Annotated in this window: 44 protein-coding genes and 2 pseudogenes (1 of these 46 running past the window's edge); 7 read left to right on the plus strand and 39 right to left on the minus strand. The window is 42.7% G+C overall.

Annotation, left to right across the window (positions count from 1 at the left end; all coding sequences use genetic code 11):
• The 9 genes from QZ076_RS05905 to tig form a co-directional block, all read right to left on the minus strand.
• Positions 1–69, minus strand: partial view of an OstA-like protein gene (locus QZ076_RS05905; RefSeq protein ID WP_293711137.1) — the 5' portion only. It extends 1560 nt beyond the left edge of the window; 69 of the gene's 1629 nt are visible here — the first part of the coding sequence; the start codon lies at positions 67–69; the stop codon falls past the left edge of the window.
• The gene (locus tag QZ076_RS05910; protein ID WP_293711139.1) at positions 66–1430 is read right to left on the minus strand and encodes a peptidylprolyl isomerase; all 1365 of its coding nucleotides are present in this window, start codon (positions 1428–1430) and stop codon (positions 66–68) included. The genes QZ076_RS05905 and QZ076_RS05910 overlap by 4 nt, the downstream gene beginning before the upstream one ends.
• A 21-nt stretch (positions 1431–1451) precedes the next feature.
• A complete protein-coding gene (locus QZ076_RS05915) occupies positions 1452–2306 on the minus strand; it encodes a peptidyl-prolyl cis-trans isomerase (RefSeq protein ID WP_293711140.1) in 855 nt (284 codons plus the stop codon).
• 13 nt (positions 2307–2319) lie between these two features.
• Positions 2320–3906 carry a peptidylprolyl isomerase gene (locus QZ076_RS05920; protein WP_365324759.1) on the minus strand — a complete coding sequence of 529 codons (1587 nt, stop codon included), beginning with the start codon at positions 3904–3906 and terminating at the stop codon, positions 2320–2322.
• A 109-nt stretch (positions 3907–4015) separates the two neighbouring features.
• Positions 4016–5491 carry an IMP dehydrogenase gene (gene guaB / locus QZ076_RS05925; RefSeq protein WP_293711158.1) on the minus strand — a complete coding sequence of 492 codons (1476 nt, stop codon included), beginning with the start codon at positions 5489–5491 and terminating at the stop codon, positions 4016–4018.
• A gap of 204 nt (positions 5492–5695) precedes the next feature.
• Complete coding sequence (recQ, locus tag QZ076_RS05930; RefSeq protein WP_075558858.1) at positions 5696–7876, minus strand: DNA helicase RecQ; 2181 nt, start codon at positions 7874–7876, stop codon at positions 5696–5698.
• A 30-nt stretch (positions 7877–7906) separates the two neighbouring features.
• Complete coding sequence (clpX, locus tag QZ076_RS05935) at positions 7907–9136, minus strand: ATP-dependent Clp protease ATP-binding subunit ClpX (RefSeq protein ID WP_293711163.1); 1230 nt, start codon at positions 9134–9136, stop codon at positions 7907–7909.
• Positions 9137–9200: 64 nt separating this feature from the next.
• Positions 9201–9872: an ATP-dependent Clp endopeptidase proteolytic subunit ClpP gene (clpP, locus tag QZ076_RS05940; RefSeq protein WP_075558860.1), complete on the minus strand. Its 672-nt coding sequence runs from the start codon at positions 9870–9872 to the stop codon at positions 9201–9203.
• A 189-nt stretch (positions 9873–10061) separates the two neighbouring features.
• Positions 10062–11414 carry a trigger factor gene (gene tig, locus QZ076_RS05945; RefSeq protein ID WP_293711166.1) on the minus strand — a complete coding sequence of 451 codons (1353 nt, stop codon included), beginning with the start codon at positions 11412–11414 and terminating at the stop codon, positions 10062–10064.
• Between the two features lie 249 nt (positions 11415–11663).
• On the opposite strand from tig, the gene QZ076_RS05950 reads away from it, so the two are divergent.
• Positions 11664–11909, plus strand: coding sequence for an RNA-binding protein (locus QZ076_RS05950; protein ID WP_028730635.1), 246 nt, complete (start codon positions 11664–11666; stop codon positions 11907–11909).
• A gap of 68 nt (positions 11910–11977) precedes the next feature.
• Positions 11978–12868: a CPBP family intramembrane glutamic endopeptidase gene (locus QZ076_RS05955; protein ID WP_293711170.1), complete on the plus strand. Its 891-nt coding sequence runs from the start codon at positions 11978–11980 to the stop codon at positions 12866–12868.
• Here the strand turns inward: QZ076_RS05955 and lptB are convergent.
• The 3 genes and pseudogenes from lptB to QZ076_RS05965 form a co-directional block, all read right to left on the minus strand.
• Positions 12865–13617: an LPS export ABC transporter ATP-binding protein gene (gene lptB, locus QZ076_RS05960; protein WP_293711173.1), complete on the minus strand. Its 753-nt coding sequence runs from the start codon at positions 13615–13617 to the stop codon at positions 12865–12867. The two genes, QZ076_RS05955 and lptB, sit on opposite strands and share 4 nt — an antisense overlap.
• A 59-nt stretch (positions 13618–13676) precedes the next feature.
• Positions 13677–13818, minus strand: a pseudogene (locus QZ076_RS21980) (endonuclease); the annotation flags it as partial.
• Between the two features lie 44 nt (positions 13819–13862).
• Positions 13863–14033, minus strand: a complete 171-nt coding sequence (locus QZ076_RS05965) for a 6-bladed beta-propeller (protein WP_293711175.1) — start codon at positions 14031–14033, stop codon at positions 13863–13865.
• 116 nt (positions 14034–14149) lie between these two features.
• On the opposite strand from QZ076_RS05965, the gene QZ076_RS05970 reads away from it, so the two are divergent.
• The 3 genes from QZ076_RS05970 (at position 14150) to QZ076_RS05980 (ending at position 17864) form a co-directional block, all read left to right on the plus strand.
• Complete coding sequence (locus QZ076_RS05970; protein ID WP_293711177.1) at positions 14150–16219, plus strand: cation:proton antiporter; 2070 nt, start codon at positions 14150–14152, stop codon at positions 16217–16219.
• 125 nt (positions 16220–16344) lie between these two features.
• Positions 16345–17091, plus strand: a complete 747-nt coding sequence (locus QZ076_RS05975) for an ABC transporter permease (RefSeq protein WP_293711178.1) — start codon at positions 16345–16347, stop codon at positions 17089–17091.
• Between the two features lie 2 nt (positions 17092–17093).
• Positions 17094–17864, plus strand: a complete 771-nt coding sequence (locus QZ076_RS05980) for an ATP-binding cassette domain-containing protein (RefSeq protein ID WP_278625163.1) — start codon at positions 17094–17096, stop codon at positions 17862–17864.
• A gap of 38 nt (positions 17865–17902) precedes the next feature.
• Here QZ076_RS05980 and QZ076_RS05985 read toward each other — a convergent pair whose 3' ends face one another.
• From QZ076_RS05985 to miaB, 10 genes are all read right to left on the minus strand, one after another.
• Complete coding sequence (locus QZ076_RS05985) at positions 17903–20815, minus strand: M16 family metallopeptidase (RefSeq protein ID WP_293711185.1); 2913 nt, start codon at positions 20813–20815, stop codon at positions 17903–17905.
• A gap of 152 nt (positions 20816–20967) precedes the next feature.
• A complete protein-coding gene (gene metK / locus QZ076_RS05990) occupies positions 20968–22254 on the minus strand; it encodes a methionine adenosyltransferase (RefSeq protein ID WP_293711187.1) in 1287 nt (428 codons plus the stop codon).
• Positions 22255–22502: 248 nt separating this feature from the next.
• Positions 22503–22694 carry a hypothetical protein gene (locus QZ076_RS05995; protein WP_293711189.1) on the minus strand — a complete coding sequence of 64 codons (192 nt, stop codon included), beginning with the start codon at positions 22692–22694 and terminating at the stop codon, positions 22503–22505.
• A 56-nt stretch (positions 22695–22750) separates the two neighbouring features.
• Entirely contained in the window at positions 22751–23200 is a 450-nt protein-coding gene (gene folK, locus QZ076_RS06000; RefSeq protein ID WP_293711191.1) for a 2-amino-4-hydroxy-6-hydroxymethyldihydropteridine diphosphokinase, read from the minus strand.
• Positions 23201–23209: 9 nt separating this feature from the next.
• Positions 23210–24259 carry a tRNA preQ1(34) S-adenosylmethionine ribosyltransferase-isomerase QueA gene (gene queA / locus QZ076_RS06005; protein WP_293711193.1) on the minus strand — a complete coding sequence of 350 codons (1050 nt, stop codon included), beginning with the start codon at positions 24257–24259 and terminating at the stop codon, positions 23210–23212.
• A gap of 33 nt (positions 24260–24292) precedes the next feature.
• Positions 24293–25024 carry a tRNA pseudouridine(55) synthase TruB gene (gene truB / locus QZ076_RS06010; protein WP_293711195.1) on the minus strand — a complete coding sequence of 244 codons (732 nt, stop codon included), beginning with the start codon at positions 25022–25024 and terminating at the stop codon, positions 24293–24295.
• Between the two features lie 6 nt (positions 25025–25030).
• Positions 25031–25831 carry an undecaprenyl-diphosphate phosphatase gene (locus tag QZ076_RS06015; RefSeq protein WP_293711197.1) on the minus strand — a complete coding sequence of 267 codons (801 nt, stop codon included), beginning with the start codon at positions 25829–25831 and terminating at the stop codon, positions 25031–25033.
• The gene (locus QZ076_RS06020) at positions 25828–26070 is read right to left on the minus strand and encodes a DUF3098 domain-containing protein (protein WP_129732024.1); all 243 of its coding nucleotides are present in this window, start codon (positions 26068–26070) and stop codon (positions 25828–25830) included. Before QZ076_RS06020 ends, QZ076_RS06015 begins: the two co-directional genes overlap by 4 nt.
• Positions 26071–26085: 15 nt before the next feature.
• Positions 26086–26964: a permease-like cell division protein FtsX gene (locus tag QZ076_RS06025; protein WP_293711199.1), complete on the minus strand. Its 879-nt coding sequence runs from the start codon at positions 26962–26964 to the stop codon at positions 26086–26088.
• A 149-nt stretch (positions 26965–27113) separates the two neighbouring features.
• Complete coding sequence (miaB, locus tag QZ076_RS06030; protein WP_293711201.1) at positions 27114–28484, minus strand: tRNA (N6-isopentenyl adenosine(37)-C2)-methylthiotransferase MiaB; 1371 nt, start codon at positions 28482–28484, stop codon at positions 27114–27116.
• Positions 28485–28735: 251 nt separating this feature from the next.
• Here miaB and QZ076_RS06035 point away from each other — a divergent pair, with 251 nt between their 5' ends.
• Together QZ076_RS06035 and QZ076_RS06040 are read left to right on the plus strand one after the other, a co-directional pair.
• Positions 28736–29149 carry a hypothetical protein gene (locus QZ076_RS06035; protein WP_293711204.1) on the plus strand — a complete coding sequence of 138 codons (414 nt, stop codon included), beginning with the start codon at positions 28736–28738 and terminating at the stop codon, positions 29147–29149.
• Between the two features lie 73 nt (positions 29150–29222).
• Positions 29223–30719, plus strand: coding sequence for an acetyl-CoA hydrolase/transferase family protein (locus QZ076_RS06040; RefSeq protein ID WP_293711206.1), 1497 nt, complete (start codon positions 29223–29225; stop codon positions 30717–30719).
• A gap of 93 nt (positions 30720–30812) precedes the next feature.
• Here the strand turns inward: QZ076_RS06040 and QZ076_RS06045 are convergent, their stop codons facing one another.
• The 17 genes and pseudogenes from QZ076_RS06045 to QZ076_RS06125 form a co-directional block, all read right to left on the minus strand.
• Positions 30813–31604 carry a gluconate 5-dehydrogenase gene (locus tag QZ076_RS06045; RefSeq protein ID WP_293711208.1) on the minus strand — a complete coding sequence of 264 codons (792 nt, stop codon included), beginning with the start codon at positions 31602–31604 and terminating at the stop codon, positions 30813–30815.
• A gap of 124 nt (positions 31605–31728) precedes the next feature.
• Positions 31729–32571, minus strand: a complete 843-nt coding sequence (gene kduI / locus QZ076_RS06050) for a 5-dehydro-4-deoxy-D-glucuronate isomerase (RefSeq protein WP_293711209.1) — start codon at positions 32569–32571, stop codon at positions 31729–31731.
• Between the two features lie 26 nt (positions 32572–32597).
• Positions 32598–33821, minus strand: a complete 1224-nt coding sequence (locus QZ076_RS06055; protein WP_293711211.1) for a DUF2264 domain-containing protein — start codon at positions 33819–33821, stop codon at positions 32598–32600.
• 6 nt (positions 33822–33827) lie between these two features.
• Complete coding sequence (locus QZ076_RS06060) at positions 33828–35030, minus strand: glycoside hydrolase family 88 protein (RefSeq protein ID WP_293711213.1); 1203 nt, start codon at positions 35028–35030, stop codon at positions 33828–33830.
• A gap of 261 nt (positions 35031–35291) precedes the next feature.
• Positions 35292–37526, minus strand: a complete 2235-nt coding sequence (locus tag QZ076_RS06065) for a glycoside hydrolase family 95-like protein (protein WP_293711215.1) — start codon at positions 37524–37526, stop codon at positions 35292–35294.
• 124 nt (positions 37527–37650) lie between these two features.
• A complete protein-coding gene (locus tag QZ076_RS06070) occupies positions 37651–39009 on the minus strand; it encodes a sulfatase (RefSeq protein WP_293711217.1) in 1359 nt (452 codons plus the stop codon).
• Positions 39010–39015: 6 nt separating this feature from the next.
• Positions 39016–40248, minus strand: a complete 1233-nt coding sequence (locus QZ076_RS06075) for a glycoside hydrolase family protein (protein ID WP_293711219.1) — start codon at positions 40246–40248, stop codon at positions 39016–39018.
• 5 nt (positions 40249–40253) lie between these two features.
• Positions 40254–41666: an alpha-L-fucosidase gene (locus tag QZ076_RS06080; RefSeq protein ID WP_293711220.1), complete on the minus strand. Its 1413-nt coding sequence runs from the start codon at positions 41664–41666 to the stop codon at positions 40254–40256.
• Between the two features lie 15 nt (positions 41667–41681).
• Entirely contained in the window at positions 41682–42929 is a 1248-nt protein-coding gene (gene fucP, locus QZ076_RS06085) for an L-fucose:H+ symporter permease (RefSeq protein WP_293711221.1), read from the minus strand.
• 1 nt (position 42930) lies between these two features.
• Positions 42931–43899 (minus strand): glycyl-radical enzyme activating protein, encoded by a 969-nt coding sequence (locus tag QZ076_RS06090; protein WP_293711222.1) that lies wholly within the window; start codon positions 43897–43899, stop codon positions 42931–42933.
• A complete protein-coding gene (locus QZ076_RS06095) occupies positions 43896–46163 on the minus strand; it encodes a pyruvate formate lyase family protein (protein ID WP_293711224.1) in 2268 nt (755 codons plus the stop codon). The genes QZ076_RS06090 and QZ076_RS06095 overlap by 4 nt, the downstream gene beginning before the upstream one ends.
• Positions 46164–46285: 122 nt before the next feature.
• Complete coding sequence (locus QZ076_RS06100) at positions 46286–48682, minus strand: Plug domain-containing protein (RefSeq protein WP_293711226.1); 2397 nt, start codon at positions 48680–48682, stop codon at positions 46286–46288.
• Between the two features lie 136 nt (positions 48683–48818).
• Positions 48819–49076, minus strand: coding sequence for a hypothetical protein (locus QZ076_RS06105; RefSeq protein ID WP_293711228.1), 258 nt, complete (start codon positions 49074–49076; stop codon positions 48819–48821).
• 244 nt (positions 49077–49320) lie between these two features.
• Positions 49321–49548 (minus strand): hypothetical protein, encoded by a 228-nt coding sequence (locus QZ076_RS06110; protein ID WP_293711230.1) that lies wholly within the window; start codon positions 49546–49548, stop codon positions 49321–49323.
• Between the two features lie 101 nt (positions 49549–49649).
• The gene (locus QZ076_RS06115) at positions 49650–50372 is read right to left on the minus strand and encodes a hypothetical protein (RefSeq protein WP_293711232.1); all 723 of its coding nucleotides are present in this window, start codon (positions 50370–50372) and stop codon (positions 49650–49652) included.
• Positions 50373–50406: 34 nt separating this feature from the next.
• Entirely contained in the window at positions 50407–52404 is a 1998-nt protein-coding gene (locus QZ076_RS06120; RefSeq protein ID WP_293711235.1) for a RagB/SusD family nutrient uptake outer membrane protein, read from the minus strand.
• 28 nt (positions 52405–52432) lie between these two features.
• Positions 52433–53046: pseudogene (locus tag QZ076_RS06125) on the minus strand (SusC/RagA family TonB-linked outer membrane protein); the annotation flags it as partial.

Raw genomic sequence — 53046 nt, forward strand, 5'->3', positions numbered from 1 at the left:
TTGTGCAAATACCCAAACAGTCAGTAAACAGAATAGACCTGTAAGAAAAAACTTATTTACAATTTTCATTCTTTCACCCAACCCGGATACTTGAAGTCACAGTTACGCCATCCTTCTGAAATACGTACATAGGTCGTTTTTTGTTTCTTCAGGATCCAGTCATTCAATAATTCTTCTCTTTTTTGCTGTTCTACCAGGTTTTTCATAGCCTGGAAGTCGTCTGAAAGATTTGCTTTATGTTGTTCAGTACGTGACTTCAACTTGACAATAGCTACTACCTCTTTCTGTTTGTCGGATATCATGGTAAACGGTTTGGAAATCTCGCCAACCTGCATGTTATAAACGACTTTACCCACTTCCTGCGGAAGTTCCTGCATTTCGAACTTAGGCGTACCGAAGTTATTTCCTTCATGGTTCTGATTCACCATCAACCCTTTGTTGTTACGGGTATCCTTATCGTACGAAACGAATGTGGCAGCTTCTTCAAACGAGAACTTATTTGCTTGCAAGTCGGTATACAAGGAGTCCATACGAACAGTCGCCTCAGTCAATTCCTTTTCAGAAACTTTCGGCTTCAATAGGATATGACGGCAATTGATACGGTTACCACGTTTCTCGATCAACTGAATGATATGGTAACCATATTCAGTCTGAACGATCTGTGATACACGCTTCGGATCAGACAGGTTGAAAGCGACATTGGCAAACTCCGGTAGCAAGTCTGTCTTACTCATGAAACCCAGTTCGCCTCCTCTGGCAGCCGAACCCGGATCTTCCGAATACAAGCGGGCCAATGTGGAAAATTCCATCTTACCACTGTTGATCTGCTCCGTGAAATCACGCAGACGGGCTTTGATAGCATCGGTCACATCGAACGGAATCTTCGGTTCGAAAGTGATGATCTGCACCTCCACTGTTGTCGGGATAGTCGGCAGACTGTCTTTCGACAACTGGTTATAGAACTTACGGATCTCGGACGGAGTCAATTTGATCTCACCGACCAGTTTCCGCTGCATTTCCTGCGTGATCTGTTGTTCGCGAATCATATCCTTACGCTCGTCCTTGATCTGCGAGATCTTCTTTCCGAAATATTCTTCCACTTTTTCCCGTGAGCCGATCTGGTTGATCGCCCAGTTGACCCACTGGTCTGCAGCCTGGATAATCTGTCCTTCACCGACTTCGATACTGTCGATCTTCGCCTGGTTCAGATACAACTTCTGTATTGCCATCTGCTCCGGAATCACACAATAGGGATCGCCGTCCAGACGCTGGCCTTCGTTTTGCATATACAAACGCTGCGTTTCTATGTCCGAACGTAAAATCGCATCATCTCCTACCACCCACACTATTTCATCAATCACATTATCCTGTGCCATTGCCACACAAGATAAGCAGGCAAGAAAGAATACAGTTAAAATCTTTTTCATCATATCTACTTTATAAGTTACAAATTACGGTTCTGTATAAAATTTTACATCACCTCCTCTGACTGCATCATTATATAATTCTTCTTCAAACGTCTTCAAAAAATCAACTTTCCGCTGGTTGATAAGCATTTCCGTGATCTGCGGACTTGCATAATCGTATGGAGCGACACTTCCTACCGAAAGATACTCCTTGATATTCAGCAGATAACAATAACTACTATCGGCTACTTCCACAAACTTGTTCGCTTTCAGATAAGCGTTCGGATCAGACACATGAACGGGAAGATTATCCATCACCTCGTCAAAGTCCACCCATTTGTCGTAAAAGTAGTCATAAATAGTGGCATTTTGCACACTATACTTCTCTATTTTTTCCAAAGAGGCCTCAGAAGTCGATTTATACCACCCTTTTACATCAGAAAGACCGGGAGCATCCACCGGTATCTTCAGGAAAAGACCTTTGATCAGGGCCTTATCAAGGGTAAACTTTTTCTGATTCTCTTCATAATAGTTCAGCTTATCGCTCTCTCGGATATTAGCTGACAACTTTTCTTTTATCAATTGTTCCTGATAACGGTAACGGATCAGCGAATGGCGGTATTCTTCCACGAGCTTGTCAACCTCTTCTTTCTCGTTTCCGAGGTTCCGCTGAGCGACTTCATAAACCAGGGCATCTTTCACCCATTTCTTTACAAAGCTTTCGGCTAACAACAAACTATCCGCAGAGGATATCCCCCGCGGAATCAGACTAACCACTTCCGAACGTTTCAACGTCCGGTCCTTCACTCTTACCAGTACATCCGCATCGTCGGTTTGCTGGGTCCGTTTACAAGAACACAGCAAAGATACGAATGCTATAAAAATGAAGCAATACTTCATAACCTTCTCTTTCTTATTTCTTTAGTTTTTTCAACAATTTCCAATTAATAGTAACAGGATACTCTTTATTCAGCTGCTTCACCCACTCCTCTTCCAGAGTGGTCTGTTCTGCAGCCGGTTTACTCCAGATCTTCTCATTACTGATATTGAATAACAAAATACCATCACGATATTCCTGCATCAAATGCGTGAATTCAGGGTGTTTTGTCATCAGGTTTTTACGCTCTGCTGTCGTAACGATATCGCGGATGAAGAGATCGTACACTTCCTGCATGAAGTCTCCTGCATATGTTTTTGTGGAGAACGGGCAACGCTGGATATAGTAAGCGAATTCGCTCTGTGGAAAATCGGTATCTGCCAGGTGGAACAAGGTCTTGTTCATATCCTTTGCTTTTTCATAAAACTCCTTGTCTGTCGGGAAGTTATCATTGCAAAGAGCAACCAATTCTGCATATGCTTCCGGATAGAATTTATATCCGTATTCTTTCTTCAAACGCTCGTCGAATGCTTTATAATATTCGAAATTACGTTCGCCCTGTGCCATTATCTTCGACCAGGATTTTTTCTTTTCTTCAAAAGAAGGAATGCCACTCTTTCCGATTAGTTTGATAATATGATAACCGAAACGTGTTTTTACCGGCTGTGACAGCTCGCCAGGAGTAGTCAGAGCAAATGCCGCTTTTTCGAACGGTTCAACCATTTCGCCGACACCGAACCAGGGCAGCTCTCCCCCTTTTCTGGCAGACGCACCGTCGGAAGAATATTCTTGCGCCAACTCGCCGAAGTCGGCTCCGTTTTGTGCTTTTTTATAAACTTCGTCCGCCAATGCAAGTGTTTCGCTTTCGCTGCGCGTTACCGAATCTTTTTGGAAAGGGATCAGGACATGAGCGACATGACGCATACCCGGATTAGGTTTCCGGCTAAGCAGTTTTATAATATGAAATCCAAGGGTAGTGCGTACAGGCATCGACAACTCACCCGGCTGCATGGAATAGACTGCGTTTTCAAACGCTTTTATCGTCTGCATCGGCAACAGGCAACGGGTATATTCATAACCGGTATTTTCAGGATCTTCCTCTTTCAGCTCACGACCGACAGCAGCAATATCTTCTCCTCCCTTAATACGTTGGTATGCTTTCAGGGCTTTCTCGTATACGGCCACTGTATCTTTCGAAACGGTGTGCTCCGGCAAACGAAACAGGATATGACTTAATTCCATCACTTCACCCAGTCGTTCGTATTCTACACGAACTGCCGCTTCTTCACCATCCTTATCAGATAAATAACTTGAAGTCAATTGTGCGCGGTATCCCTCCAACTCATCTGTAAATTCTTTTGTCTTATCCATCCCGGCAGTCTCTGCATCGGTAACCTTCAGTTTGAAGTTCTTATACAGTTCCACATAATTCTCCAGCGACTTACGGTCTGCCAAATTTACTTCACCATTCTTCTTAGCCATAAAAACAAATTCCGCAAGAGGGACCTGCTTACCGGCCACAGTCATCACTACAGAGTCAGGCAAATTACGCGCTTCTCCTGTTAAACAAGCGAATACCAAAGATAATACAAGTAACTTTTTCATCAAAAATCTGTTTATCATACTACGTAGACATTACAAAAATAACACTAATCTAACGGACAACATCCTTAAAAAGTATGCTATCGGATTAAATTAGTGTTTTTTATATAACGGGAATTATCCGCATTTATTATTCGCCGCGGCTATAATTGGGTGCTTCCTGCGTAATGGCCACATCGTGCGGGTGACTCTCTTGTACACCGGCATTCGTGATGCGGGTAAATTTAGCCTTATGCAACTCATCGATATTATGAGCTCCGCAATATCCCATACCGGCACGCAGACCGCCTACCATCTGATAGATCACTTCAAATAAAGATCCTTTATAAGGAACACGGGCAGCAATTCCTTCCGGAACCAACTTCTTCACATCGTCTTCCACATCCTGGAAATAACGGTCTTTCGAACCTTTCTGCATAGCTTCCAGCGATCCCATGCCACGATATGATTTAAACTTACGTCCGTTAAAGATAATAGTTTCACCCGGCGACTCTTCCACACCGGCTAACAGGGAACCCATCATAACAGATGATCCGCCGGCAGCAATCGCTTTTACAATATCTCCCGAATAGCGAAGTCCGCCATCGGCAATTAAAGGAATGCCTGTTCCATCCAATGCTTTCGCCACGTCATAGATAGCCGACAACTGAGGCACACCCACTCCGGCAATCACACGGGTTGTACAGATCGAGCCCGGTCCGATACCCACTTTTACGGCATCGGCACCTGCATCGGCCAGGTATCTGGCAGCATCTCCGGTAGCGATGTTACCTACCACACAATCGATTTCCGGATATTGAGCCTTAATCTGCTTCAGGACATCCACTACTCCTTTGGAATGACCGTGAGCCGTATCGATAACCAATGCATCGGCACCAGCTTCAACCAGGGCAGCTACACGTTCGAATGTATTAAACGTCACACCCACTCCGGCCGCCACACGCAGACGCCCTTTGGCATCCTTGCAGGCAGAAGGTTTATCTTTCGCTTTTGTTATATCTTTATAGGTAACGAGTCCAATCAATTTATTGTGACTGTCCACAACTGGCAGCTTTTCGATCTTATGTCTCTGAAGGATCTGGGCGGCAGCTTCCAGGTCGGTAGACTGATCAGTCACCACCAGGTTCTCTTTCGTCATCACCTCATCGATCGAACGATTCATATCTCTTTCGAAACGCAGGTCACGGTTGGTGACGATACCTACCAGATAACCGCCTTCGTCTACCACAGGTATACCACCGATCTTGTATTCCGCCATCATAGCCAACGCATCGGCCACACGTTTTCCTTTTGTGATCGTCACAGGATCATAAATCATTCCGTTCTCTGCACGCTTAACGCTTTGAACCTGCTTGGCCTGTTCTGCGATCGTCATGTTTTTATGAATAACGCCGATACCGCCTTCGCGGGCAATAGCAATAGCCATCTTTGCCTCGGTAACCGTGTCCATGGCCGCCGATACCATCGGAATATTCAATGTAATGTTTCGTGAAAACTTTGTCGAGAGGTCGACATTTCGAGGAAGAACTTCTGAGTAAGCAGGGATTAACAATACATCATCGAATGTTAATCCGTCCATAACTAACCTGTCTGCAATAAATGACATAAAACGTATGCTTTAAAAATTATTGCGCGCAAATATACGGTTTTTCCGGGAACTATACAACCATAATAAATAATTCCTTCCGGTAGAAAATATATTTTCATCCGAATGGAAAAGTATTTTCTACCGGATGAAAACAAAAATGGCTTCCTTTCTGTTTAATACAGAAAGGAAGCCATTTTTGTTTTGAACGAATACGGCAACCGATTAGTTTGCCATCTCCGACAAAAATTTAATGCGGACCAGACGGATCTCTTCTTCGGTGTAGTCGTTACCCAACTCTTCGATCGCATCTTCCAGATCGTCGGTTTCGGAATCTTTGAAGTATTCATAAATATCTTCAATATGATCTTCATCCATGACATCATTCACAAAATAGTCGATATTGATACGGGTCCCCGAATAAACGATCGCTTCGATCTCGTCGAGCAGTTCGTTAAATTCAAGTCCGTTGGTCAATGCGATCTCATCCAAAGCCACCTTACGGTCGATACGCTGAATGATAGACACTTTCAGTTTCGACTTATTGGCAACCGTACGTACACGCAAGTCTTCCGGTCGCTCGATTTCATTTTCCTCTACGTGTTTTTTGATCAGCGTAATAAATTCCTGACCATAGCGTTTAGCTTTTCCGGCACCTACACCCGGAATGTTCTGCAACTCATCTAATGTCACCGGATAAGTGGTAGCCATAGCTTCCAGAGACGGATCCTGGAATATTACGAAAGGAGGTACTTCCAGACGTTTGGACAGCTTCTTCCGTAAATCCTTCATCATAGAGTACAGAATCGGATCGACCGCACAGGTAGCACCACCACGCACAGGAACTTCTTCCTCTTCTTCTTCAAACTCGTTATCTTTCGTTATCTTGAACGATACCGGTTTGTTCATAAAATCTTTTCCTTTTGGCGATATCTTCAACAAACCATAGTTCTCGATATCCTTTGTCAGATAACCAGCGATCAACGCCTGGCGAATAACAGCGTTCCACGTCTTTTCATCTTCATCCGTTCCGGAGCTGAAGACTTCCAGTTCATTGTGTTTGTAAGATTGAATTTCGGAGGTCTCGTTTCCGACCAACATATTGACAATATAGTCTGCCTTAAATTTTTCTTTTAAAGTACTTATCACTTCAAGTACTGCACTCAACAATTCTTTCGCTTCCACTTGCTTTTGGGGGTTCAAACAATTATCACAATTTCCACAATTTTCTTCCAGGTACTCTTCACCGAAGTAATGCAACAGAACCTTGCGGCGGCATACGGATGTCTCTGCATAAGCAGCTGTTTCAAGCAACAACTGTTTACCGATCTCCTGCTCCGCTACAGGTTTGCCCTGCATAAATTTCTCCAGTTTCTGCAAGTCTTTGTATGCATAAAATGCAATACACTGGCCTTCACCGCCATCACGGCCGGCACGTCCTGTTTCCTGGTAATAACCTTCGAGGCTCTTGGGGATGTCATAATGAATCACATAACGCACATCCGGCTTATCAATACCCATACCGAATGCGATAGTAGCCACAATAACGTCTGCTTTCTCCATCAGAAACGCATCCTGATTTCCAGACCGTTGCCCTGAATCCATTCCAGCATGATAAGGAAGCGCCTTAATTCCGTTTGCTTTCAGAATATCGGCAAACTCTTCCACCTTCTTGCGGCTTAAACAATAGACAATACCCGATTTACCTTCGTTGGCTTTAATATACTTAATAATCTCGCGGTCAATATTCGGACCTTTCGGACGAATCTCGTAATATAAATTAGAACGGTTAAAGGAGGATTTGAAAACTGAAGCATCTATCATACCCAGGTTCTTCTGGATATCATGTTGTACTTTCGGAGTAGCAGTTGCCGTAAGCGCTATCAACGGACGTTTTCCTATCTCATTAATAATAGGACGTATCCGACGATATTCGGGACGGAAATCGTGTCCCCATTCAGAGATACAATGTGCTTCGTCTACTGCATAGAATGAAATATTCACATTGCGCAGGAAATCGACATTCTCTTCCTTCGTCAACGACTCGGGAGCAACGTACAATAATTTCGTGCGGCCTGCCATAATATCCGCCTTCACCTGGTCGATAGCCGACTTATTCAGTGAAGAGTTAATAAAATGAGCTACTCCATCTTCCTCACTGAAATTACGCATGGCATCCACCTGGTTTTTCATCAGGGCAATCAAAGGAGATATAACGATTGCCGTACCTTCCATCATAACAGAAGGCAACTGGTAACAGAGGGACTTACCTCCACCGGTCGGCATCAATACGAAAGTATCGTTTCCGGCCAGCACATTTTCAATAATAGCTTTCTGATTCCCCTTGAAGGTATCAAAACCAAAATGAGTCTTTAAATGCTCAGTTAAACTATCCTTCTTCGCCATACTTATTTATATTTTACAAACCGCCTGCACTTACGCTATCTGCAAACGGTTTACATCTGATTTTTCAAACTTCTCCTTCGCATACTCCAGTGTTACATGAAGTTTCTTTTTCTTTTCTGAAGGCATGCTGAACATAGCATCCATCATAATAGCTTCAACGATTGAACGCAGGCCACGTGCACCCAGCTTAAATTCCAAAGCCTTATCTACAATATACTCGTAGACATCCTCATCGAACGACAACTTGATGGAATCCATTTCAAACAATTTTATATATTGTTTGATAATAGAATTCTTCGGCTCTGTCAGAATGCTACGAAGCGTACTCCGGTCGAGCGGGTTCAGATAAGTCAGAATAGGCAGACGACCAATAATCTCAGGTATCAGTCCGAACGACTTCAAATCGGTCGGCGTAATATACTTCAGGAAATTATTCCGGTCTACCTGAGCTGTATCTTTGCTGGCCGAATAACCGACAACGCGTGTATTCAGACGCTGTGCGATCTTCTTTTCAATGCCATCGAATGCCCCGCCACAAACAAAGAGGATATTTTTCGTATCTACCGCTATCATTTTCTGCTCAGGGTGCTTCCTTCCGCCCTGGGGTGGTACGTTAACAATCGACCCCTCCAGCAATTTCAACAGCCCCTGCTGTACTCCTTCTCCACTTACATCACGGGTTATAGACGGATTATCACTTTTCCGTGCAATCTTATCTATCTCATCAATAAAAACGATCCCCCTCTGGGCTGCGTCTACATCATAATCTGCAGCCTGCAACAGGCGGGTCAGAATACTTTCGATATCTTCTCCCACATAACCGGCTTCAGTCAGCACCGTCGCATCCACGATTGCAAATGGGACATGCAGCAATTTAGCAATCGTCCGCGCCAGCAAGGTCTTACCTGTTCCGGTGGCTCCGACCATAATTATATTAGACTTCTCGATCTCCACATCATCCGAGGTAACTTTCTGAAGCAACCGTTTGTAATGGTTATAAACCGAAACGGAAAGATAACGTTTTGCGTCATCCTGACCAATTACATATTGATCCAGAAAAGTTTTTATATCCTCCGGTTTCGGTAGTTCTGTCTGCTTAAGTCCTAAAGGGCTTTTCTTAGCAGGTTGTTGCTCTTTTACAATTTCGTACGCTTGCTGTGCACATTCATCACAGATAGCACCGGATATTCCATTAATCAGCATGTTAACGTCCCGACTGCTTCGTCCGCAAAACGTACAAAAGTCGCCTGTTTTGGCCATAGAATATTTGTTTTTTTTTGATTGTCAAAAAAGACAAGGCACAAAAGCCTTGTCTATGTTTTTGTTATTTCTTCTTTTCACGGACCAGGATTTCATCTACCATACCGTAAGCTTTCGCTTCTTCGGCAGTCATCCAGTAGTCGCGATCGCTATCACGCTCTACTTCTTCATAAGGTTTACCTGAATGGTCTGAAATAATAGTGTACAGCTCCTTTTTCACTTTCAGGATTTCACGAGCTGTGATCTCGATATCCGAAGCCTGTCCCTGCACACCGCCCAGAGGTTGGTGAATCATCACACGTGAATGCGGAAGGGCCATACGTTTGCCTTTCGTACCGGCAACCAGCAATACCGCAGCAAAAGAAGCTGCCATACCTGTACAGATTGTAGACACATCGCATCCGATAAACTGCATGGTATCGTAAATACCATAGCCTGCATAAACGGAGCCACCCGGTGAATTAATATATATAGATATATCTTTGCCGGGATCACTTGAATCCAGATATAATAATTGCGCCTGGATCACGTTGGCCGAATAATCGTCGACCTGTGTTCCCAGGAAGATGATGCGGTCCATCATCAGACGGGAAAATACGTCCATCTGCGCAACATTCAGCTGACGTTCTTCGATAATTGTCGGAGAAATGTAACTGCTGGTGATATTCATATAACTATCCAGCGCATTACCGTTCATCCGCAAATGTTTCGTTGCATACTTTCTAAAATCGTCCATAATCTACTATTTTTATATTACCGGAAGTCATAAAAAAAGGGATTCCCCTCTGACTTATCGGAATAACAAAGTTATAAATAAATTTCTGAAAGAAACAACTTATTTGCTATCCGGTAAGAGTTTTTTTAGAGAGAAAACCCTTTTTCTTGTTAAAACCATAGTGTTTACTATGGTTTCGGAAGGATAATATTATTCAAAGAGTTTGTTGAATTCGTCAGCTGAAACTTCTTTTACATCCAGTTCCACCTGTCCTTTCAACCATGCAGCCAGTTTTTCTTCTACTGCGCGGTCGATGATATTCTGCAAAGTCTGCTTATTTTTCAACATATCTTTTGCATAGTTAGCCAATACATCTTCAGGAACAGAAAGCATACCGTACTGTGCAAACTGAGCTTGTGCTACACGTTTTGCGAAGTTTTCGATGTCTGCATCTTCTACCTTCAGGTTGTTTGTCTTCACCAGATTTTCTTTGATCAACTGATATTTCAGGTCTTCGATGATTTTTGGGAAATCTTCTTCTACCTTTTCTGCTGTAGTATTTTCGTTTGCAGCTACCAACCAGCGTTTCAGCATATCGTCGGCAAACTTCAATTCGCCAGCTTTCTGAACCAGAACTTCACGTGCATCCAACAGGAATTTATAGTCACTCTGAGGAGTGAACTGATCTGTCAAGGCTTCTTTGATCTTGTTCTTGAATTCTTCTTCGCTGTTCACAACGCCTTCACCAAATACTTTATCGAACAATTCCTGGTTCAGTTCAGCTTTCTTGTGACGGGTAATTTCTGTAATTTCAAAGCTGAAATCGCCAGTGATACCGGCAACAGCTTCTTTGTCGACTTTCAGGAATGAAGCGATTTCAGCTTCAGCGCCTTCATAAGCCTTGTTCGGATTGAATATGATTACAGAGTTAACTTTAGCACCTACGAATTTAGCTTTTTCAGCTTCATCCTTCATATATGCCGGCATCAGTACAGCGTCTTCAACAACGATACCGCCTTCTTTCGGCGAACCGTTTTCAAGTTCGGCAACAGTACCCTTAACCATATCTTTTTCTTCCACTTCGTCTACTTTGTCATAAGTACCGAAATTAGATGTATAAGCATCGATCTGCTGACCCATCATTTCTTCATCGATATCGACCTGATAGTAGGGAAGCTTGTCATTTTTGCTCAGTTCGATATTGATTTCGGGAGCTATAGCTACATCGAAACAGAATTCGAAATCTTCCTGTGTATCAAAATTAATGGGCTGTTGTTCTGATTCGTTAGGCATCGGTTCACCCAATATATTCAATTTGCTTTCGCGGATATAGTTGTACAGCTTATCAGAAACCAACCTGTTTACTTCTTCAACCAGTACATGTTTTCCATACATCTTCTTTACCATACCCATCGGCACCATTCCCTTACGGAAACCCGGTACATTTGCTTTCTGACGGAAGTTGCGCAGGCTCTTTTCAACCTGTTCAGCGTAGTCAGCCTTCACTATTTCTAATTTCACAATACCGCTTACGGCATCAATGTTCTTAAGCGAAACGTTCATTCTGAATGATTTATTTAATTAATAGTCGTATCGAATTTTAGGCTGCAAAATTAGAGTTATTCTTTTAATCTCGCAAATTGTTTACTTAAATTGTTATAAGTAAGTCTAATTTAGACGCATATTATTTTTTTTATTGCAAAATGTTGTTTATCTAAAATTATTGTATTCCTTTGTAAAGTGAAAGGATCGCAAACTCCGGTTTACTACTTTCATAAGTAACAATTTTATTTTTTAATTATTTCTATTTTTATGAACATTTACATTGGTAACCTGAACTATCGTGTTCGGGAAGAAGATTTGAAACAAGTAATGGAAGAATACGGAGTTGTAGATTCTGTAAAGATCATTATCGACCGTGAAACCGGAAAATCTAAAGGTTTTGCATTCGTAGAAATGCCGGACGATGCCGCAGCAAAAAAAGCCATCGCCGAATTGAACGAAGCAGAATATGAAGGCCGCCAGATGGTAGTAAAAGAAGCCAGACCTAGAGCGTAATCGACATTTCCTGGAAAAAATAAAAAACTTCTGCTATCTTTGGCAGAAGTTTTTTTATGACTGTACATATGATATTAAAAGATATATATGCCGGAAAACCGGCTACGTTTCAATTATTGCTACTGTTACTATTTCTGTTATTCGGTGGCATTCTGTCATCCCTGGTCGGAGCAGGGAGTTGTTTCCTGTTGTACGGTGCATCCGGTAATCTTATGCAAAATCCGGATGCAATGCGGTTAATGCAATTGATTTCCGCGATCGGGACATTTCTGTTTCCTTCACTTGCAGTAGCCTGGTTATGCAGCCCCACCCCGGGAAAATATCTTTGGATGAAAAAAAGCCCGGATATCAAGATATTGTTCCTGGTGCTTATCAGCATGTTTCTGATGTCGCCAACGATCACTCTGACAGCATTATTCAACAAACAGATGGTTCTGCCTTCTTTTATGGCTCCTGTCGAAAACTGGATGAAAGCGCAGGAAGCACTTGCCGAACAGTTGACGAATTTGCTTCTATCCGGCGACGGTTTGATGAATCTGTTAGCGAATCTGCTGGTCGTAGCCGTCATGGCGGGTATCACCGAAGAGTTTCTTTTCCGCGGCGCCCTGCAACGGATCATCGGGAAATGGACATCGAACCATCACATTGTGATCTGGACAGCAGCGATCATATTCAGCGCTTTTCACATGCAATTCTATGGATTTCTCCCCCGTGTATTACTGGGAGCCTATTTTGGATACCTGTTGTATTGGAGCAGAAATATCTGGATCCCGGTATTTGCTCATTTCGTCAATAATGCCTTTGCTGTTATCAGCATGTCTGACGACCGCCTGAAAGAAAATGAATTTATTACAGGAGATATTTCAGATACATACCTGTTACCATACTCGGCATTGGCCATCGTTACCCTGTTGTTATTTTACCTGTGTACCCAACAAATCAGAAAGATGGCAAATTAAAGATCTTTTTTTCTCAGAACGAAATCTTTACCTAGATACTTTTCACGAACGATCTCATTTTCAGCCAACTGTTCTGCCGTACCCTGGAAAAGGACCTTTCCTTCAAACAACAGATAAGCGCGATCACAAATACTCAGGGTTTCGTATACATTATGGTCGGTGATCAGAATACCGATATTCTTATGTTTCAATTTAGCTACGATTGTCTGGATATCCTGTACAGCAATCGGGTCAACACCGGCAAACGGTTCATCGAGCATGATAAACTTAGGGTCGATAGCCAGACAGCGGGCAATCTCGGCACGGCGGCGCTCACCACCCGATAACTGGTCACCCAGATTTTTCCGGACTTTATTCAAACCGAATTCAGCGATCAGACTTTCCAGTTTCTCTTTTTGGTACTCAGCCGTAGTATCTGTCATTTCCAAGACCGAGCGGATATTATCTTCTACTGTCATCTTGCGGAAAATAGAAGCTTCCTGAGCCAGATAACCGATACCGTTACGGGCACGTTTATAAACAGGGAACTTTGTGATTTCCATATCATTCAGGAATATCTTCCCTTCATTAGGAGTTACCAGCCCCACAGTCATATAGAATGTAGTCGTTTTCCCTGCCCCATTAGGACCGAGCAATCCTACAATCTCACCTTGTTTCACATTAATGGAAACATGGTTCACCACCGTACGTGTTCTATATTTCTTCACCAGGTCCTCCGTACGGAGCACCATCTGTTGTTCATCTGCCATATCCTACTAATTTACGGGTACAAAGAAACGCAATTAATTAGTTTTCCACAATACTATTATCATTTCTTAATCTCCACGACAATCATTACAGGGAAATGATTGTCGTGGAGTACGGGCCTTATGTTTACTTAATGACACTTCTTTAGGAAAGTTCCCGCTCTGTTCCTTTTGGGCACATTCTGCAACTTCCGAACGCAAAGAGAATGGAGCTTTCCCGTTTTACGGTCGAAAACAAATATATCTCCTCACCGAACTTCATGTACTAGAATATACTTATCACTAACAGCAGAAAGTTCCGATGACCCTCCTAACAAGACATCATCCGTCGTTTCCAATGGTACATATTCAAAATCTGCCATATCCTGAAGGCGTAACTTCTTTTGAGAATAGTTTTTTGAAAAATCAAACACCGACAAATCATCACTCTTTGATTGTGGACTTATTCATATTTACATCAGCATATAATATATAAGCTGAATAACTGAAACACGATGAATTTTGTTATATTTGTATAACAATAAAGAAGACAAACATGATCCTACTTTCAAACATAGACTTTACCTTGCCATTGGCAGATCCGGTATTAAAATTCCTGCTGATTCTGCTTATTATACTGGCAGCTCCGCTCCTATTGAATAAACTTCGGGTGCCTCATCTGCTTGGCTTGATCATTGCAGGAGCCATTATTGGTCCGAATGGGTTTAATCTCGTTTTACGCGACAGCAGCATCATTCTGTCAGGGACGGCAGGTTTACTCTATATCATGTTTCTGGCAGGGCTGGAAATCGACATGGGAGATTTCAAGAAGAATAGCGGAAAAAGCCTCGTTTTCGGGATGTACACGTTCCTTATTCCTATGATATTGGGAACAGCCGTAGGGTTATGGGTACTTAATTTCAGCATGGAGACATCTGTATTGCTGGCCAGTATGTTCGCCTCACATACCCTGATCGCCTATCCGATCATCAGTAAACTGGGGATCAGCAAGAATAATGCTGTGAGTATTACCGTCGGGGGAACGATGATCACGGATACACTGGCTTTGCTTGTGCTGACGATCATTGTCGGCATGGCTACGGGAAATGCAGATGATGCGTTCTGGATACGTCTCGGTATATCGGTCGTTGTTTTCGCGTTGTTCGTATTGCTTGTATTTCCTTTTATCGGACGTTGGTTCTTTAAACGGGTACATGATAATATCTCACAATATATATTTGTCCTCTCGATGGTGTTCTTCGGTGCTTTCCTCGCACAATTGGCAGGGATGGAAGCAATTATCGGCTCTTTCCTGGCCGGATTGGCGCTGAACAGGCTGATCCCTCAAAGTTCGCCTTTGATGAACCGGGTGGAATTTGTCGGTAACGCTATTTTTATTCCTTTCTTCCTGTTGAGCGTCGGCATGCTTATCGATTACAGAGCCTTCTTTACCAGCTTCGAAACGATAAAGGTCGGTATTGTCATGATCGTTGTCGCTACCGCTGCAAAATATGCCGCCGCATGGCTGACGCAAAAAACATTCCGGCTATCGGTCGACCAGCGAAGAGTCATCTTCGGATTAAGCAATGCACAGGCGGCCGCGACCCTGGCGGCAGTTATGGTCGGTTATAACGTCATACTGGGAACAACACCGGAAGGCGAACCGATCCGCCTCCTGAATGAAAGTGTCCTGAACGGAACGATCCTGATGATCCTGGTAACCTGTGCCATTGCCTCCTTCTCCGCTCAAAAGGGAGCACACAATATAGCCATGAAAGAGTCTGAAGAGGCACACGACGAGAATGATACGAAAGACGAACATATCCTGATCCCTGTCAGCAATGAAGAGACGGTTGAAGAATTGGTCCATCTAAGCCTGGCTGTTAAATCGAAAACCAATACCAGCGGGTTATACGCACTCAAAGTAATAGATAACCACAATTCGGACGAAAAGGCTCTGAAATCGTCCAAACGGGTGTTACAAACAGCCGTCGACACAGCCGCTGCCACAGACGTACGCCTGAAAGGGTTACTTCGCTACGACCTGAGTATCTCCAACGCTATCACCAGCGTTGTCAAGGAGCGGGAAATAACCGATCTTGTCCTGGGGTTACACAAAGAAAAAGACATCCCGGCAGCTTTTCTCGGAAATATCGTTGAAAACGTATTACAACATAGCAGTGTAACGACCTTCATATATAAACCTGTACAACCGCTTTCGACCATCAAACGCCATTTGATCATCATTCCTGACCAGGCGGAAAAGGAAATCGGCTTCATTCAGATCATGGACAGAATATGGAATGTATTGCAGAATACCGGAGCAAAAGTGGTATTTTACGGTTCGGACGATACATTAAAAGCCATAAAAAAAGTGTTTGCCAAAAGGGCCGGAGAAATCTCTTATACAACTTTCAGCGACTGGGATGATTTTCTGATTGTCTTCCGGGACGTGAAAGCCGACGACAGCATGTGGATCATTTTCAGCCGGAAAGAAGGTCTGTCGTATAATTCAGTCATGCCCCGTATTCCGGGATATCTGAATAAATATTTCCAATCCAACAGCTTCATTCTCTCTTATCCGATACAGGCTAGCATGGATGAAGGTACAAGGTATCTGACTTGAGGAAATTGAGAATTAGGGGTGGATGGTCGACAGTTTAGTAAGCTATAAAATCATAAAGCGTGAACAGTTGTTGACATATTTCAGTTATATTTGCAGACTGGAACAGATAAGTACTTCAAAAAATGATGAATAAAGCATTACATAGAATGGGAGAATATGTCATGTTGATGGGGAAATCCATATCAATACCTGACAGATGGAGCATGTTCTTCAAACAATTGATAAAAGAGATCTACAAACTGGGAGTAGACTCCCTTTGGATCGTAATTATCATTTCAGTCTTTATCGGTACGGTAATCGCAATTCAGATATCGCTGAATATCAGTTCTCCGCTGATTCCTAAGTTTACGATCGGATATACGACTCGTGAAATTATCCTTCTTGAATTTTCTTCCTCTATCATGTGTTTGATCCTGGCGGGTAAAGTCGGTAGTAATATTGCCTCCGAGATCGGGACTATGCGTGTAACGGAGCAGATCGATGCGATGGAGATCATGGGAGTGAATTCGGCTAATTTCCTAATCATGCCGAAAATTGCCGGGCTGATGATCTTTATTCCAGTATTGGTTATATTCAGTATGTTCACCGGTATATTGGGAGGTATTGCAGCCAGCCACTCGACGGGAACGGGAATGACCCCCGCTTCTTTCGAATACGGATTGCAGTTTTATTTCAATGAATTCTATATTTGGTATTCTATTATAAAATCAGTGGTTTATGCCTTCATAATCTCATCGATAGCCGCTTATTTCGGTTACTATGTAAAAGGAGGTGCGCTTGAAGTTGGTAAAGCCAGTACAAACGCCGTAGTAATGAGCAGTATCATGATCCTGCTGGCAGACGTAATAATGACCCATTTAATGCTTACGTAAAAATGATAGAAGTAAAAAATATAACGAAATCATTTGAAGGTCGTACCGTACTGAATAATATCAGTGCCGTCTTCGAAACGGGTAAAACCAATCTTATTATCGGACGAAGCGGTTCCGGTAAAACGGTTTTGATCAAGAATATTATCGGGCTGATGAAACCGGATTCAGGAGAGATCCTGTATGACGGTCGCGACTTGACTTCAATGGGGAAATTAGAGCTTAATATGCTTCGCCGGGAAATGGGTATGTTGTTTCAAGGTTCGGCTCTGTTCGACAGCATGACGGTTCTTGAAAATGTAATGTTCCCCCTTAATATGTTTTCTAAAGACTCTTTTAAAGAAAGGGAAAAGAGAGCGATGTTCTGCCTAGAGCGTGTAAACCTTTCGGAAGCCGAGCATTTGTATCCGTCCGAGATCAGTGGCGGTATGATGAAACGTGCAGCTATCGCCCGCGCCATTGCCTTAAATCCAAAATATCTCTTTTGTGACGAACCGAACTCAGGCCTCGATCCAAAGACTTCTTTGCTGATTGACGACCTGATCCACGACATCACGACTGAATATAAGATGACGACTGTCATTAACACCCACGATATGAACTCGGTGATGAATATCGGAGAAAATATCATCTTCATCAAGGAAGGTGTCAAAGAATGGCAGGGGACAAAAGATCAGGTCATTACTTCCAACAATAAAGCACTGAATGACTTTATCTTTGCATCCGACCTGTTCCGCAAGGTGAAAGAGGTGGAGATGCAACAGGAAGAAGGATAAATAAAAAAGCTCCGGTCGATCGACCGGAGCTTTTTTATTTAGTACCCGAACAATTCTTCTTTACTTAGTTTTGTGATCGGCCCATACTCGGAAAGGGCTTTCAGATCCAGATCTTTTTCATCACCAAGCACGCAATAGGTATACTTACGACCTTTCACCCATTTTTCCTGGAAAGCTTTAATCTCGTCCAAAGTCATGGATGGTGCCTTTTCGTAAAGCTCTTTGCGGCTATCTACGTTCAATCCCATATCCTGTGCATTCATATACGACCATAACACATTCGATTTTGTGATACGATCCGTACGCAAACGCGTGATCAACGCATCCTTTGCTAGCTCGAAAGCTTTTTCCGATTCAGGCATATTATTGATAATATCATCAAATGCTTTCATAGCATCGATCATCTTGTCATTTTGAGTAGCGATGAACGTACGATATACATACGGATATTTTAATTTGGAAGGGGTAATAAGGAACGCCCCGGCGGAGTAGGCCAGACCGCGTGCTTCACGCATTTCCTGGAATACAATAGCATTCATTCCTCCTCCAAAATACTCATTATACATATTCAATGTAGGCTGGATAGCCGGATCGAATTTCTCACCCCGGTTAGAGACAGCGGAGAAATAGATCTGTTTGGCATCGTACTGCGCCAGTAAGACTTTATTTCCGGTAGTTTCCTGTTGCTTAAAGTCTGCGGCTGCCGGAACCGGATTCAACGTTGCAGGAACATTGTGGTATTTCTCTATAATGTCCAGCAATGCCTGTGTTTTCTCCGGGCCATAGTACATGATAGTATGTTCGTATGAGTTTATCTTACGGATACGGTCTACGAGTTCCTGCGGATTCATCTGCTGCAACTCGGCAGTTGTCAGCACATGAGTAGCAGAAGAGTTAGGCCCCCAAATAGCATATTGGATCAGTTTATTGAAATTCTGTCCCTGATTCAATTTTGCATCGGCTCTTTTCTTCAAGATATCATCTGCCAGATTTGCGTATGTATCCTTATTAACCTGGGCATCCGCCAGTAGTTCTTCAAACAAAGCCATTGCCTGCGGCATCTTTTCCTGTAAACCCTCCAACATCACATAAGTGCGATCGGAACCGGGGAATACACTGAAATAACAGGCCAGACGATAAAATTCTTCATTTATCTCCTTCAGGCTTTTCTTTGATGTTCCGAGATATTTCATGTATTCAAAGGCTGTACCCATTGCCTTATCATTATCATTCCCCATGTCAAATACATACATTAACGAGAATATATCGTTCGTTGTATTTTGCTTGTAAAGAACGGGAATACCGGATTTAGCGGTCAGTTTCTGCAGGTCTTTATCATAATCCAGGAATACCGGTTCGATAGGAGTCACATTTGAAGCCTGGATCTCTTTCAGGAAGACACTTGAGCTGTCGCGGTTCATTACGATCGGAGTAATCTTCGGTTTATCTATTTTCTTTTCATTCGGGTCTTTGCCTTCCCGCTTATAAATAAGGGCATAGTTGTCACCGAAATATTTATTCGCGAATTCAACGATCTGAGGTTTAGTGATTTTGCTCATTCTATCCAACTGAGCAACCTCATCTTTCCAGTCCACACCATTTATGAAGGAAGAGACAAACATATCGGCACGGCTGTAATTATTATCCAGGCGATACATCTGCATCAATTTATAATTGTTGATAGCAGCCTCTAAAAGCCCCTCGTCGAACTCTCCTTTTTTCAATTTATCTATCTCTGCCAGGAAAAGATCCTTTACTTCGTCAAGCGTTTGTCCCTGTTTCGGACGACCGCCTATAACGAATGCATTATAATCTGCCATATCATAAGTACCGGCATAACAGCTAAGTACTTTCTGTTGCTGTACCAGGTCGATATCCAACAGACCGGCTTTTCCGTTATTAATGATTTCACCCGTCAGGTTCAATAAGTCCTGCTCAGGGGAAGCAGCACCTGGGAAACGCCATCCTAATGTCACATTTTCAGCATCCACTCCCAATACATCCTTTACAACCGGAGCTTTGATAGGAGATTCGTGTGTCACCGGTAATGCCGGCAAATTCGGATTCGGCTGCAAATGGCTGAAGTATTTATTGATTATAGCAATAGTCTGGTCGGGATCAAAATCACCGGACATACAGATCGCCATATTATTCGGCACATACCAGGTATTGTGGTAATTTTTGATATTGGTGATCGACGGGTTCTTCAGGTTCTCCTGCGTGCCTAAAACGGTCTGTGTTCCGTAAGGATGATCCGGGAAAAGAGCATTTAAAACGGCTTCATAGACTTTACGTCCGTCACTGGTCAGAGACATGTTCTTTTCTTCGTAGACTGTCTCCAACTCGGTATGAAAACCACGAATCACATTATTTTCAAAACGGTCTGCCTGGATTTTTGCCCAGTTATCGATCTGGTTGGAAGGGATATCTTCGGTATAAACAGTCATATCGAAGCCCGTATAGGCATTTGTCCCGTTCGCACCGATAGCAGACATCAGCTTGTCGTATTCGTTCGGAATAGCATATTTCGACGCTTCATAAGAAATGCTGTCTATCTGATGATAAATAGCTTTCCGTTCCCCTTCATCGGTTGTCTTCCGGTATACTTCAAACAGTTGTTCGATTTCATCGAGCATCGGTTTTTCCTGTTCGTAATTCTGAGTCCCGAACTTCTGCGTACCTTTGAACATCAGATGTTCAAAGTAATGTGCCAACCCGGTCGTTTCAGCCGGGTCATTCTTCCCGCCAACCCTCACAGCGATGTAAGTCTGGATACGCGGTGTCTCTTTGTTTACGGTCAAATACACTTTCAAGCCGTTATCCAGCGTATAGATACGTGCTTTCATGGGATCATTCGGGACTGACTCGTACTTAAACGGGGAAGTCTCTTTACAGGCTGCGGTCAGTAAAATAATTACGGCCAGCGAAAAAAGCTGAATAATTCTACGCATACGATTTAGATTTAGGAATTACTTAGGAGCCAAATATAGGAAAATATAATTCAAATAACCTTCATAAGGCATTTAATTATTGGTTATTACACGAAAAAAAGCGATTATCGCAACAATATGCAATAACCGCCTTCCTATACTTATTCCGGATATCAGATCCCGAATGCTTCTTTCACTTTATCTACATAATCCAGTTTTTCCCAGGTAAACAACTCTACTTCGCAGATGGTTGGTTTCGGGTTATAACGGGAAGTGAATGTTTTTGTCACTGTTTCCGGTTTACGTCCCATGTGACCGTAAGAGGCTGTTTCCAGATAGATCGGGTTACGCAGCTTCAAGCGTTCTTCAATAGCTTTCGGACGCATATCGAAAATGTTCCAGATCTTTTCTGCAATCTCGCCGTCGGTAAACTTAACATTGGAACGACCGAAGGTATTTACAAAAATATTCATCGGTTTAGCAACACCGATTGCATAAGATACCTGTACCAGCATTTCGTCGGCTACACCGGCTGCAACCAGGTTCTTAGCGATATGACGAGCGGCATAAGCAGCCGAGCGGTCAACCTTCGAGGGGTCTTTACCAGAGAAAGCACCACCACCGTGTGCACCCTTACCACCATAAGTATCTACAATGATCTTACGGCCGGTCAGACCTGTATCACCGTGAGGACCACCGATCACGAACTTACCGGTCGGGTTCACATGATAAATGATATCATCGTTGAACAAAGCCTGTACATGAGCCGGATACTGTGCCTTTACACGAGGTACGAGGATATTCTTTACATCTGCTGCAATCTTCTTCTGCATGGCGATATCGGCTTCTTCCTGGCTGATACCCTTCGGGCCGATAAATTCGTCATGCTGGGTAGATACAACGATCGTATCGATGCGTAACGGCTTACCGTTGTCATCGTATTCAATAGTTACCTGGCTCTTTGCATCCGGACGGAGGTAAGGCATCAGGTCGTTTTCATTCTTACGTATCTCAGCCAGTTCCCACAACAAACTGTGTGAAAGATCCAGCGCCAGAGGCATGTAATTCTCAGTTTCATTTGTAGCATAGCCAAACATCATACCCTGGTCGCCTGCTCCCTGGTTATAAGGATCTTCGCGTTCAACACCACGGTTAATATCTCCACTCTGTTCGTGGATAGACGAGAACACACCGCATGATTTTGCTTCGAACTGGTATTCACTCTTAGTGTAACCAATCTTTTCGATCACGTTGCGTGCTACATCCTGCACATCTACATAAGCACTTGATTTAACTTCTCCAGCCAAGACAACCTGTCCGGTTGTAACAAGGGTTTCGCAAGCAACTTTCGAGTTCTTATCATAAGCAAGAAACTCATCCAGCAAAGCATCCGATATCTGATCGGCTACTTTATCGGGGTGCCCTTCGGACACCGATTCGGAGGTGAATAAATAACTCATTACTTTGAAATTAGTTGACAGATGACAAGTGACAGTTGACAGTTATAAAAACCACAGACCGAAACCTGATACTGACAAGTGATTATTAATAATGAATTGATAACGGAAGAATCATATATGCCGAACGGCTAAGAAAAGTATCTTGTTTTTAGCATTTTTTCCTGTGGTTGCAAGCAATACAAATCTATCCACATCAATTCTGTTGCAAAGATACAAATAATTGAGAATTTAAAGTTGAAAATTGAAAATTATTTTTTCTTCTTTGTGTTACGAAGTGCTTTTTTATACTTGTATTCAGCTTTCATCTTAGCCGAACCCGATTTATGAGTACCTTTCAGAAAATCAGAATATTTGATTTTTCTTTCTCCGGTATTTTCTTCACTGGCCTTTTTCTTGAAGACCATACCGCCACCTGTCAGGATTTTTTCTATATCGTTCATTGTTTTATTTATATTCGTTCATTTGAAAAACAGAAAGAAAGCACAAAATGTTGCACTTACATAAGAGAGATTACCGGCTTCTTAAATACCGGATGGATTACGTCAGGGGCAATCTCCGCCAACGGCTCCATTACAAACTGACGCTCATGCATCAGGGGATGCGGCAAGGTCAGCTCCGGAGTCTGCAGAATAAGATCGTCATACAGCAATATATCGATATCGATAATACGGTCGTGATACGCCCCGTTACTCTTTTGCGTTCGTCCCATTTCCAGTTCGATCTGCTGGGTTGCTTTCAGCAGTTCCAACGGCGACAATGAAGTCTCCAGCTGTAAGGCTGCATTCAAGAATGTATTGTCGGACTGGAATCCCCAGGGTTCCGTTTCGTAAAAACCGGAAAGGGCGAGAACGTCTCCCACCCTTTCAGCTAACAGCGCGGCGGCCGTTATCATATTCCGTCTTTTATTTCCTATATTCGTACCTAAAGCAAGGTATACAATAGCCATAATCAACGTTTATAAGATCAGCATGGCATCACCGTAAGCACCGAAACGATACTTTTCTTTCAATGCCACTTCATAGGCATCCATAATCAAATCGTAACCACCGAATGAAGCAGTCATCATCAGAAGAGTAGACAACGGCATGTGGAAATTTGTGATCATGCTGGTTGCCACACTGAAATCATACGGCGGGAAAATGAACTTATTCGTCCATCCTTCGAATTCTTTCAGGTGTCCGTCTGTACTTACTGCTGTTTCAACAGCACGCATCACGGAAGTACCCACGGCGCAGATCTGACGTCCGTCGTCCTTACCTCTGTTTACGATATCGACAACATCCCCGTTTACGATCATCTGTTCGGAGTCCATTTTATGCTTTGTCAGGTCTTCCACGTCGATCTCACGGAAATTACCCAGTCCGGAATGAACCGTCAGAAAAGCAAAACGACAGTCTTTTATTTCCAGACGTTTCATCAATTCACGGCTGAAGTGAAGACCGGCAGCAGGAGCTACAACAGCACCTTCTTCAGTTGCAAAGATGTTCTGGTAACGATCTTCGTCATCCGGTTCGACCGGACGGTCGATATATTTTGGCAGCGGGGTTTCGCCCAATGCATATAATGCTTTTTTAAATTCGTCGTGGTTACCGTCATACAGGAAACGCAGTGTACGGCCACGTGAAGTAGTATTGTCAATGACTTCAGCCACCATCGAATCGTCTTCTCCGAAATACAGTTTGTTACCGATACGTATCTTACGTGCCGGATCTACCAATACGTCCCAAAGACGCAGGTCTTCGTTCAGTTCACGCAGCAAAAAGACTTCAATACGTGCACCGGTTTTTTCTTTATTCCCGTACAAACGGGCAGGGAAAACCTTCGTGTTATTGAAGATAAATACATCCTTCTCTCCAAAATAGTCCAACAGATCTTTAAATACCTTATGCTCTATTTCGCCGGTGTTACGATTAACAACCATCATACGGGACTCATCCCTGTTCTTTGCAGGATGAAGAGCGATCAAATCCTCCGGTAAATTAAATTTGAATTTAGACAGCTTCATAATGTTACTTTATTTATTTTCTTTTTATTCTTATCATTTGTCAGAGGATACAGACCCAACTTCACCAGCCGGACAATCTCCTACCGCCTCATCCAAAAATGCATCTATCTCTTCCGGATTCATGCATTTATCCAATGTTATATCTCCGATCCGGGTACGTTCCAACCCGATCAGATGAGCTCCCGAATGTAAGGCCGTACCGACATCACGGGCCAAAGCACGGATATAAGTACCTTTGCTACACACCACACGGATCTTAATGACCGGCAGGTTACATTCCAGTAACTCCATTTCGTCGATCACCAATGTCTTCGACTTCAACTCCACTTCTTCACCTTTGCGTGCCAGTTCATAAGCACGCTTCCCATCTACTTTACAAGCAGAAAAAACCGGGGGGATCTGTTGAATGATACCTACAAACGAATTCAGTACCTCTTCTACCATCTCCCGGGTTATATGTTCTGTCGGATATACAGCATCTATCTCTTTTTCCAGGTCGAAAGAAGGCGTTGTCTCACCCAGTTTCAGCGTTGCAACGTATTCTTTGGTCTGATACTGGAATTCGTCGATCCTTTTGGTTGCTCTCCCGGTACAAACGATCATTACCCCGGTAGCCAACGGATCAAGCGTTCCGGCATGTCCGACCTTTATCTTTTTTACTTTCAGCTTCCGCGACAACTTATACCGGAACTTGTTCACCAGATCGAACGACGTCCATGTCAGCGGTTTGTTAAAATATAAAACCTCTCCTGCTATAAAATCCATTCTATATTATTTCATCAATGTACATGCAATAGTGATCAAACCGGCTATTGCACAATAAATAGCAAAGTAGATCAACTTCCCTTTTTTCACAATATTGATCATCCACTTACAAGCCAGACAACCGGAAAGGAAAGCAGCTACAAAACCAACGACCAGTGAAAGTGTCGGAATATCTCCGGCCACATCTTCACCCTTAACCATCTTCAATACATCCAATAAGGCTTCACCCAAAATCGGAGGGATCACCATCAAGAAAGAAAACTGAGCCAGTTTCGCCTTATTATTACCCAACAATAAACCCGTAGCAATCGTTGTACCCGAACGTGAAAGTCCGGGCAAAACAGCACAAGCCTGGGCTAAACCGATAATAAAAGCATCTTTCATCGAAATCTTTTCTTTCTGCCGCGGCTTTGCATAATAAGAGAATGCCAGCAAAGCAGCCGTTACCAGCAGCATACAACCGACGATAAGCAAACCCGAGCCAAAGATAGCTTCGACTTTATCTTTGAAAAATACTCCCACGATACCAACCGGTATCATCGAAATCAGGATATTGATCGCATAACGTGTTTCGCTATTCATCTCAAACTTGAATAACCCGCGGAATATCCATTCGATCTCTTTCCAGAGTATTACTAATGTACTAAGTACCGTAGCCACGTGGACCACGATCGTAAATATCAGATTCTCTTCTCCTTCAATTCCAAACAGGGCCGATCCGATTGCCAAATGACCGCTGCTGCTTACGGGAAGATACTCCGTCAGTCCCTGTACGATTCCCAGCACTAAGGCCTCTAACCAACTCATTCTGTTACTTCTTTACCTTTACTGTTCTTCAGGATTCCTACAATCATCAGACCGAAACCGATCACAGTTACCACCGGTGCAACAACAATACGTCGTGTACTGAATATTTCCGGATTAAAACTGGTTGCATCACCTGATCCACCACCACTCATCAACATGAAACCAATAATGATTACTGCTACAGCAACTGCAATCAGAATAAAATTTTCTTTACCGAATGCAAAATCTCTTTTAGCCATCTCTCTTTGTTTATTTTAAATGTAATACAACTTATCAACACCCATACGGAGGTACTTGTTTACAGCAAAAATGGTAGCCGTAATAGATAACAGTATTCCCAGCAGGAATACTGCGGCATAAACCACCAGTAAAGCCTTCATATCCAATAATTGAATAAAGCCGTCCAACTCGTGTTGTAAGTAATATAACGAACCAGTCAGCATCAATATTGCAAGGATAGAAGCAAAAATACCACTTACCACATTATAACGGACAAAAGGCCGGCGTATAAAGCCGGAAGTGGCACCTACCAATTTCATTGTATGGATCAAAAAACGCTTTGAATAGATCAATAACCGGATTGTATTACTGATCAGTACAAATGATATGGCCATCAGCATAACGGCCAGTGTGAGCAGGATAATGCTCAGACGTTTCATATTATCGTTTACCATCTGCATCATATCTTTACGGTAAAGCAGGTCGGATACAGATGTATATGTTTTTATTTTCTTTTCAATGTGCTGCAGGCTGTCCGGGTTTGCATATTCGGAATGCAGTTTTACTTCGATAGAGGCTTGCAGAGGATTAAAGCCCAGAAATGTTTCAGGATTCTCTCCCAGTTCTTCTTCCAGTTCTTTTGCAGCTTGTTCTTTAGATATATATTCGGTCGATTTGATAAAGGGAAGCGCATCCAGGCTTTTCTGCATTTTCTTAATATCAGCCTCTTTCTGGTTATCTTTTAATACAATTGAAAATGAAATGTTCTCCTTGACATAGACCGATAACTTATTCCCCAACAACCCCATCAGTAAAATCAAGCCCAGCAGAAAGAGCACCAGAGCAATACTGATAATAGACGTAAGACGAGAATTAAAGAAAGAAACCGAGCTAACCTTATTATTTTCAGCCATCAGACGTAACCTTATTATTATTCAACAAATTGAGGAGATATGTACAGAGCACATACCTCCCAATTTTTCTGCAAAAGAACGAATAAATTGCGAGACAGCCGTCAGATTATAATTATTTAACCATTTATAAACCTGCCGGTTCGCACTCATCATTCTACCGGTTCACCGAATAATGTTGCCGAAGAGGCTCTGTTGATTCTTACCTTCACAAATTGCCCGACTTTATAGTTTTTCTTATCGAAAATCACGACTTTGTTTTGGCTCGTACGCCCGAACAACTGTTCGCGTGAACGTTTGGAGAAACCTTCGATCAGAACCTCAAACTCTTTTCCTATATCACGCAGGTTACTTTCTTCCGACAGCTGATTCTGTAAATCGATCATTCCCTGCAAACGACGTACTTTTTCTTCTTCCGATACCGTATCAGGGAGATGTTTGGCCGCATAGGTTCCGGGACGTTCAGAATATTTGAACAGGAAAGCGGCGTCATATCTGACTTCGCGCATCAATGAAAGTGTTTCTTCATAATCTTCTTCTGTTTCCGAATGAAAACCACAGAACAGATCGGTTGCAATCGAAGCTTCCGGAACGATACGGCGAATAGCGGCGATACGATCGAGATACCATTCACGGGTATATTTACGGTTCATCACCTTCAGGATCTTCGAGCTACCCGACTGAGCCGGCAGATGTATGTACTTACATATATTATTATGGGCGGCTATCACACGGAGTGTATCGTCGCTCATATCTTTCGGATGAGAGGTCACAAAGCGAATGCGCATATTCGGCGCCTCCTCGGCTACACGTTCCAGCAGCATTGGGAAAGTAACCGTTTCACCGTCTTTTTCAAAAGCATACGAATTCACATTCTGCCCAAGCAATGTCGCCTCTTTAAAACCTTTGTCACGCATGTCCCTTATTTCATTCAGGATACTTTCCACATCGCGGCTACGTTCACGTCCACGAGTATAAGGTACGATACAATACGTACAGAAATTATTACACCCACGCATAATCGACACAAAACCCGAGATATGCACGCCACCCAACTTCAGGGGCATGACATCTTTATAGGTTTCCTGTGTGGAAAGTTCAACATTGATCGCTTTTTCCCCATGCTCGACAGCACCTACCAGGTTTGGCAGATCCATATAAGAGTCCGGACCTACTACCAGATCGGCATGATGCACATTGATCAGTTCCTCTTTCACCCGTTCGGCCATACATCCCAGTACGCCCACAATCAGTGATTTCTTTTTCCGCTTTAGAGACTGAAAATACTGAAGCCGTCCGTAAATTTTCTGTTCCGCGTTATCGCGTACCGAGCAGGTATTTACAAAGACCGCATCCGCTTCTTCAATCTTGTCGGTCATAGCGTATCCGTCCATTTTCATGATGGAAGCTACCACTTCACTGTCTGCTACATTCATCTGGCACCCGTAGGTCTCGATGAACAACTTTTTCTCCTCATTTCCGGCTGCAGATTTTAAGTCTGCGCCATTTTCCTGATTCGTCATTTTGTTTCCGTTAATAAAATTTAAATACACGTATTCTATAAAAATAAACCGCCAAAGGCTTGCACAGTTCAATTTCGCCAATTATATTTGCATACGAAAAACGTAAATTTTTTCATAGTTAAGGTTTTGGTTAAATCGAATAAGGGTGGCTGTGAAGTTACCCTTATTTACTTTTATACCCTTTATAATTCTATCTTCTTTCACTATTCAATAAATCTTCGTACATTTGGAGTGCAAAAATAATCAAAGTTATGGATAACCTGGGCGATTGGATATATATTGTTTTCCTGATAGTTGCAGCAGTGAGCGGTTTATTCAGTTCAAAGAACAAGAAAAAACGCCCGACTCAGGTGCTGGGACAACCTGAATACGAGCCGGCTAAAGAGGAGCATACTCTCTCAGGCAAAGGCTTTTGGGAAATACTGGAAGAGGCAACTACTCCTCCCGAAAAGAAAGAAAATAAGAAAAAGAAAAAAGAAATACGGCAACCTAATCCTTTCTTGGCTGCCGAACAGGAAATCCACAAACCCAAAGTCAGTTCATCCCCGATCATGAATTTTCCGACCGAAGAGGAACATGCCCTTTTAGAGGATATTGAGTTCAATAACGCTGAAGAGTTAAGAAAAGCTGTTATTTACTCAGAAATACTTAACCGCAAGTATTGATCTATTTTCTTTTTTAATACCTTTGCAGCCGTTTAGCTGACTTATAAGTATTTATCTAATAAAAAATAATATCATGGCTTTAAAATTCATTACAGCTGAAGAAGCTGCTTCGTTCGTTCATCATAACGACAACGTCGGATTCAGTGGTTTTACACCAGCCGGATGCCCGAAAGTCGTTCCGGGTGCCATCGCAAAAAAAGCGATGGAAGAACATGCAAAAGGAAATCCTTTCCAGATCGGTATGTTTACCGGAGCTTCTACCGGTGATAAACTGGATGGCGAATTAGCTCGCGCCAATGCTATTAAATTCCGTACTCCGTACCAATCAAACAAAGACTTACGTGCATTACTGAATGCTCATGGAGCACAGTATTTCGACATGCACCTGTCTGAACTGGCACAGGACCTACGTTATGGTTTTCTTGGAAAGATCGATGTAGCAATCGTTGAAGCTGCCGATGTAACCGAAAACGGTGAAATCATCCCGACCAGCGGTGTAGGTATCGTTCCTACAGCTTGTCGCATGGCTGACCGTATCATCATCGAGTTGAATAGCAGACACCCGAAAGAAATCCGCGGTATGCACGACATCTACGAACCGGCAGATCCTCCTTACCGTCGTGAAATTCCAGTATATACTCCGTCCGACCGTATCGGAACTCCTTATATTAAAGTAGATCCGGCTAAGATCGTCGGTATCGTAAAGACAGAAGAGCCGAACGAAGGAGGTAAATTCTCACCGCTGGATGACGTTACAATGGCTATCGGTAAAAATGTTGCCGACTTCCTGGTAAGCGAAATTAAAGCCGGCCGTCTGCCGAAAGAATTCGTTCCCCTGCAGAGTGGCGTAGGAAATGTAGCCAATGCTGTTTTAGGTTGCATGGGTGCTAACAAAAATATTCCTGCATTCAATGTATATACGGAAGTTATCCAGGATGCAGTTATCAGCCTGATGAAAGAAGGCCGCGTGAAATTTGCCAGCGGTTGTTCTTTATCTGTAAGTAATGAAGTAATCCGTGAAATTTACGGTAACCTCGATTTCTTCAAAGACAAGATCCTTCTTCGTCCGCAGGAAATCTCTAACAATCCGGAAGTGGCTCGTCGTCTTGGATTGATCGCAATCAATACGGCACTGGAAGCTGATATCTTCGGTAATATCAACTCTACTCATGTATCAGGAACAAGAATGATGAATGGTATCGGTGGATCTGGTGACTTTACCCGTTCAGCGATGTTGTCTATCTTCACCACTCCTTCTACAGCCAAAGACGGTAAGATCAGTGCTTTCGTTCCGATGGTGTCTCACCTGGATCACAGCGAACACTCAGTAAAGATTATCATCTCTGAATATGGCGTAGCCGACCTGCGTGGAAAATCGCCTATCGAACGCGCTAACTGTATTATCGACAATTGTGTTCATCCGGATTACCAGCCGTTGTTGAGAGAATATCTGGCAATGGGAGTGAAAGGTCATACTCCGCAGAACCTGAAATGTTGCTTCGCTTTCCACGAAGAACTGGCTACAAGCGGCGATATGCACAATGTAGACTGGAGCAAGTATAATAAGTAAGAAATACCGGAGATCCGGTACAAAATAAAAATCCTTCCGAATGAAATTTGATTTTCTTTCGGAAGGATTTTTTATTTTCAGAGAAACAACCTATCAGGGTTGCTTTCCGATATAAGCCAGGATACCACCGTCTACATATAATACATGTCCGTTTACGAAGTCGGATGCATCGGAAGCGAGGAATACGGCCGGTCCCATCAAATCTTCCGGAGTTCCCCAACGAGCAGCCGGAGTCTTGGCTATGATGAAGGAGTCGAACGGATGGCGTGAGCCGTCCGGTTGAGTTTCACGAAGCGGAGCTGTCTGCGGGGTAGCGATATAACCCGGGCCGATACCGTTACACTGGATGTTATATTGACCGTATTCGGAAGCGATATTACGAGTCAGCATCTTCAAACCACCCTTAGCGGCCGCATAAGCAGAAACGGTTTCGCGTCCCAGCTCACTCATCATCGAGCAGATATTAATGATCTTTCCGTGACCTTTCTTAATCATGGAAGGGATAACTGCTTTAGAAACGATGAACGGAGCATTCAAATCCACATCGATCACCTGACGGAACTCGGCAGCCGACATTTCATGCATCGGAATACGTTTGATAATACCGGCATTGTTTACCAGGATATCGATCACACCCACTTCCTTTTCGATTTGGGCAACCATGGCATTCACCTGGTCTTCGTTAGTCACGTCGCAAACATATCCGTTAGCTTCGATCCCTTCCGCTTTGTAAGCAGCCAGACCTTTATCCACCAATTCCTGTTTGATATCGTTGAAAACGATCTTCGCACCTGCCTGGGCAAAGGCAGATGCCAATGCGAAACCAATTCCGTAAGAAGCACCTGTTACAAGTGCAACTTTTCCTTCTAATGAGAAATTTACCATAACAAATAATGTGTTAATGTGCCAATATGCCAATGTGCCAATAAACGCACAAGCAGTTAACACTGATTTTTTTATTTATAGCAACGGGGAATTGGCACATCGGCACATTTTCCCCATTGGCATATTATTTTATGTCCGTAATTTTAGAAAAATCCTGATCGCCATAATCGAGGTTCTCGCCACCCATTCCCCAGATAAAGGTATAGTTATGAGTAGCAGCAGCACTGTGGATAGACCATTCAGGAGATAAAACAGCCTGATCCCCTTTCATCCAGATATGACGCGTTTCATCCACTTCACCCATAAAATGGCAGATAGCCTGATCTTCTGGGATATCGAAGTAGAAATAAGCTTCCATACGGCGGCTGTGAACGTGGGCCGGCATGGTATTCCATACACTTCCCGGTTTCAGCTCGGTCATACCCATCTGCAACTGGCAGGTAGGCAATACTTGGTTTACGATCATCTTGTTGATATTACGGTCGTTCGACATTTCGAGCGAACCCATAGCAGCCACAACGGCATCCGCTTTCGTTATTTTTTTATCCGGATAGTTACGGTGAGCCATAGTGGAGTTGAAATAAAACTTAGCCGGATTCTTTGCGTCCTTGCTTTCGAAAGTCACTTCGCGATCGCCCGAACCCAGGTAAAGCGCTTCTTTAAAATCGAGTTCGAATGTTGCATCACCGGCTTTCACAACGCCGGGGCCACCTACGCAGAAAATACCTATCTCGCGACGAGTCAGAAAATAAGGAGCCTTCAACGGATCGATCGCTTCCAGCTTCAATACTTCACCGACAGGCATAGCGCCTCCTACGATCATTCGGTCGTACATGGAATAAACCATATTCACTTCATTCGGTGCGAAAACCGTTTCGATCAGGAAATCCCGACGAATACGCTTGGTATCGTACTGCTTTGCATCTTCCGGATGCGCGGCATACCGCAATTCATAATTTGTTTTCATTCTGATTCTATTTATTTTGTTATTACTTACTTCAACGCATGATCAGCCTTTACATCACTCTCCCCGTTCCAGGCACGAAGATTCGTCCATTCGGTATAAGGGCCCGACCAAAATTCGTCTGTTGCCGGAAGCCCCAAAGGCAATAAACCTACAGCACAAAGATATACACTTCCTGTATTTATATAAGACTCCGACATATCGATTTGTTCACCGGTGAAACCGACACGCAGCCAACCGTTTGCATCGAAATTCTTCGGAGATTTCATCACATTGCGAATCACGGCAGTCATACCGCAACGAACCTGGGCCGGTTTTACCCGTTCAGGCAAGATGTGCATCAGACTGGCTTGTGCTAATGCATGGAAAGCACCGAAACGATAGACTATGGAACGGCCTACAACCGGAAAAGTCCCCTCCGGCGAAATAAAACGTTCCAGTTGCTCTGCATATCGTGTATGACGGGGCAATTGTGTTTCTGCAAAATCGGCCCCTTCGAGATTATGTTTCTTCATGATCAACAGAACATCTGTCAGCATCGGATGAATTACAAAGCTGTTATAGTAGTCCATATGGAAAGCAGGACCGTCGCCATACAAAGCATCGCCTTTATACCATTCGTCACGGAATTTCTTCACGCCGTAAGTCAGACGATCCATATCGCACTCGCCGGTAAATTCGAGCAGGGCGGCCTCAACAGTAGAAGCAAACAAAAGCCAGTTGTTTTCCCACGGTTTGATTGCACGGCTACGTTTTAGTTCAGTGATCATCCATTCTTTTGCCTGCGGGTCGAGATTATCCCACAACTGAGTTTTGGCACGCAACAAACCTTGCGCCAGAAAAGCTGCATCGACGAGCGGCTGATAAGGCTTTCCAAATACAAGATAATCAGGAGATTCCGGGTTAACAGCATTCTTCAAACCTTTCACAGCCAGTTTGATATATTTATCACGCAATTGTCCTTCCGGCGTATTGTCCGGTCCCAGCTCCAGCCAGGGAGCAATACCGCAGATCAAACGACCAACCGCTTCCAGGTGAGCAAAATCGCTTCTGTCTTTCGATAACGATTCATAAGGCATATTCTTCTTCAGCGTGTTGTTACTCAGGTTTGTCAACACCGGATCGGCAATACGGGTTAAAGTTTCCACCCAGAAAGCGCGGTCTTGTGTACCATCCTGCTGCTGTGCTTTACCAGTGAAAGAGAAACACAGGCAACACACCAAAATGGCTGTTGTTTTTAATAGATTAGTCATGGTGTATTATTTTTCAGTTAGTTTCTTCAGACGCATCAAAGCCTCTACATAATAATAATCAGCATAGCTCAACGGCACATCCACTTCGCTGTTTCCGGGTAAATGACCGGTAGAATGCATCAGGGCAAAATTACAGTTCGTTCCTTTCGCTGCCAGATATTCAGGAGAAGTAAGCGAACGAACCTGCTGTTCGGCAAAGTCCAGATAACTCTTTGCCTGATCGCTGTTATCCAGCTGGCTCAACTCAATCAGGGCAGAAGCCATAATAGCCGCAGCTGAAGCATCTCTCGGCACATTAGGAATTTCCGGAGCATCAAAATCCCAATAAGGGACCTTGTCTGCCGGCATATTCGGATGATTCATAATGAAGGCTGCCACATGTTTAGCCTGATTCAAATATTCCGGTTTACCAGTTTCACGGGCCATCATAGTAAATCCATATAATGCCCAAGCCTGACCGCGGGCCCATGCAGACTCGTCGGCATATCCCTGATGGGTTTGTTTTTTATGAGGGACACCTGTTATCGTATCGTAAGAAACCACATGATAACAGCTATAGTCATCACGAAAATGGTTGTTCATCGTTTTATCGGCATGGGAAACAGCCATCTTACGGAAACGATCGTCACCGGATGCTTTAGATGCCCAACTGAAAAATTCCAGGTTCATCATATTATCGATAATAACCGGGAACTGCCAGATCTTTTTATTGAAATCCCACGAACGGATGGCTCCTACACGATCGTCAAAGCGGGTAGCCAGTGAGTTAGCACCAGTCAGCATCACATCCTTATATTCTGGTTTACCAGTCAGGCGATAGCCATTACCATAGCTGCAATAAAGCATAAAGCCGACATCATGGCTATAAGTGATATTCTTCACTTCTTCCACACGGTCGGTATACATTTCCGCATATTTCTTTAGTTCGGGAGTCGGATTATTTTCGTACAGATACCACAATTCACCGGGGAAGAAACCACTGCACCACCAGGAATAGTCGCTTGTCTCCAGTTTTCCTTCCTTATCGATCGCTTTGGGAAGACGGCCTTCCTGGTTTTCCAGATCTTTAGCCATCAGCAAAGCCTGTTCGGTCGAAGCCTTCAGACCACGGTCAATTACGTCGGCAATAGGTTCTTGTTTTGGCTGCGAACTACAAGAAGAAAGTAACACTGTGAACGCAAACACACCACACGAGAGAAATTTGTTCATGATAAAAATAGGTTATTAAGTTTTTAAGATTGTGGCAAATATACAGGTTTATATTCTAAAATCGATAGTACCACCGAAAAAAGGTGTTAATTAGTTACCCACTATTTTCAATAATCAGTAATTGAATCAATACCTTTCACTATTTCATTTTCAAAAGCATTATAAAATCCGAATTCTGCAATTTAATGCAACTCACGAGACTGCCTAATGACAATACTTGCTGTACTTGTTTCTATGGTAAGAAACAAAGGGGTCAAATATTCATTTCCTTAATCCATAATTATTATAATTTCCATTCGAAACAATTATAGGTACAATCTCTTTTTTATAATCCCCTGTGTAGAGCAAAGCTGTTTCCCCTTTTTCAAGATAGAGACGAACTCTTCTATTATCAAGCCTTTTGTATTTAACTCCTTTCACGGTAAAAGGGGTATTAAAATTATGCTCTACAATACAAGACTCACCTGCCAGACTATGAATATTAATCCAATCAGTTGTACCATTTTTCCGTCCGGCAGAAACCAGAAAACCTCCTTCCGCACGTAACTGATAGAAGATAGCATCCCGCCAACTATCACTAACTCCAGGAAATATTCGTATTTTATTTCCCCAACTCTGAAGCAGCATATCCTGAAGCATACGGGTCAAACCTCCATACGTTTCCGAACAAGGATTCTTGCCCTCGGAATGCGTAAAATTGGCTGACAAATTAGATGTCTTCAAAGCCAACTCCAAATGTTTTAAAGCCTCTTCCCCCTTCTGCTGATATGAGTACATGGAACTTATAACCGCTTGCGTCCAGGTATTAGGGATGGAAGGACTTCCCCAATTTTCCAACGAACGCATTATGATCGAACGATTTTCCGGTTGATCGTAATTTATCAACGCATATGGATAAATTTGAAAAAGATGGCACCAATGGCGATGGCCGAGCGGTGCTTTATGATGAGCCGACGCCATATATCCATTTTCATCAGTCGGAAACGGGACCAACTTCTTTAAGACACGTTTCCATTCAGCCCGCTGCTTATCATCTATATGCAAACGATCGTCAATAGACAATAATGTCGTACATGCCCAACGAAGCGAAGACAGGTCATAATTCGTATCCGTATCATAAATAGCTTCAGGAGAATGACTTTTGGGTATATGGAGCATTCCTCTATCATCTGTGGTAACAACATTGAGTATAAAATTGGCAGCACGTTTCAAAAGAGGGAAAAAACGCTCTTCCAGATACCGGTCATCCATTGATACACGATAATGCTCCCACATGTAATACATCAGATAAATCAGGTTCGAACGTTCGGGATATTCGGCATTCGGCCACTCAAAGACCGACTCTATCTGATCCTTTCCCGTACAACGGACCAACCCCGCCGCGTTATGCCTCCATTGTTGTGGTATGCTATTGATCAAATTTTCTTCATTTGCATAAATAAAATCATGCAAAGTTGAAGCGAGTTCTATCTGATTAGAGATATGCAAAGAACTGAACAACATCTGTGTATTCAGATTAAACCATATCCCGGGCCATGTTGTCGATTTATACCAAGGCCCCATCAGGTCACACAAGGGCGCCCCTTTGCGCATCATGGAAGCCAGCCTATATTGCAATCCCCAATACAAAGACTCCATTTGGGGATGGGGTATGGAAACGAAACTTGCCGTATAATAGTTGTTCCACCAGTCGGCATGGGCTTTGCCTTCTTGCTCCATGACACGTTCGGAGGCAGAAGAATCAATCAAATCCACCGCCTTGTTTATTGCCGAATGATCCGGGTAACTATCTTGAATGGTGACCAACAAGCGTTTTCGTCCCTCCGACAATTTTACATCTTTCCATGCAGTGACATAACAACCACCGGCATCCCGGTTTTGAATGGCGACGTTCACGTTGTTTATTACTTTCATTTCGGCAGCCGGATTCAAATGACCGGAACCCTTCATGGGAAGCCGCGGAACCACAGACATTGCCGGACGAAAGATCCAATACCCATTCACATCTGCCGGAGAATCATATTCAAGGGCAATCACATCTCTATTTCTCAAAACTTTCAGATCCAGTTGCAAAAACTGCTTCTTTTTTGTACACAAATCGAAACGGACCTGCGCATTATACAAATCCAACCGTCCTGTCGCCCGGTCAATCGGATAAGTCGAGGCAAACTCAAAATATCCCACCGGAAGACGTCCGTTATCCACAATGCTGCGAGCTTCCGTATTCCGCCGTTCTACCACTTCCGTGCTTCCCACATCCAAACGCAAAGCCTCCCCTTCGGGCATATACAACATGGCACCTAATAATCCATTACCGACAAAGGGGGCATCAAAATAACTGCGCGGTGTCTTTTCCCAGACCAAATCATGGCGGGACAAAAAAACTTTCCAGTCCACCCGATTCTCCACCCCGAACAACAAAGCCGAATCGCTCCCTTTACACAAGGTGGATAAACAACAAACGAATAGAAACATAAGTATTCTTTTCTTATTCATATATCATTTTTATTTTCTTTATATACATCCGATCATATTCCCGGCGGAACTTCCGATAGGTCGTTGCAAACCTGCGGCAAGCTTTCGGGAATTCCGAAAACTTGCCGCAAGGGATACAACCAGGTTATTTATTCTGTTTCTTGTCAAAAAAATTGCCGGTTTCTTTAATTTCTTTATCTTTTGACCTCAGAAGCTGTTGTAAATGCACAACGATTTCTGGGTTCTGCTCCGACAAATCGTATTTCTCAGAAGGATCCCGTTCCAAATCGAACAACAAGGACAATTTCCCTTTGAAATAATCAGCTCCCGTTTGCGAAAATGTCTTTACATGCAATTTCCACTTACCTTCCCTCACGGCATAAAGACGGTGTCCTTGTCCGAAATAAAAATAGGGTGTATCCTCTTTTTCTTTTGCATCCGCATAACCTAAATAGGAAGCAATGTTTTTCCCATCCGTCACATGATTTTCAGGCAACCGGTATCCTCCCAGCCAAAGATTTGTTGCATATACGTCCATGGCCGTCACAAGTTCATCATTTACCTGGGGAGCGATTTGACCGGGGCAATAAGCTATGCAAGGGACACGGACACCCCCTTCCCACGTGCTGCCTTTCCCGTCGCAGAACAATCCGGCAGAACCACCTTCTTCTTTCATGATGATCCAAGGACCGTTGTCGCTGATAAACCACACAATTGTGTTCTTTTCCAGTTTTTCTTTCTTAAGCGTAGCCAATATCTCGCCTACATACCAATCTATTTCTTCCACGACATCCCCATACGCACCCCGTTTGGATTTCCCGGCAAAACGGGGACCAGGATGAAGCGGAACGTGAGGCATGGCATAGGGCAGATAGACAAAAAACTTCTCCTTCTTATTCTTCTTGATAAAAGAAATCGCTTTCTGTGTATATAACTCTGTCAACTTGGATTGGTCAGGATTCATTTCCAACGTGTCATTTCCATTAAGCAAAGCGATATCCTGCCATTTAGGCGGTATCATATCATTGCTATATGGAAAACCGACATATTCATCAAATCCGTTTTGAAGGGGCAAATACTCTCTTTTTGTGGTACCTAAATGCCATTTCCCGTACATGGCAGTTTTATATCCTTTACTTTTCAGAGCCTCTGCCTGGGTTATTTCATCGGGATGAATCCCTCGCTCGGACTTAGGCCCCAAGACCCACTCAAAACCGGAACGGGGCGGATATTTCCCGGTCATCATGGCATACCGGCTTGCCGTTGAAGCTGGCGAAGCACTGTAATAATTAGAGAAACGCGTGCCGTTTAATGCCATACGGTCCAAATTAGGAGTTTGGATGTTTGGATGGCCGGTTACCCCCAAATCGCCATAACCTAAATCATCGCAATAAATTAAAATGATATTGGGGTGCCTGCCCGTATTTTCCGTTTCTGCGGCAAGTTGCTGCAAAGGGAATAAAGAGAGGCAACATAAAATCGGAATTTGTTTTTTCTGTTGCATGTTCGATTACTTTTTTACTAATGGTATATGTATATTGAATGAACTTCCGTCTTTCTTCGGATTAACATCGTCGATAGAGCAGGCAGCAAACAGAACCTGCGGATTGTCGTTTTCGTCCAAAAGAAGTTGCGGACGTTCCAGCCGGTGCACCTCCAGTGTGTCTCCAGACAACAGTACCAATTCTTTTTTCATAAACAAAGAGTTTTCCGGTAATTTCCAATCTATGCCATCTTCCGAATACATAATGGCCAAACAAGGACCGGCCTTGGTGAAATGTCCCGTAAAATCTTTAAAGACCGCATAAAAAAGTTTATCCTTTTTGTTATACCACACATAGGGATCTTCTGCCGAAAGTTTCTGCCCATCATCCAACGACAAATCAAATACCGGGACATCCAATGGGGCAAAAGGCCCGGTCGGCGAATCTCCGACAGCAACGCCATGTACTCCCCGCCAATGAGGATCATACATATTCCCCTTGAAGTAAAGCAAGTATTTCCCATCGGAATGACGGTAAACCACCGCGGGGTTCACCACGATAATATTATCCGGTTTGGCAACGGTCCCTTCCGGAGACGGAGACACGATATTATCCGGCTTGACCCGTGTACGGGGAGACAACAGAGGGGTTTCACTTTTCACAAACTCTCCCTTTAACAAATCTCCGAACGAATCGAATTCAATCACTCCGATCTGTTGCATCTGTTGAATACGGCTTCGGCGGTCCAAATTTCCCGTCTTCGATTTAACCGGTACATCTCCCGGATCTTTACTCCCCACATAATAAAGATAGTATTTATTGCCGAAACGACGAAGATGCGGGTTCACCAAGGTTTGTGCATCCCAAGAAGAGGTATCGGGCTCATAACCGTCCCGATTCAAGAAAAAGCCTAACTGCTTAAAACCTCCATCAGGCCGGTCAGAAACAGCCAATCCCAATTTAGAGCCTAACACCCAAGCATTTCCAAAAGGATATGCACCAGCTTCTTGAGCCGAATAAACCATATAATATTTACCATCTTCTTCCGCTTTCAAAACAGATGCTCCCCATACGAAACAATCTTCAATGCCGAAAGCTGATGGCCCCTTGGCAAAGCGGCTATCTCCCTTCTTCATCAATTCGACATCCACCGGCAACGCTTCGTAACCACAAAAAGACCTTCCAGCTTGTTGGCAACTGGTCAAAACTGAAATACAGCCGATAACAGCCAATTGCATACACTTACTTATCTTCATCATATAAATTAAATTTTAGGAGCGACATACTGTTTTTCGGTATTCCCCTCACCTTGCCTCAAATCTATTTCAATCACAAAAGGATACTTTCCTTTCGTTTTTTCGTTTACATGGACAAAATATTCCTGCCTGGATATTTCCTCCGTATCCAATTTTTTCTTGCCATCCAACAAACGAGCTTCAACCAAATGGGTTCCTTTGTGCAACTTCACCCGTAAAGCACCATTCACCGATTTATTAAATACAACCATATAGACCTTTCCTGTCTTATGGTTCATTGTATAATACCCCCATTTCTGCTCCGGTAATCCGGCTCCTTCACAATTATAGATAGCCTCCCCGTTTATTTTCATCCACTTCCCGACTTCCCCGGCAATAAACCGTTCTTCTTTCCGGATAGAACCATCACCTTTAGGACCGAAATTCAACATAAAATTACCACTCAACGAAGTGCAAGCCGCAACCATCTCAAGAACTTCATACGGGGTCTTTACATGTCCGCGCCAGTCGGAATGATACCCCCATTGGTTTTCCGGAACAGTCATCACACACTCCCAATCATTTTCCAACGGCTTCTCAGGCAACTTCCTTTCCCATCCCTGTTCGTAATCACCCATCATTTTCTTATTGGCATCAAAATGGCGTGCCCCGGTTTCATCTGCCCGTAAACGGCTCCCGGAAATAATATAAGGATTGATGGATTGCATCTTTTTTTCCAAATCCCAGGTATATTTTCCACGTTTTACAACCGACTTATCCCAGGTTCCGTCATACCAAAATCCGATAACCGACGGATAACGGAGCATAAGTTCTTCTATCTGTAATGTCATCCAATTCCAATAACGATCGAAAGCGATGCTGTCCTGTTCAGTTTTGATATCATACCGCCAGTCAGGATGATGCCAATCCAAAACTGAATAATAGAAAACGACATCGATGCCTTCGGCGTTATAAGCATCTACGAATTCTTTCAACAGGTCTTTCTTGTAAGGCGTGTTTTCAATATCGAAATCGGTGTATTTGCTTGGCCACAAACAAAAACCATCATGAAACTTGGTTGTGATCAGTGCATATTTAGTACCCATCTGCTTTGCCGTCCGGGCCCATTCTTTTGCATCAAACCGCTGTGGATTAAAATTTGCCCGCAATAAATCATAGGCTTCATTACTTATTTTAGCGCTGGATTTTATCCATTCAGCCGCACCTCCGTAATATTTTCCGTTCCAATGTCCTCCCGGAACCGAAAACAACCCGAAAGTCACAAATTGTCCGAAACGATTATCACGCCACTTCTGCATGGCCGAGTCGTTACGTTTACCTTCACGTTGTGCACCATATTTTAATGGCACTTGTGCAAACAACAAATTAGAGAACAACAACAATCCTGCAATTAGAATCAGTTTATTTGATTTGCTTTCCATTTTATAATTCAATTACTATTTACGACTATAATAAAATATATACATATAAGCACACAAAGGTACGAACATGGCATAAGCGACATTACTTATCTCCATGATAAATCCCATTAAAGGAGTAAGAAGTGCCCCTCCTAAAATAGCCATCACCAAAATCGATCCGCCAATCTTGGTATGCTCTCCCAACCCTTTGACACTGACAGAAAATAGGGTCGGATACATCACTGACATAAAGAAGCTAGTCAATAACAAGCACCACATCCCGAAAACATCCGCAAATACGATACAAATTCCCACGAGTATGATATTTGCAAAACTATATATTTTCATCAACAAAACCGGAGAAATCCGTTTCATAAACCAAGTTGCAGACAAACGCCCTAAAGCAAAAGCTACTAATGTACCAGACAGCATATAACCCGCCTTTTTTTCATCTACGCCAACGTATTCCTGCACATAAAAAATAAAATAGCTCCATGTTCCGACCTGAGCTCCCACATACAAAAATAAGGCTAACACACCTTTCATAAATGTTCTGTCCTTTATTAAAAAAGAGACAGAATGCTTAATCTGTATTTTATGCTTAACCTCTTCCTTCTTTTTCAACGGGAAATGAATCCTGGATGCTAAAAGCGCCCATAAACAAGCGAGTGCAGCCAAACACAAATACGGTCTGACAACCCGCAAAGTTTCCTCCTGCAAATAATCGGCATATACACCCGTATTTTTCATGTCTTCAATCATGGTTTGATCCAGATCTGTACCGGAAAAGACAAATACTGTCCCTATAAGTACTCCCAGAATAGAACCGATTGGATTAAACGCTTGCGAAAGATTCAAACGCCTTTCCGCAGTCTGTTCATCTCCCAGTTTCACGATAAACGGATTGGCTCCCGTCTCCAAAAACGTCAGTCCAGAAGCAATAATAAACAAACTGAATAAAAAAAACGAATAAGAACCTAACAAGGCGGCCGGCCAAAACAGCAAACACCCCAAGGCAAATAATAAAAGTCCACTTATCAAACCGGCCTTATAACTATACCTTCTCATTACCATGGCAGATGGCAATGCAAAAACAAAATAACCTATATAAAATACGGATTGTACCAAGCTTGCCTGGAAAATAGACAATTCAAACGATTTCATAAACTGCTTGATCAATATTCCATTCAAATTATTAGGAATTCCCCATAGAAAGAAGAGGAATGTAACCCATATAAATGTGGATTTATAAAAAGGATTGACCAAAGTATACCGTGTTTTCATTTTACTTTTTATTTAAGCCTGAGGCTGTTACTTGTTTTATCGAAAAAGCCGATCGCTTCGCCTCTAATAATAATTCTTCCATTTCTCCTCTCGATAATAATTCCGTCTCCTTCAAACTCCATCGAACTCCCAAACGATTGTATTTATCATTACACAAATTATTAAACGCACAAAGCTCCCATTTATCTACATCTTCCGACAAGTAGGCATTGATAAATGTTCCGATGGCAGTAATGTTTTCCAAAGAAACCGTCATCCCGCGTATTAAAGGAGTACGGATCCAAATCCGGGCCGGCAACTTGTTGTAATGAATATAATCGGCCATACGAAGTATGTTCTCATGGATCATCCGATTGTCTGCTCCGGTAAATTCAATATGTTTGGCATCATCCATCTCTTTCAGGTCATACAATATCAAATCCATATAAGGCAATAATTGTTTGTAACTTTCCCAAGGAGCCAACCCGCATGTATCCAAGGCCAAATGAATATTCCTATTCTTTAACCGTCGTGACAATTGAACGATAAACTCCGATTGAAGAACAGGTTCACCACCGGAAAAAGTAACTCCTCCGGACATCGATCGAATCAATTTTTCGTCTTTCAGTATCAGTTCCTCCAACGCCTCCAACGAATACGTTTTTCCAATAACCTTTAAAGCCTGGGATGGACATTGCTGCGCACAAACAAAACATTGAACACATTGTTCCTTATCAACCAAATAATCCCGTTTTCCGGAAAAATCAATGGCTCCACTACTACAATGATCTTTACATGTACGGCATCCGATACAAAGACGACGATCCCACTCTAACTCCGGTACCTTCCGGATTGTCTCTGGATTATGACACCACCTGCATTTTAGAGAACAACCTTTAAAAAATAAGGTTGTTCTCAATCCAGGCCCGTCATGCGAAGAAAGGGATGCCACATGGGTTATCAAAGCCTCACACGACTTATTGAAAATCATATATTCTGGTAATTAACACGTTTAATGAACTCTTCCTGAAACTGCCGGTCCATGAAAACAAAATGAGCAGAATATCCGGTTACTTTCACAACAATCCCTTTATATTCTTCCTTATCCGGATGGTGCATGGCATCTTCCAATGTAGCCAAATCTACCACATTCAAATTGATCTGCACACCTCCCCGATCAAAGATATGATTGGCAAAAGCACTTACAAACTTTCCTCTCGGTTGCCCTTCCGGGAAAAAGCTCGGATGTAATTCGATCTGGAAAGATCCGCCTTGATATTCTGCATAATTGAGTTTGGTAAACGAACGCATAGTAGGTAGTATGCCCCCTTTATTCCTGCCATGCATCGGGTTCATACCATGCGCCAAAGGTTCTTCGGCCTTCCTCCCGTCGGGTGTCGCCCCCAGCATAGGACCAGCATAAGTGTGTCCCATGAACTGGAACAACGACGGACGGAAATGGAATCCTTTTATATTATGCTTTTCCTCCAACATGCTGCGTATCATGGTACATACTTCCACTGTAAAATTATCTACCGCGTCGATATCGTTACCGAATTTAGGCTGATTCAAAAATTCCTGACGCATGACCTCGTTATCCGCCCAATTATTCTTAAGCGCAGCGTCCAATTCTTCCAAACTGTATTTCTTCTGCTTGAAGACCAATTCACGAATGCCGAAAAGGCTATCACACAAGTTAGGAACTCCCAATACATTGACTGACGTATAGTTATTGGCGACTGCCCGTACATCGGTAACATCCCTGCCATTCTCTATAGGACCATGCATACACAAAGAGGTTACGATTTCCGGCCACACTTTGGGTTGCCATTTGTAGGTGTTATTCTTAAAATCAACCAACACGTCCATAGTCCGGTCCAGTTCTTTCCGAAAACAAGCCATAAAATCATCCCACTCGAGAGTATCCTTATCCTTTGCATATTCTATGACCCTGAACATAGGTTGAAGAGGAACCAGTGAATTGGTATCCTGGTCACAATATTCTTTCCCTATCGAACAATACCATTGACATCCAGAATAAGCGATGTTCCATGCATCTTCTTCCTTATAGCCGGAACGCAGTTCACTAGCCCGTAATACATCATAATTAACCAGGGTCGGAGCACCACAACCATGCCTGCCGACAACATCACAGGCATATTCCCAAAATGCAGGGTCTATATCACTATGCCACATGACTCCCAATTGGTTATAACCACCCAGCATATCATAAGCTTCTACCCCGATCCAACTTAATTCATTCGTTGCATCTTTCAAGGACTGGTCTCTTCCTCCGAAAGAATAATAATTACCTCCGTATTTCAAATATAACTCAGCAATATATTCCCGGGCCATCTCTTTAGTCAAAATACCTTTCCGGACATCCTCCCGATAAAAATTAATCAATAGCTGATCCATTCGTCCATAGCCATTACCATGACCGATGATACGTTCGGCTATCTGATAAAAGTTCATCCATTGAAGAGCTTCCAGGAAAGTTGTCGGAGGATTATCAACCAGATTAAAACAATTACCTGCTATTGTTGCATACATCGTTTTAAGTTCCGGATCACTTTCATGTTCAGCCAGTTCTTTTGCTTTTACGGCATATCGTTGTACATAACGGATGATCGACTCGCAAACCAATTCGGCTGCACACAAATACTCATAGCTTTTCCGGTTATCAAACACCTTGTATTGTTCTTTATAACGGCGTATTTTCTTCAACAAACCGCTCCAGCCCAGTTTCAACCCAATAGATAAGTCCGGACATGTATGAGCCAAACTCATCCCTCCGGCTCCTAGTTTACGAGCTTTGAAACCCAAATCTTGATTTTCCTGCGGATATTTAAAATAACGGGCTTCGTCCAGTTGCCAGTAAAATTCACCGGTGATCAGTTCTCCCAGATGAATCACTACCGAGCTATGATCCAAAAAGAAAGCATAATCTTCCGCAAAATTGACCGGATCGTAAGAGAAGCCGGACACCTTCGAAGGCATTTGTTTAACAAAGGGATAAGGCTCCCCGTTGTCTATACGGCAATTATGGTCTCCCAAGTTGATGCGTTCATTCGCATCAGCCGCCGTTTCACCCGTAGCCGGACTAAATGCCGCCGCTTTCCCGGACCAATGGTACACCAAAAACTCCGGATTATCGACATAAATGTCCCGTTTATGATTTTGCGCCAATTCTTTGTTCCGTTTGTGCAAACGTTCGATACGTTCGCTTTTTGTAAATGAGGTTGTGTTTTCCATATTTGATACATTTTTAATATAGAGGCAAAAATAACGTCCACAATTATTTCCACACTGTATAAAAAAAACATATCGTTGTATAATCTTATTCTATACACAAAGTAACATTCAAAAAAAACAATCTATATATCCTGCTGCAATCTAAACAGCTGTCCGTTATCCAACACGCCTTCAGCTACCACAGAAAAAGAATCTCCACTATCCGAAGTATAAAATTCAACAAAAGCCTTTCCTTCTTTGTCCGTTTGTACTTTCGGACACCAATGCAAAGTAGTCCGCAAATCAAGTTCTAACCGATTGCGGTCTTCTTCCGTTTCGTAGGCCGGTGAGTAAAAACGAACCTCGGGACGGTATCCCCTCAACTGAACTTTCAAGCGGTTCTTCTGACCATATTCATACGGCTCGGAAAAGCCTCTTTTCGTGGTTATGGCAATTAAGACATTTCCTTTGGCCGTAGGATTAAAACCAACGGTCTCAGGTCCTCTCAATACATCCACCTGCGCAATGTTCTCCAAAGAAAAGTTTCGTAATATTGTCTCACGGTCGGATTTATTCTCTATAGAAACACCATCGAATAAAAAATAACATTCTCTCTCGTCATTTGGAGCTACTCCTGGGAATCTTGATTGAAGCAACGTGTATAAATCCTGTGTCGGACTTTGACGGATTTCTTCTTCCACAATACTTTTGGTACTCATAGACTGTTGATAAGGCGTTTTATATTCCTTCTTTTTACGAGCGGAAATGGTTACTTCATCCAACAAAATAGTGCGAATACTGTCTTGAGAACCTAAATAACGACTTGTTTTTTCTTCGTATGCAGCAAGCCTTTCTTTATTTTCTGGTGTTTCCGGCAATATCGGCATAAGCACCTGTGTTGCTGAAGGATACCCCTCTATATCAACCTCCAACAAAATATTTTCTTTGCCTTTCTCCGAAACGGCATAGACATGATAAGAGGTAGTGTCAGGAAATTCAAATCCTTTTAATGAAAAACAACCGGCACTATCCGTAACGACCGTCTCCAACATCTTCACGCCAGGTGACCAGATACGTACAGAAGCATTTTCTATCGGTTTGCGACGCACCAATGTCTTCACCGAACCGGACAAACACATTGATTGCTCCGGTTGTATGGTCGGTCGGGTATATGCTCCGCAAAAAACCTTCGCCATATCGTATCGCCGCCATCCTTGCGTCAGCATCAATACATCCAATGCATGTCGCGTTTTTCTTTCCTCATCCTTGAAATACCAAGCCGGATCCTCAATGTATCCCCGCAAATCGGAAGCCAACAATAAAGAAGAAAGGATTGTAATCGTCGAATCGACCCGGACATCCCGTTTATCGGTCACTGCCAATGAGAAATTGCCGGAAACAGGATTGCCTTTGCAATCTTTCAACGTAAAGGCCAAGCACACCTTCTCCCGAAAAGAATAAACAGATTTATCCGGTTCAACGGTAAGCGAAGCCTGATCGGCTTTGCGGATAAAAGCCAAACGCTCACTGATGATCCGTCCCTGCGAATCGGCCAACAGCCAATGAACCGTTCCGGAAGAAAACAACTGCTTATCAAAAGAATAATGTTCATTCTGTGTAGCCGATACCCATTCCGAATAGAGCGGACGGCCTCGTTGATGGGCAAACAATAGAAGCGAATCTGCAACCGCCATTTCCTCAGAATGCAGAATCGAAACAAAGACTTTCCCTATCGACTCTTCCACTTTCAACGAATAAGCGTTCTCTTCCGCCACTGGAAGTTCCACCACTTGTGTTACCCCTTGGGTATTCCGGCAATGCGCTTTATACTTTTCTCCTTTTTCTCCTCTCCAGGTAAAAACCCCCATCCCCCGGTGCGTACTGCGAAAAGATTGCAACGTATCTTTTTTCTCATCAAGGATCCAGCCGGTGATATCTTCTCCAATCCCTTTACTATTTAAAGCCTTAAAAGCAATACGGCAGGGAGTCCCGGCCAATAGTCGGCCACCTTCCGGCAAAAAGTCAACCTGATAATCTGTCTTCTCGCGGGGAGCATAAACAGGTCCTTCATCTGTTTTCCAGGAAAGAGGAAAGATCCGGATCGGTTTCCGGAAGAAATACTCTTTACCTCCATTTTCCATATAGCGGGTATAAGCCCTCAATATATATTGTCCCTCCGGCAAAGAGACATCCAATGGTATATTTCCTGCATAAATACTGTCTTCCTCCATCCGGAAACAGGTCCGTGAGACAACCGTTTCCAACGAATCGATCAACTCCGTATAGATATAGCGGCTGGCAAACGATGGTTCGTTCGTCACCCCATCGACCGGAAATGCCCGAAACCAAATGGCCTCCCCTCCGACATATACGGATTTATCGGTTTGCAGATGTAACTTTTCGTAAGGGGATAGATTTGCTTGTTGTTGGGTACGGATCAATAAAGTATCAGAAATTGTTATTTGCCCAGAGGACGTAAAAACAACTCCACTCAATAAAAAAGACAATAGACCTTTCACTGATGAATATTTTTCTATCATACTTATTCTTTTTTAGCAATCTCTGTAAAAGCAACTATTCAACGAACAATCTCTTTGGTAAATCAATCATTTACTACAGACCAAACTATCCAATGAAAGTTACTCATAAAAATGATTCTCTCTTCAAACAATAAAATCAATACGACTTCTTATTCGACACTAGGTTGTCTTTATTATTATTAGATAACGGATCAGGAAAAGGATACAATCCTTCACCTTCATAGGCCACTTCTAAATACGCCTTCTCATTTTTTAAATCAATATCTCCTTTTATAGAAATATATTCAACACGATCAGACCCTGCATGATTATACTCATAACGTACATTTACATACATGACAACCGATATACCATTTTCAGAATAAGCATAACATTTTTGATAAGGAGTTATCATGCTATATCTATAAAGCCAAGGATATGAACCTGATTCATAAACATCTGCACCTGCCCACTCTATAGAATTATTCGAATTCCAAGCCCAAGAGATATCTACATCAAAATCTATGTCATTATAAGACTAGGGAAACGTAATAGTATAAGATTCTGAATTATAAACGCTAGAAGTATGCTTAAACCGTTCTAATAACTATTTCGAAATGAAATAATCTTAACTTGAGACTTTGATGTAAATTTAGGCTTCAACGATAACTTATAAATTTTTTTTCATATTTAGCAATCTCCTCTTCTGTTAGAGGAGTCGTCCATGTTCCTTCAGCCTTGCTTGTTATTACATCAAAGCCATTACTACGAGCTATATTCTCAATTATTTCTATATTTTTCTGATCTTGCGAAATAAGCAAAGATTCTTCTTTTTCACAACTTACAAAAAAAAGACAAGTAACAATAAATATAAAAAATGATTTCATGGATACATGTTTTAATAGTAAAACATGGTATAACAAAAACATTCAATAAACTGTGGAGGTACATTAAATCCTCCACAGTTCATCACTTTACAATCAATCAGTTACAACAACTGTACCCGTACCTCATACAGGCGTTGGCGTTTTCCTTTGCCGGGACGATTGTTTTCGTTCTCGACAATGTAACGATGCGGGACACTGTAATCAGCGGGTTTTCCCAATTCGGGAGCATCACCGACCCGCTTGATATAACAAGCGACTTCATCTTTCATATATAAACCGATGATCAATCGTTTGATATCGACCGGCAGTTTTATCTCCTGGGCTTTGCCATCTGTCGGGTTCACCAGTACCGGTTTAACGGGAGCATTGGTAAATGTCGACTCTACGAATAAATGCCCCTTGTTAGGTGTTTTGTAATTAGCCGTATCCGAAGCAAAGATATGCACTACGTATACCGAATCTTCGGGAGCACCGGATTCGTAAACCGCTTCTACCGTGTTTTTCACAAACATACTTTCACCCGGAGCTACTGATTTCCCCATAATTGTCACAGGAGAAGAAGTCGTATTTTTATAATTGACCCCATTCTGAAAGTTTTTACCTACCGCACTCTCCAAAAGCATTTCAACGTATTTATCCCAGTTTACCTGATATACATTATCTTTGAATACTTCACGGGCAGTCACATCGGCCACTTTCGATTCATCCAAGCCTACCTCTTCCTGTATACTCACCGGAACTTCCTCGAGTTCAATTCCTTTTGTACACGAAGCCATCACACCGGCACATAATGCAAATGATATTATTTTATTTATTGCTTTCATATTCTAATTCAAAATTAAATTACTATCAAACTCTTTACCATCCTGGATTCTGAACAAACCCACGATAGCTTTCAAGCAGTGATTTAGAGAAGGGGAATGTATAATACTTCGCATCATCAAACACTTTCATGTGCAGTTCATACTCAAAGCGACGTGTTTCGATACGAGGTACAAAATAACCTTCTTTACCCAGAGCTACCGGATACCCTTTTTTACCCAATTGATCGATTTCAATACCTTTGCGGAAAATCATCATTGCCTTAGGACCACGGTTAATCTCCTCTATTACTGTATTTCCTTCCGCTTCATTCCAGCGAAGCAAATCAAAATAACGCTGCCCCGGCACTTCATAAGCAAATTCCACACGGCGCTGCAACTTGTATTCCTCCCATAAATCATGTCCGGACACCTTCGGATCGAAATTGTCTAATCCCGCACGGTTACGAATCTGATTAATGGCATCTTGTGCCTCTGATGTCTTATTTAACTTAATAGCCGCTTCCGCATAATTAAGCAAGACCTCGGCATAACGAAGCATGAAATAACAGGTCTTACGTTGAACTTCTTTATCCAAAGCTCCGGTTGATGTATTCTTGAATTGTAAGAACTTCCGAGGGTAATAGCCTGTGATCGTTTTACTGGAAGCATGCCGTCCTGTAGGAGCTGCAAGTAACGTAGTCACAGAGAAACCATTATGTAATGCTCCGAATTTTTCCTTATCAGGTGTATCATCAATCCAAGTGCGTACTACATTCCCTCCATAGAAACAACTATCGTACATAATAGTCGCATAAAAACGAGCATCACGATCTTCATACATGACACGATAGTTTTCTCCCGAACCTTTAAACATTCCCGTTTGAGGATCAACCGAGCCATTCATACCTTCGCGAACTTGCTTTGTTTCCCACCATTTTTTCCATTTTCCATCAGCTTTATCCTTCTGATAATAGCAATCCACCAAATCCTGAGTAGGAAAAGCCGATCCCATAACATTCCATTCCTCAGCACTTTCCCGTTCATAATAATACCCGTGAGGTCCATTCCATTTGGAAGGATTAAAACCACTACGTTTCTTATCATCAAACATCACCGGCCATATCGCTTCCGGAGAAGCATTGCCGGCATCTGTATTAAAAAGATTGGCATAGCTTTCATCCAATGAATATTTCCCTAACACCTTTCCAGCAGCAGCAAAAGCTATTTGGTAATAATGATCCGATGTATTCGTAAAACGGAACAAAGCCTTCGATTCGTCACTTCCCGCCAATTTATCATACAAACCTTTACTGCTGGCATCAGCAGCACAAGCCGCGTACAAAGCGACACGGGACTTCACTACTTGTGCCGCATTTACTCCAACTTTTCCTAATTCCGGTGTAGTCCCGGATTTTTCAAAATAAGAAATAGCCTTGTCCAGATCTGACAAAATAAAATCGAACAACTCCTGTCTTGTAGCTCGAGGAATCATTGTTTCATCCATTACTCCCAACACTTTATCAACAATAGGAACTGTTCCCCAATATTGTTCCATTTCAAAATAAAGCCATGCTCTGAAAAAATAACATTCTCCCAGCATTTGATTCAAGTTTGCTTCATCTACACTTGGAACATTGGGTAACCTTTCGATTCCAATATTCACGGCTCGGATATTCTTGTACTGCCCATCCCAAGGAGCAGTACCTGGGGGGGTCAACTCGTCATAAGCTCGCTGATATATTTTTGTCTGACGAAAATTTGTATGATCAGGATCATCATTTCCTATGGAATTATCCGACCATTGTTCCGATGTAAAATATTCGGTAGCCGAAACCGGAGCCCATAAATAATAAAGATCTACATAGGAACGCGCCAACTCTTTATTTTCCCAAAAACGATCTTCTTCCACTTTATCCACAGGCTCCAATCCGAGGGGATCGCAAGCCATTAATAAACTTGAAACCAATACCGCCAATGACATTTTTCGTATCGCGCGAAAACATTTCTCTATATGCATATACTGCTTTTTATTTATTTTGTTTTGTATTTCCATCTCTTTCATTTTATTTCAAGGTTATCATTTATAGCGTAAGAGTCAACCCGAAAGTATACGAACGTTGTACCGGATAGCTTCCCAAATAACGTCCGGCATTGGTCAGGAATTCGGGATCAACCAAACCTTTTAGGGGATAGTTCTTATTGGTAAATGTAAATGCATTCGTAACTACGAAATTCAACTCCAATCCCTTGATCAAATCGACATTTTTCAGTACATATTTCTTCATGTCATACCGCAAGTCGATATTTTTTATTTTCAGGTAAGTTGCATCAATAATCCAACGGTCGACTGAATTATTCCCAAACGACTTATTTTCCGGAGCAGGCATCGGCACAATCGCATCGGTATTATTCTTTTCCGGTGAATAAGCAACTTCATTAGAGTCGATAAACTTTCCGTAATTAACAAGGAAACCACCATAGCTGCCACGGAAAAAGTTAGGCATTGTCCCCTTAATCTGTGTAGCCCCCTGCAAGAAAGCGCCTAAAGAGAAACCTTTGTAAGAAACACCTAAATTAATACCGTATTGGGTAAGCGGAGTTCTACCCGGTTCATTCTGATAGATATAATCACCACTTCCTACACGTCCATCACCGTTTATATCCTGGAGTATGAAAGTACCGGGAGTCATATTAC

Origin of the sequence: uncultured Parabacteroides sp. (genome assembly GCF_905196875.1) — a bacterium.
Lineage (GTDB): Bacteria > Bacteroidota > Bacteroidia > Bacteroidales > Tannerellaceae > Parabacteroides.

Coding starts and splice junctions, on each gene's coding strand:
- QZ076_RS05915 (WP_293711140.1), bottom strand. CDS start 2,306: ATGAAGTATTGCTTCATTTTTATAGCATTCGTATCTTTGCTGTGTTCT.
- QZ076_RS05985 (WP_293711185.1), bottom strand. CDS start 20,815: ATGCGTAGAATTATTCAGCTTTTTTCGCTGGCCGTAATTATTTTACTG.
- lptB (WP_293711173.1), bottom strand. CDS start 13,617: ATGGCAGATGAACAACAGATGGTGCTCCGTACGGAGGACCTGGTGAAG.
- QZ076_RS06070 (WP_293711217.1), bottom strand. CDS start 39,009: ATGCAACAGAAAAAACAAATTCCGATTTTATGTTGCCTCTCTTTATTC.
- QZ076_RS06045 (WP_293711208.1), bottom strand. CDS start 31,604: ATGGTAAATTTCTCATTAGAAGGAAAAGTTGCACTTGTAACAGGTGCT.
- QZ076_RS06060 (WP_293711213.1), bottom strand. CDS start 35,030: ATGAACAAATTTCTCTCGTGTGGTGTGTTTGCGTTCACAGTGTTACTT.
- QZ076_RS06065 (WP_293711215.1), bottom strand. CDS start 37,526: ATGAATAAGAAAAGAATACTTATGTTTCTATTCGTTTGTTGTTTATCC.
- miaB (WP_293711201.1), bottom strand. CDS start 28,484: ATGACGAATCAGGAAAATGGCGCAGACTTAAAATCTGCAGCCGGAAAT.
- guaB (WP_293711158.1), bottom strand. CDS start 5,491: ATGTCATTTATTGCAGACAGGTTAGTTATGGACGGATTAACATTCGAT.
- clpX (WP_293711163.1), bottom strand. CDS start 9,136: ATGGCCAAAACAGGCGACTTTTGTACGTTTTGCGGACGAAGCAGTCGG.
- QZ076_RS06015 (WP_293711197.1), bottom strand. CDS start 25,831: ATGAGTTGGTTAGAGGCCTTAGTGCTGGGAATCGTACAGGGACTGACG.
- QZ076_RS06095 (WP_293711224.1), bottom strand. CDS start 46,163: ATGGAAAACACAACCTCATTTACAAAAAGCGAACGTATCGAACGTTTG.
- QZ076_RS06020 (WP_129732024.1), bottom strand. CDS start 26,070: ATGGCTAAAAGAGATTTTGCATTCGGTAAAGAAAATTTTATTCTGATT.
- QZ076_RS06080 (WP_293711220.1), bottom strand. CDS start 41,666: ATGGAAAGCAAATCAAATAAACTGATTCTAATTGCAGGATTGTTGTTG.
- QZ076_RS06110 (WP_293711230.1), bottom strand. CDS start 49,548: ATGAAATCATTTTTTATATTTATTGTTACTTGTCTTTTTTTTGTAAGT.
- queA (WP_293711193.1), bottom strand. CDS start 24,259: ATGAAGCTGTCTAAATTCAAATTTAATTTACCGGAGGATTTGATCGCT.
- QZ076_RS06100 (WP_293711226.1), bottom strand. CDS start 48,682: ATGATAGAAAAATATTCATCAGTGAAAGGTCTATTGTCTTTTTTATTG.
- QZ076_RS05970 (WP_293711177.1), top strand. CDS start 14,150: ATGATCCTACTTTCAAACATAGACTTTACCTTGCCATTGGCAGATCCG.
- kduI (WP_293711209.1), bottom strand. CDS start 32,571: ATGAAAACAAATTATGAATTGCGGTATGCCGCGCATCCGGAAGATGCA.
- QZ076_RS06105 (WP_293711228.1), bottom strand. CDS start 49,076: ATGATAACTCCTTATCAAAAATGTTATGCTTATTCTGAAAATGGTATA.
- QZ076_RS05975 (WP_293711178.1), top strand. CDS start 16,345: ATGAATAAAGCATTACATAGAATGGGAGAATATGTCATGTTGATGGGG.
- recQ (WP_075558858.1), bottom strand. CDS start 7,876: ATGGCGAAGAAGGATAGTTTAACTGAGCATTTAAAGACTCATTTTGGT.
- QZ076_RS05995 (WP_293711189.1), bottom strand. CDS start 22,694: ATGAACGATATAGAAAAAATCCTGACAGGTGGCGGTATGGTCTTCAAG.
- QZ076_RS06075 (WP_293711219.1), bottom strand. CDS start 40,248: ATGATGAAGATAAGTAAGTGTATGCAATTGGCTGTTATCGGCTGTATT.
- QZ076_RS06035 (WP_293711204.1), top strand. CDS start 28,736: ATGGATAACCTGGGCGATTGGATATATATTGTTTTCCTGATAGTTGCA.
- tig (WP_293711166.1), bottom strand. CDS start 11,414: ATGAACGTTTCGCTTAAGAACATTGATGCCGTAAGCGGTATTGTGAAA.
- QZ076_RS06040 (WP_293711206.1), top strand. CDS start 29,223: ATGGCTTTAAAATTCATTACAGCTGAAGAAGCTGCTTCGTTCGTTCAT.
- QZ076_RS06115 (WP_293711232.1), bottom strand. CDS start 50,372: ATGAAAGCAATAAATAAAATAATATCATTTGCATTATGTGCCGGTGTG.
- clpP (WP_075558860.1), bottom strand. CDS start 9,872: ATGGACGATTTTAGAAAGTATGCAACGAAACATTTGCGGATGAACGGT.
- QZ076_RS06090 (WP_293711222.1), bottom strand. CDS start 43,899: ATGATTTTCAATAAGTCGTGTGAGGCTTTGATAACCCATGTGGCATCC.
- QZ076_RS05910 (WP_293711139.1), bottom strand. CDS start 1,430: ATGATGAAAAAGATTTTAACTGTATTCTTTCTTGCCTGCTTATCTTGT.
- QZ076_RS05980 (WP_278625163.1), top strand. CDS start 17,094: ATGATAGAAGTAAAAAATATAACGAAATCATTTGAAGGTCGTACCGTA.
- QZ076_RS05950 (WP_028730635.1), top strand. CDS start 11,664: ATGAACATTTACATTGGTAACCTGAACTATCGTGTTCGGGAAGAAGAT.
- fucP (WP_293711221.1), bottom strand. CDS start 42,929: ATGAAAACACGGTATACTTTGGTCAATCCTTTTTATAAATCCACATTT.
- QZ076_RS05955 (WP_293711170.1), top strand. CDS start 11,978: ATGATATTAAAAGATATATATGCCGGAAAACCGGCTACGTTTCAATTA.
- folK (WP_293711191.1), bottom strand. CDS start 23,200: ATGGCTATTGTATACCTTGCTTTAGGTACGAATATAGGAAATAAAAGA.
- QZ076_RS05920 (WP_365324759.1), bottom strand. CDS start 3,906: ATGATAAACAGATTTTTGATGAAAAAGTTACTTGTATTATCTTTGGTA.
- QZ076_RS06025 (WP_293711199.1), bottom strand. CDS start 26,964: ATGGCTGAAAATAATAAGGTTAGCTCGGTTTCTTTCTTTAATTCTCGT.
- QZ076_RS06120 (WP_293711235.1), bottom strand. CDS start 52,404: ATGGAAATACAAAACAAAATAAATAAAAAGCAGTATATGCATATAGAG.
- QZ076_RS06055 (WP_293711211.1), bottom strand. CDS start 33,821: ATGACTAATCTATTAAAAACAACAGCCATTTTGGTGTGTTGCCTGTGT.
- truB (WP_293711195.1), bottom strand. CDS start 25,024: ATGGATTTTATAGCAGGAGAGGTTTTATATTTTAACAAACCGCTGACA.
- metK (WP_293711187.1), bottom strand. CDS start 22,254: ATGAGTTATTTATTCACCTCCGAATCGGTGTCCGAAGGGCACCCCGAT.